49 protein-coding genes, 1 pseudogene and 1 riboswitch (1 of these 51 running past the window's edge) are annotated in these 57,671 nt (G+C 36.9%); of the genes and pseudogenes, 8 read left to right on the forward strand and 42 right to left on the reverse strand.

What is annotated here, in order from left to right:
* Positions 1 to 63: 63 nt before the first annotated feature.
* The 4 genes and pseudogenes from AB3I42_RS11680 to AB3I42_RS11695 all read right to left on the reverse strand — a co-directional run bounded on the left by AB3I42_RS11680 (position 64) and on the right by AB3I42_RS11695 (position 5,110).
* A complete protein-coding gene (locus tag AB3I42_RS11680; protein ID WP_181914378.1) occupies positions 64 to 2,529 on the reverse strand; it encodes a cation-translocating P-type ATPase in 2,466 nt (821 codons plus the stop codon).
* A gap of 182 nt (positions 2,530 to 2,711) precedes the next feature.
* A complete protein-coding gene (locus AB3I42_RS11685; protein ID WP_010737921.1) occupies positions 2,712 to 3,602 on the reverse strand; it encodes a phosphate ABC transporter substrate-binding protein in 891 nt (296 codons plus the stop codon).
* Between the two features lie 514 nt (positions 3,603 to 4,116).
* Entirely contained in the window at positions 4,117 to 4,329 is a 213-nt protein-coding gene (locus AB3I42_RS11690) for a hypothetical protein (RefSeq protein WP_014834536.1), read from the reverse strand.
* Between the two features lie 295 nt (positions 4,330 to 4,624).
* Positions 4,625 to 5,110, reverse strand: a pseudogene (locus AB3I42_RS11695) (hypothetical protein).
* 206 nt (positions 5,111 to 5,316) lie between these two features.
* Here AB3I42_RS11695 and AB3I42_RS11700 point away from each other — a divergent pair.
* Positions 5,317 to 5,661, forward strand: coding sequence for a hypothetical protein (locus AB3I42_RS11700; protein WP_081123196.1), 345 nt, complete (start codon positions 5,317 to 5,319; stop codon positions 5,659 to 5,661).
* A gap of 150 nt (positions 5,662 to 5,811) precedes the next feature.
* Here AB3I42_RS11700 and AB3I42_RS11705 read toward each other — a convergent pair whose 3' ends face one another.
* The 11 genes from AB3I42_RS11705 to AB3I42_RS11755 all read right to left on the reverse strand — a co-directional run bounded on the left by AB3I42_RS11705 (position 5,812) and on the right by AB3I42_RS11755 (position 19,634).
* Positions 5,812 to 6,390: a type II toxin-antitoxin system Phd/YefM family antitoxin gene (locus AB3I42_RS11705; RefSeq protein WP_181914377.1), complete on the reverse strand. Its 579-nt coding sequence runs from the start codon at positions 6,388 to 6,390 to the stop codon at positions 5,812 to 5,814.
* 59 nt (positions 6,391 to 6,449) lie between these two features.
* Positions 6,450 to 7,742, reverse strand: coding sequence for a helix-turn-helix domain-containing protein (locus AB3I42_RS11710; protein WP_010737923.1), 1,293 nt, complete (start codon positions 7,740 to 7,742; stop codon positions 6,450 to 6,452).
* A gap of 457 nt (positions 7,743 to 8,199) precedes the next feature.
* On the reverse strand, positions 8,200 to 10,437 hold the full coding sequence (copB, locus tag AB3I42_RS11715) for a copper/silver-translocating P-type ATPase CopB (protein ID WP_010737924.1): 2,238 nt from the start codon (positions 10,435 to 10,437) through the stop codon (positions 8,200 to 8,202).
* A gap of 28 nt (positions 10,438 to 10,465) precedes the next feature.
* Positions 10,466 to 12,649, reverse strand: coding sequence for a copper-translocating P-type ATPase CopA (gene copA, locus AB3I42_RS11720; protein ID WP_034700859.1), 2,184 nt, complete (start codon positions 12,647 to 12,649; stop codon positions 10,466 to 10,468).
* Positions 12,649 to 12,858, reverse strand: a complete 210-nt coding sequence (copZ, locus tag AB3I42_RS11725; protein WP_010718490.1) for a copper chaperone CopZ — start codon at positions 12,856 to 12,858, stop codon at positions 12,649 to 12,651. Before copZ ends, copA begins: the two co-directional genes overlap by 1 nt.
* Before the next feature lie 16 nt (positions 12,859 to 12,874).
* Positions 12,875 to 13,312 (reverse strand): CopY/TcrY family copper transport repressor, encoded by a 438-nt coding sequence (locus tag AB3I42_RS11730; protein ID WP_010718491.1) that lies wholly within the window; start codon positions 13,310 to 13,312, stop codon positions 12,875 to 12,877.
* A gap of 73 nt (positions 13,313 to 13,385) precedes the next feature.
* The gene (locus tag AB3I42_RS11735; protein ID WP_010737927.1) at positions 13,386 to 13,925 is read right to left on the reverse strand and encodes a topology modulation protein; all 540 of its coding nucleotides are present in this window, start codon (positions 13,923 to 13,925) and stop codon (positions 13,386 to 13,388) included.
* Positions 13,926 to 14,019: 94 nt separating this feature from the next.
* Positions 14,020 to 15,480, reverse strand: coding sequence for an APC family permease (locus AB3I42_RS11740; RefSeq protein ID WP_010737928.1), 1,461 nt, complete (start codon positions 15,478 to 15,480; stop codon positions 14,020 to 14,022).
* 530 nt (positions 15,481 to 16,010) lie between these two features.
* Positions 16,011 to 18,071: a heavy metal translocating P-type ATPase gene (locus AB3I42_RS11745; protein WP_010737929.1), complete on the reverse strand. Its 2,061-nt coding sequence runs from the start codon at positions 18,069 to 18,071 to the stop codon at positions 16,011 to 16,013.
* Positions 18,072 to 18,456: 385 nt separating this feature from the next.
* Positions 18,457 to 18,990, reverse strand: coding sequence for a hypothetical protein (locus AB3I42_RS11750; RefSeq protein WP_368022513.1), 534 nt, complete (start codon positions 18,988 to 18,990; stop codon positions 18,457 to 18,459).
* Between the two features lie 65 nt (positions 18,991 to 19,055).
* Positions 19,056 to 19,634 (reverse strand): carbohydrate binding domain-containing protein, encoded by a 579-nt coding sequence (locus AB3I42_RS11755; RefSeq protein ID WP_258925025.1) that lies wholly within the window; start codon positions 19,632 to 19,634, stop codon positions 19,056 to 19,058.
* A 315-nt stretch (positions 19,635 to 19,949) separates the two neighbouring features.
* On the opposite strand from AB3I42_RS11755, the gene AB3I42_RS11760 reads away from it, so the two are divergent.
* Positions 19,950 to 20,144 carry a helix-turn-helix domain-containing protein gene (locus tag AB3I42_RS11760; protein WP_010737931.1) on the forward strand — a complete coding sequence of 65 codons (195 nt, stop codon included), beginning with the start codon at positions 19,950 to 19,952 and terminating at the stop codon, positions 20,142 to 20,144.
* A complete protein-coding gene (locus AB3I42_RS11765; protein WP_368022514.1) occupies positions 20,138 to 21,418 on the forward strand; it encodes a helix-turn-helix domain-containing protein in 1,281 nt (426 codons plus the stop codon). The genes AB3I42_RS11760 and AB3I42_RS11765 overlap by 7 nt, the downstream gene beginning before the upstream one ends.
* A gap of 81 nt (positions 21,419 to 21,499) precedes the next feature.
* Here the strand turns inward: AB3I42_RS11765 and asnS are convergent, their stop codons facing one another.
* The 6 genes from asnS to AB3I42_RS11795 all read right to left on the reverse strand — a co-directional run bounded on the left by asnS (position 21,500) and on the right by AB3I42_RS11795 (position 29,458).
* A complete protein-coding gene (asnS, locus tag AB3I42_RS11770; RefSeq protein WP_010718497.1) occupies positions 21,500 to 22,798 on the reverse strand; it encodes an asparagine--tRNA ligase in 1,299 nt (432 codons plus the stop codon).
* Positions 22,799 to 22,834: 36 nt separating this feature from the next.
* Entirely contained in the window at positions 22,835 to 24,025 is a 1,191-nt protein-coding gene (locus tag AB3I42_RS11775) for a pyridoxal phosphate-dependent aminotransferase (RefSeq protein WP_081123203.1), read from the reverse strand.
* Between the two features lie 19 nt (positions 24,026 to 24,044).
* Positions 24,045 to 24,566, reverse strand: a complete 522-nt coding sequence (locus AB3I42_RS11780) for a DUF5590 domain-containing protein (RefSeq protein WP_010718499.1) — start codon at positions 24,564 to 24,566, stop codon at positions 24,045 to 24,047.
* Between the two features lie 77 nt (positions 24,567 to 24,643).
* On the reverse strand, positions 24,644 to 27,424 hold the full coding sequence (locus AB3I42_RS11785; RefSeq protein WP_368022515.1) for a helicase C-terminal domain-containing protein: 2,781 nt from the start codon (positions 27,422 to 27,424) through the stop codon (positions 24,644 to 24,646).
* 283 nt (positions 27,425 to 27,707) lie between these two features.
* Entirely contained in the window at positions 27,708 to 27,908 is a 201-nt protein-coding gene (locus AB3I42_RS11790; protein ID WP_005875554.1) for a cold-shock protein, read from the reverse strand.
* Positions 27,909 to 28,351: 443 nt separating this feature from the next.
* Positions 28,352 to 29,458, reverse strand: a complete 1,107-nt coding sequence (locus tag AB3I42_RS11795; protein WP_181914375.1) for a hypothetical protein — start codon at positions 29,456 to 29,458, stop codon at positions 28,352 to 28,354.
* Positions 29,459 to 29,690: 232 nt separating this feature from the next.
* Here AB3I42_RS11795 and AB3I42_RS11800 point away from each other — a divergent pair, with 232 nt between their 5' ends.
* From AB3I42_RS11800 to AB3I42_RS11810, 3 genes are all read left to right on the forward strand, one after another.
* The gene (locus AB3I42_RS11800; protein WP_010737936.1) at positions 29,691 to 29,813 is read left to right on the forward strand and encodes a hypothetical protein; all 123 of its coding nucleotides are present in this window, start codon (positions 29,691 to 29,693) and stop codon (positions 29,811 to 29,813) included.
* A 123-nt stretch (positions 29,814 to 29,936) separates the two neighbouring features.
* Complete coding sequence (locus AB3I42_RS11805; RefSeq protein ID WP_368022516.1) at positions 29,937 to 31,244, forward strand: serine hydrolase; 1,308 nt, start codon at positions 29,937 to 29,939, stop codon at positions 31,242 to 31,244.
* A gap of 301 nt (positions 31,245 to 31,545) precedes the next feature.
* The gene (locus AB3I42_RS11810) at positions 31,546 to 32,745 is read left to right on the forward strand and encodes a YdcF family protein (RefSeq protein WP_010718504.1); all 1,200 of its coding nucleotides are present in this window, start codon (positions 31,546 to 31,548) and stop codon (positions 32,743 to 32,745) included.
* A gap of 62 nt (positions 32,746 to 32,807) precedes the next feature.
* Here AB3I42_RS11810 and AB3I42_RS11815 read toward each other — a convergent pair whose 3' ends face one another.
* From AB3I42_RS11815 to AB3I42_RS11830, 4 genes are all read right to left on the reverse strand, one after another.
* Positions 32,808 to 34,100, reverse strand: a complete 1,293-nt coding sequence (locus AB3I42_RS11815) for a voltage-gated chloride channel family protein (RefSeq protein ID WP_010737938.1) — start codon at positions 34,098 to 34,100, stop codon at positions 32,808 to 32,810.
* 49 nt (positions 34,101 to 34,149) lie between these two features.
* Positions 34,150 to 34,217, reverse strand: a riboswitch (Fluoride riboswitch).
* Between the two features lie 42 nt (positions 34,218 to 34,259).
* Positions 34,260 to 34,907: a FusB/FusC family EF-G-binding protein gene (locus AB3I42_RS11820; protein ID WP_010718506.1), complete on the reverse strand. Its 648-nt coding sequence runs from the start codon at positions 34,905 to 34,907 to the stop codon at positions 34,260 to 34,262.
* A gap of 248 nt (positions 34,908 to 35,155) precedes the next feature.
* Complete coding sequence (locus AB3I42_RS11825) at positions 35,156 to 35,659, reverse strand: HD domain-containing protein (RefSeq protein ID WP_010737939.1); 504 nt, start codon at positions 35,657 to 35,659, stop codon at positions 35,156 to 35,158.
* Between the two features lie 124 nt (positions 35,660 to 35,783).
* Positions 35,784 to 36,548 carry an RNA methyltransferase gene (locus AB3I42_RS11830; protein ID WP_034867403.1) on the reverse strand — a complete coding sequence of 255 codons (765 nt, stop codon included), beginning with the start codon at positions 36,546 to 36,548 and terminating at the stop codon, positions 35,784 to 35,786.
* A 107-nt stretch (positions 36,549 to 36,655) separates the two neighbouring features.
* Between AB3I42_RS11830 and AB3I42_RS11835 the strand changes: the two genes are divergently transcribed.
* Together AB3I42_RS11835 and yidC are read left to right on the forward strand one after the other, a co-directional pair.
* The gene (locus AB3I42_RS11835) at positions 36,656 to 36,931 is read left to right on the forward strand and encodes an acylphosphatase (protein WP_010718509.1); all 276 of its coding nucleotides are present in this window, start codon (positions 36,656 to 36,658) and stop codon (positions 36,929 to 36,931) included.
* 338 nt (positions 36,932 to 37,269) lie between these two features.
* Positions 37,270 to 38,202, forward strand: a complete 933-nt coding sequence (gene yidC, locus AB3I42_RS11840) for a membrane protein insertase YidC (RefSeq protein ID WP_010718510.1) — start codon at positions 37,270 to 37,272, stop codon at positions 38,200 to 38,202.
* 209 nt (positions 38,203 to 38,411) lie between these two features.
* Here the strand turns inward: yidC and AB3I42_RS11845 are convergent, their stop codons facing one another.
* From AB3I42_RS11845 to AB3I42_RS11925, 17 genes are all read right to left on the reverse strand, one after another.
* Positions 38,412 to 39,833 (reverse strand): oligosaccharide flippase family protein, encoded by a 1,422-nt coding sequence (locus AB3I42_RS11845; RefSeq protein ID WP_081123206.1) that lies wholly within the window; start codon positions 39,831 to 39,833, stop codon positions 38,412 to 38,414.
* Positions 39,834 to 41,003 (reverse strand): nucleotide sugar dehydrogenase, encoded by a 1,170-nt coding sequence (locus AB3I42_RS11850; RefSeq protein WP_010737942.1) that lies wholly within the window; start codon positions 41,001 to 41,003, stop codon positions 39,834 to 39,836.
* Positions 41,004 to 41,236: 233 nt separating this feature from the next.
* Entirely contained in the window at positions 41,237 to 42,328 is a 1,092-nt protein-coding gene (locus AB3I42_RS11855; protein WP_010737943.1) for a glycosyltransferase family 4 protein, read from the reverse strand.
* A gap of 11 nt (positions 42,329 to 42,339) precedes the next feature.
* A complete protein-coding gene (locus AB3I42_RS11860) occupies positions 42,340 to 42,966 on the reverse strand; it encodes a sugar transferase (RefSeq protein ID WP_010737944.1) in 627 nt (208 codons plus the stop codon).
* On the reverse strand, positions 42,959 to 44,077 hold the full coding sequence (locus AB3I42_RS11865) for a DegT/DnrJ/EryC1/StrS family aminotransferase (protein WP_368022518.1): 1,119 nt from the start codon (positions 44,075 to 44,077) through the stop codon (positions 42,959 to 42,961). The genes AB3I42_RS11860 and AB3I42_RS11865 overlap by 8 nt, the downstream gene beginning before the upstream one ends.
* 1 nt (position 44,078) lies before the next feature.
* Positions 44,079 to 44,708 carry an acetyltransferase gene (locus AB3I42_RS11870; protein ID WP_010718516.1) on the reverse strand — a complete coding sequence of 210 codons (630 nt, stop codon included), beginning with the start codon at positions 44,706 to 44,708 and terminating at the stop codon, positions 44,079 to 44,081.
* 168 nt (positions 44,709 to 44,876) lie between these two features.
* Complete coding sequence (locus AB3I42_RS11875) at positions 44,877 to 46,694, reverse strand: polysaccharide biosynthesis protein (protein WP_368022519.1); 1,818 nt, start codon at positions 46,692 to 46,694, stop codon at positions 44,877 to 44,879.
* 11 nt (positions 46,695 to 46,705) lie between these two features.
* Positions 46,706 to 47,470 (reverse strand): tyrosine-protein phosphatase, encoded by a 765-nt coding sequence (locus tag AB3I42_RS11880; RefSeq protein ID WP_010737946.1) that lies wholly within the window; start codon positions 47,468 to 47,470, stop codon positions 46,706 to 46,708.
* A gap of 19 nt (positions 47,471 to 47,489) precedes the next feature.
* Positions 47,490 to 48,185, reverse strand: a complete 696-nt coding sequence (locus AB3I42_RS11885) for a CpsD/CapB family tyrosine-protein kinase (protein WP_010718519.1) — start codon at positions 48,183 to 48,185, stop codon at positions 47,490 to 47,492.
* 10 nt (positions 48,186 to 48,195) lie between these two features.
* The gene (locus AB3I42_RS11890) at positions 48,196 to 48,975 is read right to left on the reverse strand and encodes a YveK family protein (protein ID WP_131773412.1); all 780 of its coding nucleotides are present in this window, start codon (positions 48,973 to 48,975) and stop codon (positions 48,196 to 48,198) included.
* Between the two features lie 842 nt (positions 48,976 to 49,817).
* Positions 49,818 to 51,893: a glycine--tRNA ligase subunit beta gene (gene glyS, locus AB3I42_RS11895; RefSeq protein WP_010718521.1), complete on the reverse strand. Its 2,076-nt coding sequence runs from the start codon at positions 51,891 to 51,893 to the stop codon at positions 49,818 to 49,820.
* Position 51,894: 1 nt separating this feature from the next.
* A complete protein-coding gene (gene glyQ, locus AB3I42_RS11900; RefSeq protein ID WP_010718522.1) occupies positions 51,895 to 52,812 on the reverse strand; it encodes a glycine--tRNA ligase subunit alpha in 918 nt (305 codons plus the stop codon).
* A gap of 355 nt (positions 52,813 to 53,167) precedes the next feature.
* Positions 53,168 to 53,980 (reverse strand): DNA repair protein RecO, encoded by an 813-nt coding sequence (recO, locus tag AB3I42_RS11905; RefSeq protein WP_010718523.1) that lies wholly within the window; start codon positions 53,978 to 53,980, stop codon positions 53,168 to 53,170.
* A 161-nt stretch (positions 53,981 to 54,141) separates the two neighbouring features.
* Positions 54,142 to 55,041 (reverse strand): GTPase Era, encoded by a 900-nt coding sequence (gene era / locus AB3I42_RS11910; protein WP_010718524.1) that lies wholly within the window; start codon positions 55,039 to 55,041, stop codon positions 54,142 to 54,144.
* 12 nt (positions 55,042 to 55,053) lie between these two features.
* Positions 55,054 to 55,461, reverse strand: coding sequence for a diacylglycerol kinase family protein (locus AB3I42_RS11915; RefSeq protein ID WP_025480126.1), 408 nt, complete (start codon positions 55,459 to 55,461; stop codon positions 55,054 to 55,056).
* Positions 55,445 to 55,921, reverse strand: coding sequence for an rRNA maturation RNase YbeY (gene ybeY, locus AB3I42_RS11920; RefSeq protein WP_014834527.1), 477 nt, complete (start codon positions 55,919 to 55,921; stop codon positions 55,445 to 55,447). The genes AB3I42_RS11915 and ybeY overlap by 17 nt, the downstream gene beginning before the upstream one ends.
* 41 nt (positions 55,922 to 55,962) lie before the next feature.
* Positions 55,963 to 57,671 carry the 3' portion of an HD family phosphohydrolase gene (locus AB3I42_RS11925; RefSeq protein ID WP_010737951.1) on the reverse strand. 487 nt of this gene lie beyond the right edge of the window, so only the last 1,709 of its 2,196 coding nucleotides appear in the window; the start codon falls outside the window, past its right edge — the gene reads right to left on this strand; its stop codon occupies positions 55,963 to 55,965.

Consider the following 57,671-nt stretch of genomic DNA (forward strand, 5'->3'; position numbering starts at 1 on the left):
TGGGGCAATAATCAGATTTTTTTCTGACTATTGTCCCACTCTCTTTTTTGTTTTGTCTATCTGTTAATCGTGTTTATTGTCTACTGAAAACAGCACTTTGAGCCAGAACCAAATAGACCGTTTTTTCTTTCCATCCTTCAACTGGCTGTAATTTTCAATCATTCGCGAATACTGCCGGAAAATCGAGTCCGCCGCAAAAAATAGAATCAAAAGCAACAGAATCGAAACGGGTGAAATAGCGGAGATAGAAAATAATTTATGCAGAAAGACGACTGAAAATAAGATACCTGCTGCGCAAAATAAAATGATCCGCCCTCTGAATTGGTTCAATGGGTGACAAATTTTATAGAGTACGAGAAAACCAACCGCTGTCAGTAGCATCGTTGAAGCAGTGGAAACATCTGTCTTGTTCAAATGCAAGATGACACCGCCTACCACTAAAGTCCCCACGACAGTCATATCTGTTAGCCCACCAGGAATGGCTTTTTCTAAGACATTCACAATAAACTTTCCTTCAATTCGATTTTTGTTTTCTTCAAGAGCAAGTAAAAACGATGGCAAACCAATCGTAAACAGACTAATCAAGGTAATTTGAGAAGGCTCCAACGGATAAGTCAGTGCGAACAAGACAGAAAAGACGGAAAGTAAGAAAGAAAAAATATTTTTTACTAAAAACAAACTAGCAGATCGTTCAATATTATTAACAACTCGCCGACCTTCTGCTACGATCTCAGGCATTCTAGAAAAATCAGAATCTAATAAGGCAACTTGCGCAGCTTGGATCGTTGCTTCGTTGCCAGAAGCCATAGCGATACTACAATCAGCTTCTTTCATTGCTAAAATATCATTGACACCATCACCAGTCATCGCGACTGTATTTTTTTGTTTAAGAAGCTGAACGAACTGCATTTTTTGTTCAGGTTTTACCCGTCCAAATACGGTGTATTTTTCCACTGCTGAGAGATAATCTTCCTCAGCAAGTTGAGAAACATCAATATATTGGTCTGCATTAGCAATGCCCGCCTGTAATGCGACAGTTGAAACGGTCTGCGGATTATCCCCTGAAATCACTTTGATTGCTACCCCTTGTTCCTTAAAATAAGCAAATGTGTCAGGGGCTTCTTTTCGAATTGGGTTGGCAATCAAAAGATAAGCAAGCGGAATCACTTCTGCTTCTAAAAGTGCTTCGCTCAATATTCCTTGGTAACTACCGAAAACCAACACACGATAGCCCTGATCAGCATATTGATTAAATTCATTTTTAACTGTTTCGAAACGTTCACGTAAAACCACTTCTGGCGCTCCTAATACATAGACCCCATCCGCAAATGTTACGCTACTGAATTTTTGTACCGACGAAAAAGGCAAGATAGATAAAGGTTCTTGATCTGTAGGCTTATTAAAGTACGTTTTGATTGCTTGCATCGTCGCATTGTCATTTGCCATAGCTTTAGCATAATCTGAAATGAGTTCTTGAATCCTAGTTGCCTGTTGCTCCGCTTGCTCATTTTTAGCAATCACTAGTTTTTGTACAGACATCTGATTTTCAGTAATAGTTCCCGTTTTATCTACACATAGTACATTAACCCTTGCTAAAGTCTCTATGCTTTTCATATCATGTAATAATACTCGTTGCTTAGCTAAACGAGCGGCACTCATTGCTAGAGCGATCGTTGTCAATAAATACAAGCCTTCTGGTATCATCCCGATTAAAGCTGCTTCCATGGCTACCACACTTTCTTTGATCGTGTTGCCATTAAAAAAGTAACTTTGTGAAAACAAGGTTATGCCGATGGGAATAATAATGATCCCGATCCATTTGATTAATTTATTCAGCGAAGCAATCATTTCTGATTGTTCGCCTCCTCCCATTTTTTTTGCTTTTGCTGTTAATTGGGAGATGTAAGAGTCATAGCCAACCTTGTCTAATCGTACATAAGCCTTACCAGAAACGACAAAGCTCCCTGACATCAAATAATCATCTACTTCTTTCACGATCTCATCTGCTTCACCTGTCAAAAGTGCTTCGTTGACTTGTAATTTACCGTCTAAGACATAACCGTCTGCAGGAATCTGTTGACCCGTTTCGAGCAAGATGACATCATCTAAAACTAATTCCTCCATATCGATCTTATTGGCTGCGCCGTTTCTTACGACTGTGACTTTTGCTGCATTCAGTACACTCAAATTATCTAATATCTTTTTTGAGCGAATCTCTTGATAGATAGCAATTCCCGTGTTTGCAAGAATCACTGGCAAAAAAGTCAAATTTTTATAGGAACTAACTAGACATAATAAAACTGCTAAGACGATAAAAATCAAATTAAAATAAGTAAATATATTTTGCAAAACGATTTGTTTGTTCGTTTTAAATGATGGGTCGATCGTTTCATTTGTTGCTTGAGCATGCACTCGTTCTGCAACTTGCTCATCTGTTAGCCCCTCTCGATAATCGGGAGCATATCTTGTAATATTTTTAACTGAAGTTTGATCTTTTTCAACTTCCGTTTGATGACTAAATATTCTCATTTACCGTTTACCTCGATTATTAGTATTATATTTACCTTAATACATTTGTGAAAAAAAAGCCTATGAAATGACTAATAAATATCTTTCATTACTGTCATATTCATTTGCAGGAAATAGCTAAAAAAAAAGCATGCCCGTTAAAGGCACACTTTTAGGGGTAGCAGATTTGAGTACATGATTGCTTATTTTAAGTTTCCTTCAGCATCACGTTCTACTTTCATCGCAGTAATTGGTAAGTAACCGAGTTCTTTCACCGGTCCTTGTTGGATTTCGTCTGTCATCATATAATCTAAAAATTTTTGAACTTCTGGGGAAGGCTCACCTTTTGTATACATATGTTCATAAGACCAAATTTTCCAACTGTTGTCAGCAACATTTTCTTCTTTTGGTTCTACACCATCAATACTTAAAGCCTGTGTTTTATCATCCAAATAAGAAAAAGCAAGGTAGCTGATCGCGCCAGGAGTTTGGCTAACAATTTGTCGAACAGTTCCTGATGAATCCTGTTCTTGTGATTGTACTGGAGTAGCACCATCTAATCCCCACTTTTCAAAAGTAGCTCGTGTACCACTACCATTTGCCCGATTGATGACATTGATTTTTTCATCTTTCCCACCTAGTTCTTGCCAATTGGTAATTTTCCCAGTGAATATATCAATTAATTCCTGTTTTGTAATATTTTTGACGTTCGTGTCTTTATTGACAATTGGCGCCATACCTACCACCGCAACTTTATGATCCTTTATTTTACTTGCATCTACGCCTTCTTTTTCCTCAGCAAAGACATCTGAGTTTCCGATCGTCACTGCCCCAGACTCGACCTGACTTAACCCAGTACCACTTCCGCCACCTTGGACAGAGATTTGATAGTTGGGATTTTTTTGGACAAAACTTTCTTGTGCCGCATCGACTAGAGGTTGGAGCGCAGTAGATCCGACAGCCACGATTTTGACTTGATCGCCAGAAGTTGCAGAATTATTTTGTGCTGCGGAGCCATCCGTGCTACCAGAACCGGAACCACAGCCAGCTAACATAAGACCTAAAACACCTAAAGAAAATAATACTTTTTTCATTGATATACCCCTTTCTTATTTACAAGTAAATTGTAGCAATCTACTGTAAATCCTGCATATTGAAGGTGTAAATATCAAGTTAATTTATGTAAAGTTATCGTAAATCGAAGCCAAATAAAAAGGCTTCGTACTTTTTGATGTTGGTGAAATTCACCGACAAATTTTTTATGATGTAAAAACAGAGAGAAGAGCCCCCCTGAAATCCTTTAAACCATTATCCGTCACGTAAAACTATTTTAACCAAAAAAAACACAGAAAGAAGTTTTCTTCTTTCTGGCCAAATGATTCTAGACTTTCTCTTTACCAACGTCATTTGACAAAAAGCCCAAAAATAAAGGTTAATTTATATCAAAACTAACCTTTAATCCTTTTCTTTCTTCTCTATCTACGATATACTATAATTAAATAAAGGAGCTATGCGCTAACATAGCCCTTAATGTGTAGTCCGTTCAAAGCGGATGGCATTTTTTAACAAGTTTAGAGCCTGTCTACTCTGCCAAAAGTTGAGACGGCTCTATTTTTTTTGTTCTTTTTTGAACTTTAACCAAGCTAAAATCGAATCGCTAGCTTTCGCTACGGCAGTAATTACTACTGCTGCTGCTCCGATAATAGCAATGATTTGATCCAATGAGAACAAATCAGGCATTTCCTTTCTAAAGAGTACGTCCGATAAGCTAATAAGCCCATAGGCACCACGCTCCTTCAATTGGATTTGCCAAACCGCCACAAACTTTCTACAATAATATTATATCATAGAATGAAGATCTTTAGCTTGCTTAAAAAAGGTTGATTATTACATGAAAAGAAATATTTCATTTGCAGAATATTAGTGCATTCAGTTATTTATTCTTTTATATTTGATTTTCTTCAGGCAACCTTGCTTCTTCCATCCTTTCAGGTATTTTTGTACAGTGTTTTCAAAATGTCGAATCCTGCCAACGCCTGTTTTGGGATCAAAAATCTTTGACAAAGAGCAAAAAAAACACTGTTCGCTACTATCATTTGCTCACAATGTTTCCTCTTTATTGAACCAATTTATTAACTTCGCCGGACAGTTTTTCTTTTATTCTTAATTTTGCTATAGAATAAAAAATGACTGCTAATAAAAACGAAAGAATCGCTAGATAAAAACTTGGTTTAATGGTCAAAAAGTACATCGAAGTTTCCCCTGTATCTTTCAATCCACTTTAACTTAAGCCATTCGGTCCAACAATGATTCGTGGCAGAATAGAAAAAAAGGAAGTAAAAACCAACATACAAGAAAAATGAATCAAATGCCAATTATAACTATTCATAAATTTATTTGTCAAAATCAAGCTCATACTCACTAAAAAATAGAATAGTGTTAAAATTGGAAAATTTTTCGATACTACAATCCCAGTACCATGAATTAGCCCCAAAATTTCTGCTCCCTGAACAACGGCATTCACCCAAGTAAACGGCAACAGCAGAATTGGAAAAAACCAAAAAAATAAATACAATTGTTCAAGTTTTATTTTCTTTTTCATCACTTTACTCCTACGCGATTTTTTCTTTCACCTACTATAAGCGTTTTCTCTAAAAAAATTAGGAGGAAAATCTTTTTTTTTAGAGATAAGGCTATGAGAGTTTATTCATTTAATCTACAAATTTCAAAAAAGTGTTTGATTATTAGCTGGTTGATTTTAGAATGAAAGTAGGAGAAATCGGATTCACCTGATTGGGGGAACACACCATGAAAAATCATGAAAAAAAATTAATTTTGCTCTTACTTTTCATTCCGTATGTGTACTTCTCTTTACTACTAGATTATCGGTATCATTCTGTTTTTGGCTTGATTTTTTTGATTTTTCTGTCTTTTTACGCTGGCTTTAGCTTCCAGAAAAAGCAACAGTTACTCTTTCTCTTCTTTATTAATATTAGTTCAACATTCATTTCTTATTTGATTTGTCACTATTACTCTGATTGGCATTTCTTTTACCAGCCATTCAAACCAACCCAACTGATTTTACTGCTTTCGGTTTTGTATTTGATCCCTCAAATTCTTGGGGCTTTTTGGGCAAGAATTTTCACTCGTTAAATCAGTGAATCGAAAAAATATGACTAGCAAAGGATCGGTAACCACCCAATTTTTATAGAAAATCAGCTATGATTTCTCATTGATCCTTGTAAAAAAGTCTGAAAAATCATAGCACCGAAAGAAGCAAAAAATAAAAATTTACGCTATTCATTAAAGTTCATGCAGATAGATTTTTTTTATAATAATTTTATCAAATAATTGTGATTGACTGTCTTGTTCACCAATAATCTCGGCAATTACTGTACGACTGTTTGGTTTTCTACGTAACTGATAATTGATCTTTCCAGTTGCGTTCAATTCGTTTAACATATCGACCACTCCTCCAAAGCCCGTCTTTTTCGTAATGAAACCTAGTGTAACCATTCGTTCATCTAAGTTTTTAGCAGAAATCGTTACACCAGTAATCAAATAACGTTTCAGTGTTTGTACCAGCTCATCTAGACCATCAGAAGTCGAAACGACAGCAGCTGTTTGGTCAGCGTAGTTTCCAAGTAGTTCATTACTTTCTATAGGTGCCTGTACTTCTTCATTTGCCTTCTGACGTAAATCTGCTAATTCTTGTAACAGTGTTTCATATTGCTCTTGTGTCAACATCACTCCTGCAACTTTTTCACGATTAAATATATATACACCGGTTTCAGCTTTTCTTGCCTGATCAAATACATCCATCGGTGATCGTTTTACTTCAGTGATTGAAGATGTAGGAACTTCTAATTTCTTTAAATCCAAAAGACATCCTCCTTTACTCATCTTCTTTATTATAACACACCCTTTTCATATGATAAAAATCAATTTTTCGTATCAATCCAATAATCAATATCTGATAGTAGACGATCTACCCCAAAAGAAGGTTGGTAGAAATAAGTCTTTTGATGTTTACTATTATTTAATGGAAAAAAATGGTCCGTAATAATCAATTGTGCATAACTTGGAGGGATTGATCGAGTACAAACATGTATGGAGGTCCGTTTTCGATGTCGCAAGGTCTTATCCAGAACAGAAGCTAGGCGGCGCGCTTCCTCGTGATCGTAACGAAAAAAAAAGACGATTTTTACTTCTGGTGGATAGATTTCCAGGTATCCTCTTTCTTGCAAAACTTTAAGTAAAAGTAGGCCCCATTCATACGATGGATATGTAAGTGCTTGTTGTAAAGCCATCCGGTATTGATAAAGTTTTTCATTAACATTCGGCACCAAACGCAAGCTTTCCTGATACTCATGAAATTCCTCTTTGACTACTCTTTCGTGTAGTCCAATTGAGTAACGGAGCCACTCTTGATAGATAACTCGCGTAATCGTTGTTTTATTCGTACTTTCAAATTCACTAGCCAACCAAAACAACGAATCCAATTTCTCTGTTAAGGTCATTAATTTTCGGTAGATTTTCGTTTCTTCAATTTTTTTCCAGTATTTTTCGATAATGATGTTGCAACTTAAACGAACGATACAGCGGTAATTTTTTTCGCGGACAGATAACCGTTGTTCGTGTCGGAATAACAACTCTGGAAAAAGTTCAAAAAAAAGCGTGCGATGTTCGTCTAATATTTTGATTTCGGCATTTTGGGCACGTGTCTCCAACAAATGGATAAATAATTCGGAAAAAGACTGTTCTGTATCCCCAATAAAAAAGAGGGGAAAATCTTTAAGAAAACAGAAAAAAAGATAGCGTATCTTTCTTTCAGAACCATAAAGTTGTTGTTTTCGATAAGAAAAAGACAAATGATATTCCCCCAGCCATTTTCTTAGACGCTCTTGTGAGGAGCGATCATACTCTTGTTGATACTCCGTGTTCAAAATCAAATCCTTCAATAAGCAAAAGGATGAGGAGTGGATCAGAAAATCAAACAATAAATAGGGCTCACTGTAGCCTTTATTATAAATCAGCTTTACGCTTTTTTTATGTTGAATCAGTTGGATCGGAAAATCTCCTTCTTCTAATCTTTTTAAATATCGATCGATCGTTTTCACATCAACTAATAGTTTTTCTGCTAGATCCGTTTTTTTCCACGATAAATCTTTCATTTGATGGATCAATATAAATAGATTTTGTACATTTTTTGACAATAATCTTTGCCACTTCATTGGCGTTCCCTCACTTATTTTTTACTGTGTGTTTCAGGAGCACGATCAACTATAGATTAATACATCTCCCTATATATAAATTACGAAAAAAAATATTTTTTCTTCTTTAATTCAAACGAAATTCATTAAATTCTAATTTAACAGATCGAAAAAGTTAACTACTGCTATTTTTTTCTTACCGTCACACATTGAACTGTGCAAAATTTCGTACAATGGGAACAACTATGGTTACTGATTATTTCTTGAATCCCTCTCTCAACTTTTCTCCTGCCATTTTTTCTTTTCATTTTGTCTACATAAATAAAAAAGACAATCTTTAACGACCTTTGCTAAAATTGATTCGCTGAAAAATAGCTGCTTGCCAGTTTTCATTTGAATAAATTTGCTTGTGTTTGTCCTTAAAGATTGTCTTTTTTCTATTTTTACACTCACTCGTTAATCAAGTAACGTTAACAACTTATTTTAAAGTTAAGGCGTTGAGCGCAACGACCACTGTACTTAGTGACATCAAGACTGCTCCCACTGCTGGGCTTAAAATAAGTCCGATTGGTGCTAAGATTCCTGCTGCTAAAGGAATAGCAATAATATTATAACCAGCGCCCCACCAAAGATTTTGGATCATTTTTCTTCTTGTTTCTTTTGCTAATTCTAAGAAATGCAAGATATCTTTGGGGTCACTGTTCGTTAAGACAACATCTGCAGAATCAATCGCAATATCAGTTCCTGCTCCGATTGCCATACCTATCGTTGCCCGTGCTAAGCTTGGCGCATCATTGATGCCGTCACCAACCATGATCACTTTTTTTCCTTGATCAAGATATCTTTGTACGATCGCCTCTTTGTCATCTGGCAGTAGACCGCCGTAATATTCATTGATTCCAAGATATTCGGCTACTGCTTGGGCTGCTTTGGGGTTATCCCCAGTCAACATGACTGGGATAATATTTTTTTCTTTGATCGCTTGGATAAACTCTTTTGCTTCTGGTTTAATGACATCTCCTAGAGCAATCACAGCCACTAATTTATCTGAAACTACTAAAAAGCTGACAGTGTTTCCTTGAGCTTCATAGTTTTTTAATCGTTCAGGGTCGATTTTTAGTCCTAAACGTTTTGCTTCTTTTTCATTAATAATTTTAACATCTTTGTCTTCCACAGTTGCTTCTAAACCAACACCTGCTAAATTTTTTTGTTCCTGTGCTTGATAAGGAGTAATCTTTTTTTCTTTTAAATAATTCATTATCCCAATCGCTAAAGGATGATTTGCATGTGCTTCTAAAGCACCAATATATTTCAAGATTTCTTCTTCTTGATAAGCTTCATCTAAAATCTCAATACCAGTTACAGTAAATTTCCCTTGGGTCAACGTGCCTGTTTTATCTAACATGATCACATCTAGATCATTGGCTTGTTCCATCGCATTCCGATTTTTCAAAAGCAACCCATTTTTAGCTGCGATCGAAGTCGAACGAGCAACGACTAATGGAATCGCAAGTCCCAGTGCATGCGGACAAGCAATGATGAACACGGTGACCATTCGTTCTAGTGCATCTGGTAAATTTGCTAGGAAGAGCCAAGCAATAAAGGCGATGATCCCAACTACTAAAGCCACATAAAATAACCATTTTGCTACTTTATCTGATAGAAACTCTAATTTAGATTTTTCTCCTTGGGCTTTTCGTACCATCTCCATTACTTTTGCAAGGTAACCATTTTCGCCAGTACCTGTTACAGTAATTTCAATTGTTCCGTCGCCATTAATTGATCCACCAATGACCGAATCGCCCACTTGCTTTTTAACCCCTTTGGATTCACCCGTAACAGCAGATTCATCAACAATGGTATGTCCTTTGTCGATCGTCCCATCCGTTGGCATCTTGTCTCCAGCACGAACAATTAGACGATCACCTTCATGGACTTCTTTTAAAGAGACGGTTTCTTCAGTTCCGTCTTTTTTCAATCGTTTTACCGATTCAGGTAATAATTCTGCTAATTTTTGTAAAGCATCGCTGGCATTAGAGACTGCATTCATTTCGATCCAATGTCCCAATAACATGATTACGATTAACGTTGCTAATTCCCAGAAAAAATCCATGACATGTGTATGGGGGTTGATGAGGTTGGCTATAAAAGAATACACACTATAAACATATGCGACGGTAATCCCCATAGCAATCAGTGTCATCATTGCTGGACTTTTTTGTTTCAATTCCATTTTGGCTCCGCTTAAGAATGGTTGTCCGCCATAAATAAATAAAATCGTTGCCAGAACCAACACCACCCAATTAGAGCCAGGAAACGTCACTTGAAAAGGAAAGGACATCCCCATCATCGGTGAAAAAAGAATAATCGGAATCGCTAAAATCAGAGAAAGCCAAAATTTTTGCTTAAAGTTCCCCATGTGCATAGAATGATCCATTCCACTCATATTTTCATGACCCATGTGGCTATGATTCATTCCACTCATATCTTCATGATCCATATGGCTATGATCCATTCCGCTCATGTGTCCATGGTCCATCTGTTGGTGCCGTTCCATGTGTCCATGCGTATGGTGTTGATCCATATTTTCCATTTTTCCATGTTCCTGTAAATTATTCTTGGTATTCGTTTGTTCTACAGTTATTTTTTCCTCAGGATTCTTTCCAATAGCGCCCTTTTTATTTGTTTCATTCTCAGGATCTATTCCATTATTCATCTTTTTCCTTCCTTTCCTCTGAAACGATTTATTTGATCGTTTTTCGATTTAAGCTTAAAGAATTCAATAATACACTGATTGAACTAAAGGCCATTGCGCCACCAGCAATGATTGGGTTTAAAAAACCAAAGGCAGCAAAAGGAATCCCGATCGTATTATAAATGAATGCCCAAAACAAATTTTGTTTGATTTTTTTTAATGTGGCAGCTGATAAAGAAATCATTTGATTGATAGAAGTTAAATGACTATTCATTAATGTCACATCGGCTGTTTCCATCGCAATATCGGTTCCACTTCCCATTGCAATCCCAACATCTGCTAAAGCTAGCGCTGGGGCATCATTGATTCCATCACCGACCATGCCAACTTTCTTTCCAGCTTTCTGTAGTTTTTCTACATAGTTGGCTTTTTCTTCGGGTAAAACTTCTGCAAAGATATGGTCGGAATCAATTCCTACTTGTTTGCCGATTGCTTGAGCGGCTCGTTGATTATCTCCCGTAACCATAAACACATCGACACCTTTTTGTTGTAGTTGCTCGATTGCTTGTTTTGCATCTTCTTTGATTTGATCAGCAACGGCAATCATTCCAAGAACCTGTTCTTCGTTGGCTAAAAACATCACTGTTTTCCCTGCCTGTTCTAATTCTAACGCCTGTTCTTGAAATTCATCAAATGAAAGGTTCATTTCAGCTAGTCTCTTTCTTGTCCCAGCAAAATAATGAACACCGTTGATCGTTCCACTGATTCCTGCACCAGGATGAGCAACAAAATCAGTGATTGGCTGAGTTTTTGCACCGACTTTTGCACCATAAGCAACAATAGCTTTTCCTAAAGGATGTTCAGAAGCATGTTCAAGGGAATAGAAAAGGGAAATGATCTCTTTGGGACCGATGACATCTGTTACTTCTGGTCGGCCTTGTGTAATCGTTCCAGTTTTATCCAAAATAATACTATTTAGATGAGCGGCTCCTTCTAACGCTTCGCCACCTTTGATCAATATCCCATTATGAGCACCGACTCCTGTTCCTACCATGATGGCAGTTGGTGTTGCTAAACCAAGCGCACATGGGCAAGCAATGACTAAAACGGACACACTATGAAGCAATGCTAACTGCCAATCCTTCGTGAGCCATCCTGTAACTAATAGTGTCACCAATGCTAAAAACAAAACGATCGGTACGAAAATCCCTGAAATCTTGTCAGCAATTTGTTGGATCGGTGCTTTACTTCCTTGAGCATCTTCCACCATTTGGATGATTTGTGCCAACACCGTATCTTTTCCTATCTGAGAAACTTGTATTTGGATCAATCCATTGGTATTGATCGTTCCACCAAAAACCATATCTTTTTCTTTTTTCTCAACAGGTACACTTTCTCCTGTCAACATGCTTTCATCCAATGCACTAGTGCCAGCAATGATCCGTCCATCTGTAGGTACTTGTTCACCAGGACGAATCACTAAGATGTCATCGATCATGACCTCATCAATTGCAATCGTCTCTTCTTTGCCATCTCTTAAAACTTGTGCTGTTTTTGTCTGAAGGGACATCAACTGTTTGATGGCATCGCCTGTTTTACTTTTTGCTGTATGTTCTAAATACTTTCCAAGTAAAATCAAGGTAATGATCATACTGCTACTTTCAAAATAAAGATCATGGGAATGGCTAGGGAAAAAACCATTATAAATGCTTAATGCGAAGGCTGCAGATGTTCCAATCGCAACTAAGACATCCATATTCGGCGCTTTAGTTTTTAATGCATGATAGGCTCCTTTATAAAAGCGCCAACCTACATAAAATTGCACAGGCAAAGCAAAGAGCAACTGCACAAGAGGCAGATGGAAGAACGACACAATTGGTCCATGACTTCCAAGCATCATGGCAATCATTGCTAACATCAAGGGTAGAGTCAAGATCGCACTAAAGATAAGATCAAACTTCATTTTTCTTAAATAGGTTTGTTTCTCCTCAGCAATTTTTTGTTTATGCGCTTCGTCATATAAAATTGCCCCATAGCCGATATTTTCGACACTTTTGATCAATCTTTCTGTAGTAGTGTCGGTATATTTCACACTTGCCTTTTCAGTGGCTAAATTGACAGTAGCAGACATGACACCAGGTTGTTCATTTAGTTCTTTTTCGATTCGAGCAGAACAATTCGCACATGTCATTCCAGTAATGACAAATGTTTCCATTTTGGTATTCGTTGCCATCAAATCACCTCTGCTTGATAGCCTAATTCATTGATTGCTTGACAAATCTCTGTCGCTTGAACATTTGCTTCATCAAATTTCACAACGGCTTTTTCTTTTTTCAGCTGAACTTTTACTTTTTTGACACCACTGATTCTTCCGACCGCTTCTTCAATCCGAGCCACACAATGGTTGCAACTCATCCCTTTAACTGAAAATTCTTGTTTCATTCTTGTTTCCTCCTTATTACTGTTTCTTACATTCACATTGGCCAGGTATACAATTACATTCAATCGTTTCGACTGGCTCTTTTTTATTGAGTTGTTTCATGATCTGCTGAATATCTTCTTGGGTCAATGTCGCTTCTTCAACCAAATCAGCAATTGTCGCACCGACTCTTTTTGCACAAATATGTGAAAAGAGATTTTCAGTAGCACTTCGAACGGTTTCCATCTCGGAAACAGCTGGATGATAAATAAATTTCTTTCCCTCTTGTTCAGTCCAAAGCGCTTCTTTTTTCACCAAACGCCCTAGAAGGGTTTTAACAGTTGCTACTTTCCAATCCATCGAATCAGCTAATATCTGAGTGATTTGTTGGGCATTTGCTTGACCTAAAGTCCAGATAACTCGCATGACTTCCCATTCAGAATCACTGATTTTAATTAATACTCTCTTTTCTTCCATTGGTTTTTCACCTCCATCGATTACATTTGTAAACTTAACTTCGATAATAGATTACAACTGTAATCGAAAATTGTCAAACAATGGGCTTATTTTTTTTCAACTGGTCAATATACTTTTGTCGATCACGTTTATTATCTAAAATGAGTAATTTATTTTTCACTTGCAATGTATCGATCAGTTGGAAGATTCGAGATTCATTCTTTCGCTTAAAACGCCAAACAAAACACAAAAAATCCAAGTATTCTTTATCCAACTTTTCAGTAAACTCATTAGGCATGTCAGGTCTGGTCGCACGATCTCGCTTTCTTTTTAAAGTTCGTTTGATGACACGAGTCATTGCAAGATACGTTGGCACTCGTAATAAGATGATTTGATCTGCTTCTTGCAACCTCTTTGCAGCAGTAGCAAGATAGTTTCCTTCGATGATCCAGTTCTCATGTTTAGCCATAAAGTTTTCTTGCTCTAGTTGAAACCAAACTTGTGCCTTTTCACTATAATCTGTACCATGCCATAAAAAATCTAAGGGTAAAAGAGGAATCTTTGCCGTTTCTTGAATAGTTCTTGCCAGTGTCGATTTTCCAGAGCCACTTTGTCCTAAAATTACTATCTTCATCTTATTCCTCCTCCACTCAAAACTTTTTCTTTTTTTATTTATGATAACATGAGGCACAAAAAAAGAGAGAAACGATCGTTTCTCTCTCAGCTCATTATGTTTTAATCAATGTTTCTTTTACATTTTTATTTTTATCACGACGGGCAATCGCTGGTAAGATCATTCCCAACATGATCAAAATAATTGGTGTAACGACATTTGAGATCAACTGGAACCACCAAGCTTTAGGATCAGCCGCATACTCGACTTTGGGAACCATTCCCAGAATACAAGCAAAAGCGGTAAAGGCAAAACACCAAGCACCGAAAATAAAACCAACCTTTGGATTCTTCACGAATTTATACTCAGAAGTAAATTTCTTGTAAGCTTTATTCAACATCATATACGCTAAGAATACCCATAAATAACGCATAGGCATTACTACTGAATTTAGATTAGTCAACCATTTCACTAATTCGTTCATGTCTTTGATTCCAAAAATGGGTAGTAAAATGATGATGCTAACTAAAATCCCAGTCAATAAATAGCCATTGACGAGTGTTCCTTTATTGCTTCGTTTACGTAACCATGAAGGAACAAATTCTGGATCTGCATCTGCTAATAAAATTTTCAGTGGTGCATCGATTGAGAAGGCTAATGCGGAAATTTGACCAACCATATTTGTCAAAGCATAGATGATCATCAACGAATTACCAATGCCATAATAGTTGCCTAGGATTTGGAAAGCACTGTAAGCACCATTTGCCATTAAGTCTTTCGGAATATTGTCACTCGCAAATAACATTCCCATCGCTACAGAACCTAAAACCGCACAAACACCAACCATTGCAGCCAAGAAAATCATTCCTTTTGGAAATTCTTTGGCTGGATTTCTTGTGGAATTAACATAAGGAGAGATTTTTTCTGCCCCACCTACTGCAAATACAAGCATCGAAACGGTCGTAAAATAGCTAAAGTCAAATGTCGGGATGTATGTTTTGACCTGATTCATTCCTGTAGTAGCAAATTCCATATCAGTAGTAATAAATGGAGCTGTTACTGCCATCAAAATAAATAAAAGTGACATGACAAACATCGCAGTTCCTGCTAATCCACCAATGACCTTCAATGTGGATAATCCTTTTGTAGAAAGATACAAGAAGGCTAAGAAAATTACTAAGGAAATCACTGCTACCATTTGAACAGTCATTGTGTTAACAATATTTCCATTTCCTTGAACTGCCCATCCAGCAGCAATCAAAATTGCCTGAGGTTTTTGTGCAAGATAAGGAATGTGGACGACCCAATAAGTCCATGCAGCATAGTATGCCAACCGTTTATTTGATGTCGTATTTTCGACCCAAGAGCTGACGCCACCTTTACTGTCTTTAAATGCGGAACCAAGTTGCCCTACGATCAAGGCATAAGGGATAAAATAAATAGCAAGAATCAATAGCCAAGAAGTAACAACTGAAATTCCTTGTTGCGCATAGTTGTTTACTACATTCCCCATGCCCCAAACCATGTTGAAAGCAATGAGTGCTACGGTAAACCAACGTAGTTGTTTATCGTTCATCTGTTTTCTCCTTTTAAATTTTTTTAAATAAAATATTTATCTATTTACAATCATAAACAAATTCTTATCTATTTACAATAGTTCGTTATTTTATGTGTGTATATTTTTAATTTTACCACACTATTCTTCCATCTTTTTATCATTTTACACAAGATAACACCTTGTATAAATTAGTTAATCCCTTTCAAACTGAACGATGTAAAAGAATTTTCTAAAAATTAGATCAAATAGTTATTTTAATATGCTTACTTTCTAATCAAAAAACAACAATGGGTAGTACAATTCAAAAATCGTTGCTTTTAAATAAAAAAAGAAATTCCCCTTTCATCCGAACAGTCATCAAGCTGACGAATAAAGGAAAATTTCTTTTCTATTGATCAATAACAAACAAAATACACCTATAGAACTTCATTTTAAACACGCATATAAATAGTTTGGTTAAAGATTTTCACTTATTTTCTGATAATCCTACTCCGTAGGCAAGAAAAGTTCACTTTAACGATGCTTGTGTTTAGATCAACAGTCGATCGTTAGAGTTTTAAACATCTCATAGCGTTTAAGACTGCTAGTACAGTGACACCTACATCAGCAAATACGGCATCTCCCATTGTGGCGATCCCGAATGCGCCTAAAATTAAGACAACACTTTTGATCCCGATTGCAAAGATAATATTTTGTTTAACGATTTTCAACGTTTTTCTTGATAAGCGAATAGCATCTGCGATTTTTCCAGGTTCATCATTCATGATCACTACATCAGCCGCTTCGATTGCTGCATCACTTCCAAGACCTCCCATCGCTATTCCGACATCAGCTCTAGCTAGCACAGGTGCATCATTGATTCCGTCACCAACAAACGCAGTCTTTTGCGATGCGTTCGTGAGGATTTGCTCTAATTTAGCCACTTTGTCTTGCGGTAAGAGCTCGCTATAGACCGTGTCGATTCCTAATTCATTTCCAATATGTGTCGCAATTGCTTGTGCGTCCCCGGTAAGCATCACAGTTTGTTTAACTCCAAGTTTTTTTAGTTTTTGTAAAGCTGCTTTTGCATCTTCTTTGATGGAATCTGCAATCACTATGCTTCCAACATACTGTTGATCAATTGCCACATATACTAAGGTACCAACTGCTTGATTGACTGGAAAGGCTATATTGTATCGAGTGAAAAGTTTATGATTTCCTACTAAGACTACTTTCCCATCCACAACTGCCTTGATTCCTTCGCCTAAAACTTCTTCCATTTGATCCGTGGGTAATAATGCTCCTTCATAATCAGCTAAAATCGCTTGTGCAATCGGATGTGTCGAATATTGTTCTACACTTGCAACATATTGCATGAATAAAGGTTCAACCATAGTAGTTTCAATTGATTGAACAGAAAAATCACCTTTTGTCAGAGTTCCTGTTTTGTCAAAAACCATGGTGTCTGTATGAGCTAATAATTCAAGGTAATTACTACCCTTCACTAATACACCCATTTTACTAGCTCCACCAATCCCTCCAAAAAAGCTTAAAGGTACCGAAATTACTAAAGCACAAGGACACGAAATCACTAAGAACGTCAAAGCTCGGTAAATCCATTCATCAAATCCTGTATTTGGTAACACAAGTGGTGGTAAAATGGCTAATAAAACAGCTAATACTACTACCACTGGCGTGTAGTAACGAGCAAATTTAGTGATGAAATTTTCTGCTGGTGCCTTTTTACTACTTGCATTTTCTACTAATTCGAGCAATTTACTAATGGTTGAGTTTTGATAATTTTTTTCTACTTCAACAACTAATGGTTGATTGATATTGATAAAACCACTTAATACTGACTCTCCTTCAAAAACTTCTTTTGGAACCGATTCTCCCGTTAATGCAGAAGTGTCAACTAATGACTGCCCACTGATGACTTTCCCATCTAATGGTACTCGTTCTCCTGGTTTGACAAAAACATGCTCCCCAATCATTACTCTTTCTGGCTGGGTTGTCACCAATCCAGCTTCTGTTTCAACATGAGCCACTTCTGGTCGAATCTCCATCAATGCACGTATCGATTTTCTTGATTGGTTGACTGCAAAGCCTTGGAAATATTCTCCTACTTGATAAAACAACATGACCGCTACTGCCTCTGGATATTCACCAATCAACATCGCACCGATCGTTGCGATTGCCATCAAAAAATTTTCATCAAACAATTGACCTCTCGTAATGTTTAATGCAGCTTGTTTAATAACATCAAAACCAATAAATAAATAGACAAGTAAAAATCCAATAAAACGAATCGGTTCAGCTGGATCCCAAATAAACAAGCCTAATAAGCCAATAGCTGATAGGACAATACGAATCAGATCCTTTTTTTCTTCATTTAATGTCGAAGTCACTTCTTCCATCTCTTTTACCTCAACTTCTGGTTCTAATTCCTTGATCACTTTTCTAGTTTCAGTTTCGATTTCACCTATCTTATCCTGATCTGCGTCAATCGTTAATTTACCTACAGCAAAGTTAACATTTGCTTGCTTTACCCCATTGATTTCGTTGATTCTTTTTTCGATTTTCATTGCACAGTTTGCGCAATCCAATCCTTCTAATCGATAGCTTTTCATGCTCTGACCTCCTCACTTTAAACATGAGCATTTATTCATATATAATTATATATGAGCGGTCACTCATTTGTCAAACTAATACTTCTTCTATTTTTTATCAATCAAAAAAGCATTACCTTTACAATAAAAAAAGCGACTCATAAAGTGAAAACCATATCATTCATTGTAAGAGTACAGGAGTGTCACAAATAAAAAAGAACTGAACAATGGAATCTACACTTGTCATTCCCTGAACTAATCCATACCTAATAGCTATCTTATCAGCAATAAAAAAAATAAGCATTTCTCCTATTTGATTAAAACTCCCCCACTAGCCAAACGAGTGAGGGAGTTTTTTTATTGTTGTCGTATCTCTTCATCCTAAGCGATATCTATTTTACTGGGATTATTCCACTTCTATAGTCGCTAGTAGTTGTTGGAAACTATTCGTAGTACTTGTTCCTGGTCGATTACCTACTAATTTAACTGAAATGATATCGCCAGCAACCACGCCTTTACTGTAAGTCACCCGAACAGTCTCATTCATTTTTTTGACTGATGAATAGTAAGCTTTTCCTTTATAAGTTTCCGCGATATATGCATCATTTTTATAAAGTACGATTCGATTGTCTTGCTCAAATATTTCTCGATCAATATCCATCACCACTTTATTTCCAACTACTTGAATATCTTTCACGATCTGATCATATTCAGTCGCTGCTGATTCCAATTTTTTCTCTACTACATAGGTTTCTAACAATACTTTACCTGCAGAGCTTTGACCAGGTGATCCAGGCGCTAAATAAACTTCAATTTTTTCACCTTTGTTGCCTTCAAACCCACGACGTATCTTTACTAGTTCGTCTGTTATCTCTTTGTAAGAGTAGTAAGCTTTACCATTATACGTTTCAAAATAATAGTTACCATCCAAATAAACCATCAGGCGTTGTTTGCTATTAAATTGTTCTGGCGTTAAGTTTAAGTAGATATATGGTTGGTGACTTTCTACTCCAACAGATAACAAAGTATTTTGGGATGTGTCATCTTCAGATTGGATATCGATATTTTTAAAAGTTGCCCAACCATTTCCCGTAGAAGAAAAACGGATAATATATGTATTGTCTTTTTCTGGTGTCGTAAAAGTAAACGAATGTCTTTCCCATTGTTCATTATTATGTGCCGATTCTTGTAAAGAAACAAATTTTCTCCGTGATTCAATGTACCAAACTCGACTTTACTCGGAAAATTTTTGCTTCCCGCAGCGTCATAAGAAAATGTGTAGGTCGTATTGGGTTGTAATTTCACATATTGATGGATATTTTCGCCCAACATTGCTTTCACATAAGAAACCCCATTTTCAGTTACCAGTGTTGGATTCTTCGATTCTGGGTTTGACACGATCCAATGATCTAAACCAGCGCTAAAATCCCCGTTACTGATAATCGAGTCCTCAACCACTTCTTTCAAGTTATCACTGATAGTAATAGCTTCCTTGCCTATGGTTGTTGCATGTACGCCTATAGAAGTTCCTAAAGACAGACAGGCAATACTTGCGACAAATACCTTCTTCATGTTATTTTTCATTCTATTTTCCCCCACTAATTGATTTCTGCTGTTACGATTAGGTAACGAGACTCATTCTATATTATCTCTGGAGATACTCTTTTATTTGCCTTGAATTTTCATGAACATTTTATTTTAAAGATCCTTTTTTACACAAAAAAAGAAATAAATCGCCAAATTCCCATTTTTCATCTCTCTATTTAGCAATCCTGCTAATGTTTACTAATTTTTTGGAATTGTCCATAATTTTTTTTTCCAAAAAAAGAAATTATCATTGCCGATAGCAGCTATTTCATTAGTACAATCCTTATAACGAGTAAGGAGGTTCCAACCAAGATGAAAGCGATATTATCCAAAAAACATTATATCCAATTAATTATTTTAGAAACATATTTAGCAAATGGACAAGTGACCGTTCAACAACTAGAAGAAACAACCCAAGCAACCAAGCAAACGATTCTTAAACAATTGAATGAGCTGGAAAATCGTGGCTTTTTTCAAGTGGAAAAGAAAAAGATCATTTATTGCTGAGAAAAAATAAACCAATCAGCTATAGTGAAGTATACAGTTATATTTATCAAGATTCTGTACAGCTTCAATTTATTTCTCTGGTTTTTTCTCGTCCGTTTATAACAACTTCGGAAATTTTAAAAAAACTAAAAATCAGTAAATCTCAATTTCACCGTATCAAAAAACAAGTAGCTGATTTTTTGAACTGCCATGATATTTGTCTGACTGACTCTCCTTTCTACTTTACAGGAGATTCATCTAAACTATATCAGTTTTTTTATGTCTTTTTTTCAGAAAAATATCACGCTAATACTCAATATATTCTTCCGAAAGAACAATTAATTCTTGATCAACTGTTGCAAGCATTTACCGAATTGCCCAACTTCTCTACTTCTCGAGAACAACAACGATTAAGTAGCTGGATCTGGGTGATTATTAAGCTTAGTGTCCATATCCAAAAATCAACGACTTATTATAAATCAGCGGATAAAAATGCAATATCCTCAGCAACTTTACCATTTGATGATTCACGAATCGTCATTGATTATGCACACTTCAAAGAAGTATTCAAGCTTTCATATACGGGTGTCGTCCAATCAAATCTCTTAACATTTCAGTCAATGATGAAAGAACCAAAGCTTTCACTAGAAATACAAGGGAAAAAGCAATCCTTGATTCAGTTGACAACTGAACTCTACCAGCTATTTGGAGAAAATAAAGAAATCGAGCTCCATTATTCGATCGATCAATCACTAACTTTGTCTGGAAAAATCAAATATTTGTTAAATGATCAAAAAAAACGATTTGTGATTGAATTTTTTAAGCAAAATGGGCGCTTTTCTGCCCATACTGCTAACCGACTGTTACAAAAATTGATCACTTTCAGAAATGAAATAAATGATGATCCTTTATTTTATGAATGGCTCTATCTTACAATTATCTATGATAAACACTTAAAGGAACTTATTAGAAAAAATCAACAGAAGAAAAAAATTGGTCTTGCTTTTACCTACGACCAAGTACATAGTGAATTACTGATTACGCTTCTTAAAACGAAATTGAATGAGTACGCAGTTTTTGAAATCATTGATGTCCAAGATTCTGTAATGAACGATCAAAATGCAGATTCCATCGATTACTGGATTTCTAATCTTCCAATAGCTCCTCAGAAAAACTGGCTACTTTTAGACAATTATCCTTCGCTAAAAGAGATTCGTACCTTAGAATTGCTTCTTCAGCAATCAACGATCCAACCATTAATTAAAGCTTTAAAAGAGCCATTACAAACTGACTAAGTTATAAAAAAACTGCAGAAAGTTAACCTCCTAAGAGGCCACTTTCTGCAGTTTTTTGTGGTTGAACCAGCTATTTCATTTTTATGGATAGATACGGTTTAACAAACGTGGGAATGGAATTGCTTCACGCACATGGTCGATACCTGCGATCCAAGTAACTGTTCGCTCTAAGCCCAATCCAAATCCAGAATGTGGCACTGAACCATATTTACGCAAATCAAGATACCAAGAATATTCATTTTCGTCTAAACCATGATTTTTGATCTGTTCTAATAAGAATTCATAATCCGTTGCCCGTTCACTACCACCAATGATCTCACCGTATCCTTCTGGTGCGATCATATCGGCACAGATCACTACATCTTCACGAGTTGGATGTGGTTTCATATAGAAAGGTTTGATTGCTTTTGGATAATTCAAGATAAATACGGGTTGTTCAAATGAATTGGCAATGAATGTCTCATGCGGAGAACCAAAATCATCGCCCCACTCAATATCATCAAACCCATTTTTCTTCAATAATTCAATCGCATCATCATAAGAGATACGTGGGAATGGTAACTTCGTATAAGTTTTCAATACTTCTTTGTCTCGTTCCAAGACATCTAATGCGTAATCACAGTGATCCAATACATTTTGTACTAAGAAAGCAACATATTGTTCTTGGACCTCTAGACTTTCTTCTTGATGTGTAAATGCCATCTCAGGTTCAATCATCCAAAATTCGATCAAATGACGACGTGTTTTTGATTTTTCTGCACGGAATGTTGGACCAAAGGAGAATACTTTACCAAAAGCCATCGCTGCAGCTTCCATATATAATTGACCACTTTGTGATAAGTACGCTTTTTGGTCAAAATAGTTCGTTTCAAATAAGTCAGTCGTTCCTTCTGGTGCAGAACCAGTTAAAATTGGAGGATCGATTTTGACAAAGTTATGGTTATTAAAGAACTCATATGTTGCACGAATAATTTCATTTCTGATTTGCATGATTGCATGTTGTCTGGAAGAACGTAACCATAAATGACGGTGATCCATCAAAAAATCAGTTCCATGTTCTTTAGGTGTGATGGGATAATCATGACTTTCACTGACAACTTCGATTGTCTTAATCCCGATTTCGTAGCCAAATTTTGAACGGCTATCTTCACGGATTTCTCCGGTCAAGATGATTGATGTTTCTTGGTGAAGATTTTTTGCTAATTGAAATACTTCTTCTGGAACTTCACTTTTCACAACTACTCCTTGAAAATAAGCCGTTCCATCTCTTAGTTGTAGAAAAGCAATTTTTCCGCTTGAACGTTTATTTGCTACCCAAGCGCCAATCTTTACTGTTTCTCCTACATGATTTTTCGAATCAATGATTTGAATTGTTTCCACTTATGACTCTCCTTCGCTCTACCTTAATTATTAGGATTATATTTGACTTTTACTCTCAATAAATTGCGCAATACGTCGGACTGCTTCTTCCAAAGTTCCAAGATCCGTTGCATAACTTAATCGCACATTTTCTGGCGCACCAAATCCTTCACCAGTTACTAAAGCAACACCCGTTTCCTCTAATAGATCTTCTACCCACTTCGTAACATTCTCATAACCGCACATAGCCAACGTTTCTTTTACATTCGGAAACAAATAAAAAGCACCTTGTGGTTTATTAAGTGTCACTCCAGGTAAGTTTGAAACAAGTGGATATAAGATATTTAGGCGTTCTTCAAATGCCACGCGCATTTCTTCCACTGGATCTTGCTCACCAGTCAACGCTTCAATCGCAGCATATTGACTGACTGCTGTTGAATTACTTGTTGATTGAGAAGCAATTGTAATCATCCCATCGATGATTTCTTGGTTCCCCAAAGCATAGCCGATTCTCCATCCCGTCATTGCATAAGTTTTTGAGACCCCATTGATGATGATCGTTTGCTTACGAATAGATTCAGAGATTGTTGCAATTGGAGTAAACTCATTGCCATTATAAACTAAACGTCCATAAATATCATCTGCAACTATCAAAATATCATGTTTGACAGCCCATTCTCCGATTGCTTGCAGCTCTTTTTGATCATAGATCATTCCTGTCGGATTCGAAGGAGAATTGATGATCAATGCTTTCGTTTTAGGGGTTCGTGATGCTTCTAGCTGGGAAACAGTTATTTTAAATCCATTGTTTTCCTCGCCTTTAACAAATACCGGTCGACCTTCTGCTAATTTTACTTGCTCTCCATAACTTACCCAATAAGGTACTGGGATGATCACTTCATCTTCAGGATCTAAAATCGTCTGAAAAAGGGCATATAACGCAAATTTTGCACCATCTGTTACAATCGTTTGAGAAGGTTCATAGGTGATCCCATAGTACTCCTTGATATAATCGACAATTGCTTGGCGTAGTTCAGGAATCCCTGCGCTCGGCGTATAGTAACTTGCTTTGCCGTTTCTAATTGCCTGAACCGCCACTTCTTGGATATTTTCGGGCGTTGCAAAGTCAGGTTCTCCGACCGTTAGACTTAAGATATCTTTTCCTTGTGCTTTTAAAGCTTTTGCTTTTGCTGCTGCAGCAAGCGTCACAGAAGGTTCTAATTGTTGTACTCTTTTTGACAGCTTCATCCTACTCATCCTTTACAAATTATATTCCAGTGATAGTTTTTATTTCTTTCCCTGACTCGAAAGAAAGCAAATAATAATTGAATTGATCCTTTGAATTTTTTCCAACAACTTCCCAGACAGCTTGATTATCGTACATTCCTAGTGAAGCTTTTTCGATTTGGACTTCTGGATGAGCTTGAGCAATTTTTTCTTTTGCTTCTTGTTCAGTTATCCCATCTTTTTGAGCTAATACTTTGACCTTTTCGCCCGATTTAGGAATAATGACCGCAATTTCTTGCCCTTTATCGTTTTTACCAGTCAAAGAAAAGTAAGTATGATTCCGAGTAAACCAATAAAAGTGATCTGCTTCTTCAAGTCCTGCGTATTTTTTAGCAATCTCAATTGCTTCTTGTTTGGCTTGCATCCTTGGGCGGCTCGCACGTAAATAAAAAATCGAACTAAATACGATGATCGCTAATAAAGCGATAATCAACCCTAGTAATACATGATTAATTGTTTTTTCTTTCGGAGATTCTTGCTTTTGTTTTGATTGTTTCTTCAAGGATCGTCGCTCCTTTTATATTCGCTAAGTTTTATTATAGCAGATTTTTCATGCGAAAATAGATTGTCTGAAGAAGTTTATTCTTCGTTTTTCTTTAAGAATTTTGGGATATCTTTGCAAATATCGTCCAATGTTTCTTCTTTGATCGTAATATTCTTCGGTAAGGCCTGCAAGATCCGATTACTGTATTTCGCAGACAGTAATCGACGATCCAGAATCAATAAAACGCCTCGATCTTCTTCACCACGAATCAATCTTCCTAAGGCTTGTCTCAATTTTAAAGCAGCTTTAGGGATCGATTCTTGATAGAATGGGTTGATTCCTTCTGATTCAAGATAGGTATTCCTTGCCTTCACCATCGGTCGTAACGGATTGTCAAAAGGTAAGCGGGTAACCACGACAATCTGTAAAGCATCCCCCGGTAAATCCACACCTTCCCAAAAACTATCAGCTCCAAATAAAACACTCATTTCAGACAGCATGAATCGTTTCAACAATTTCTGTCGGCTACCGCCGATCCCTTGGGCTAAGATTTCCCGTCCTTGCTCTAACATGGATAAATGAATCGCCTGATAAACTTTTTGTAAAATATCATGTGACGTAAACAAAACCAAGATTGGCCGCTTTTCTTGTAAGATCAATTGAGACAACGTATGAGACAAATAGTCCACGTATTGTTGCTGATCAACTTGACTAATTGACGGTGCTTCTTTGGGTACATAGATACGGACTTGTTTTTCGTAATCATAAGGAGATGCGATCACTTTCAATGGTGTACCTTCAATTCCTAAACGTTTCGCAAGATACTGACGATTCGGTCCCACTTTAAGCGTGCCGCCAATATATAAAATATGCGTGTAGCGCGGATACCAAACTGTTCTTTTCAGTGAGGCTGCCTTGAAATCGTGAAGATGAAAAATCGTTTGTTGCGCCGTTTTGTTGGGAACAAACCAATGGATCAAATTTTCATGCCAATCTTCCAGCCACTGTTCCATCAAAGTTGCTTGCTTTTCCATTTGATCGAATAATTGATAAAGAGTGGCTAAATCAATGCGCATTTGTTTCGTCCAGCTTTCTTGAATGATTGTCAAACTTAAGCGCATTTGGTCTTGTAGTTGTTTGATTTCACGATAAAACACATGGAGATGGTCAATTGCAAGGCTCGACTCAAATGGTAACTGCGAAAGCATTTCTTGAGTAACCATCATTTCTTCTGGATACTGACCGTTTGTTTGCTTTGCCGCAAATTGATTCAGTCCTTCTGCCAGAAAAATTTGCGCTTCGTTAAGTGCGTTTAACTCCTCTTGGTAAATCTCTAACCAACGTTGAACTTCGTGGTTTTCTGGTAAATACGCTTTGATCCGGTCAAACAAATGATCCGATTCGTTAAACTGTTGGATTTGTTTGAAAAAATACGCAATACATAAGCGGCGATCATTGACTTTCTCTGCAATATCAGGCAAATGATGCGCCTCATCGATCAATAAATATGGACTCTCTGGTAACAATGGTCGCTTTCTTTGGGTTTCTTGGACTAAAAAGGCATGATTCACAATCAAAAAATTGCTTTGCTGGATCTTTCTCTCTAAAAAACGAACAAAATCTTGTGCATAAAACGGTTGATTTTTAGCTAAAAATGAAGTCCCCCGATGGGCAATCTCACTAAAAAGAAGATGATTCAAGTTGGTCAAATGCAATTCGTCTAAATCACCGGTTTTTGTTTGAGTCAACCAAACAAGGATTGCCATTTGGTAAAGTAAATACTGTTTTTGTTCTTTTGGCGCTTCAAGGGTCGCTTTAAACCTTTGTAAATCGATATAATGGCGATAACTTTTAATCACTGTTGCTTGAATCGGCTGATCCAACAATTGATTTAACAATGGGATATCTTTCTCCAAGATCTGCTGCTGGAGTACCAGTGAGACAGTACTGATGATCGCCGGCTTTTCAGGAGTGGCTAAATAGCTGAGTGGGAGTAGATACCCGATCGTTTTTCCCATTCCAGTAGCGGCTTCAATCATCAAATCTTTGGACTCATCTTTGGTAAAATGGTCGTATACTGCATTCATCAAGCGATTTTGTTCCTTACGATACATCAATGTTTTCCCAAATATCTTTTCTTTAGCTTGTTTCTTTCTAGGATAAACTTGCTCGTTGTAATGAATGCTGGTATAAAGATCTACTTCTTTTTTTTGCAAAGCTAACCCATCGATTATCTCTAATTCTTCGTTTAACGGCTGAGGTTGTTCTCTCATCTCTTCCATCACACTTTGAATAAATCGACTTGTATCCATTCCAGTTTGCCCACTTAATGCATAAATGGCTTCTAATGTGACTAATGGTAAACGGCGCATCCGTTCTTCAATCAATAGAAGAAGTTGGGCAGTCACTTCGGCATCACTATCAGCTTGGTGTGGGTTTTCATGAATAAAGCCTAGACTCTCTGACAGATCAGCCAATCGAAAGCTTGGCTCACTTGGCAAGAAGATTTGAGCTAATTCAACAGTATCGATGCCAGGAATCTTTAATCCCGGTGTTTGGCACCTTAATAGCTCCTGATTAAGAAAGTTATAATCAAAATAAATATTATGAGCAACAAAAATCGTATCCGCCAACAGATTATAGATGGTTGCGGCCACATCTTCAAAATAAGGTGCTTGTTGGACACGACGATTGGTAATTCCTGTCAGATGTTGGATTTGTTTGGAAATCTTGCGTCCGGGATTAATATCAATCGAAAAACGAGAAGTGATTCGACCACCTTCAATCATGACACATCCAAATTGGATAATGCGATCTTCTTTTGGATTTGTCCCAGTCGTTTCAATATCGACAACTGCATAAGTTTTTGATTTCAAATTTACTTCCTCTTCTCTTGCCTTTAAATGTTCTCTTGCGATTATACTACAATCACCAGAAAATTTCTTAATCTCTCTTTCCATTTATGAAAAAAACCTTTATATTATTGGTTCACTTTCTAAATCATCTGATCACCTTAACTACCGGCTGATTACTCAACTACCTATTGATGCAGAATCAATTCCACTTATCTGAAGAACTTATTTAACTTTGTGATTGATCCAAAACAAAAAAGCTCGACAACTACAATGTAGTTATCGAGCTTTTATTCAAATCAATTAATTAAGCTTTAACAACGTTAGTTGCTTGAGGGCCACGTTGACCTTCTTCAACGTCAAAGTTTACTGTTTGACCTTCTTCAAGAGTTTTGAATCCGTCGCCTTGGATAGCTGAGAAATGAACGAATACATCGTTACCGTTTTCTGCTGTAATGAATCCAAAACCTTTTTCTGAGTTAAACCATTTTACTGTACCTGTTTCCATAATAAAAATCCTCCTTGTGTTTCAACACATATTTTGCAATTACTTGAATGGTGTATATCTGGAAGATGTTTATTTGAAACATGCCACAGATTACCGAACAAAAACTACACTCTTAATATATCATATCGGTTACAAAATAGCCACTATTTTCCCTTCTTTTTTTCCTTTTCATCTGGTGTTTTCTGACAAAAACGAGAAAAAGAGTGATATCTCTGTATTCCGTCCTAACAATTATGGAATCGTTTCCTTATAATTCAGACTTTCTCTAACGATTTTTTTTGATAAGATTCCCCATAAGAACGATAGTTGATAGTAAAATAACACCAGTTGAATCGACTTCTTCTACTTTTTATTTTTTAACTATAAACAAGACTGAGGAAAAAATTTCCCCAGTCGTGCTCTTTCATTTCTTTATTCAAAATGCAAAATCTCATGGCACTCTATTAGTAACGAAGGATTGCTACTAAACTTTTCTCATCTGGTGCCTCTTTTTGTTCAAGAATGACTACTTGTCCTCCGTTCGTGATGACATTATCTGCCAATTCATTTAAAACTTGACGGCGGTCATACTCTGTTTCTGGATCTTCTCCAAATCCATCCACTAAGTTAGACGTAGCAATAAACAAGTGAGAAATTTTCCCTTCTTTAGCAGCTGGAACGATATCTACTAGTTGATCGATAAATTTCTTATCTAACAAACGATTATACCCTTCTGCTTCTTTCGCAGCTAATTCCTCAGAAAGTTTTTTAGCTCCTGCTTCGATTTCTTTTAACGATAATTGTGCAGGTGAGGCAGAGATCGCCACATCAGAACAATAGTACGGATTTTTAGCGATTTTTTTGAACATCGTTTGGTTTTCCGGTAACGCAAAGAGATAAATTGGGCGTTTTTCAGGATTGTCAAAGGTATCCTTAAGATAATCATCAACTGCTTGATAATAATTGACCCAGTCGATCTCTACTTCCTCATCTTTTGGATTGACACCATGAAACGTAGCTCCCTCACTACCATTTGAAGTATAGTTTAATCCGCCACCTGTTAACTCCGAACCTAAAGCTGTTACTACATCTTTCGGTGCATCTTCCGGTAATTTTACTTCAGTTACCTGCTTATTGTTTACTTCGTACAACTTCATTGAATCACGATTCAATCCTAGTAGATAATAAGCGTAGTTAAAGTGACTATTTTTGATAATCGCTAGAAGATATGGCAGATCACTCACATAATATTGGTCATCTACAGGAATACCTAAGCGATGGATATACGTATGTTCTGGAGATAAGATGACAGCAACGCTTGTTGTAGCGCTTCGCCAAAATGAAGCATCTTCTAACAAACTAGTGATTTTTTCTTGGAACAAGGACCAGTCATGTTCAGCATATTTTTTTTCAAACCGTTTTTTTGCTTCTTTCGCAAAATTTTTGAACTTGATTTGATCTTTTTCTACATCTTGATGTGCGACATGGGTGTTCAACATAATCGTGACGAATGGGCCTGTAGCACCTTCTGAAGTCAGCTGTGACAATAATTCTTTCGCCATTTTTGTCATAATCGTATCCCTCCTAAAAAAAGTCATTCCTTTACTATAAGTAAAGTCTACCACAACAAATTTTTTCGAGATAATAAAACGAATTTTAATAAAACGACTTATTTCTATTTTTGTTTTATTTAATTAATTTCATAATTATTTCATACTTTACTCAATCATTCCTTTCATTTCTTAAAAAGAAATTCAATTCTTTTTGCTACACTAATAGAAAATAAATGAATGAGGTGATCACATGCACATATTCATGATCTTCAGTTTATTAACCCTAACTGCTGTTACTATTTTTGTTGCTTCTCGATTGAATGAACCAGAAGCGCAACCGGTAAAAATTCGTAGCAAAGATCAAGAGAAGTAACCACTTTTCTCCTTTTTCTATAAATATCTTTTATTATGTTTTTATCAGAAATATTGAAACTACTCTATCTCTTTGATAAAATTTTAATTTATAGGAAAACTATTAGAAAACAAGGAGAAAAAAATGCCTCAAAAAAAATTACGATTGTTCATGTTATTAACAAGTTTGATCTTGTGCCTCGCTGCGATTTTACCAATCACAGCAGTTCACGCTGACGAATCATTCAAAGTCAATGCAAAAGCCGCTTTTGCTGTTGATGCAGAGAGTGGTAAGATCCTTTATGATCAATATGGAGAAAAACCAATGGGAATTGCTTCAATCACCAAAATAATTGGTCTTTATATCGTTCTTGATCAAGTAAAAGAAGGAAAACTGACTTGGGATGAAAAAGTGCCAATTTCAGATTATGCTGAAAAATTGAGCGTTGTTCCTGACTTGTCAAACGTACCTTTACACAAAGAGAACAGCTATACGGTCAAAGAACTTTTTGATTCAGCCTTTATTCAATCTGCTAACGCCTCAATGGTAGCTTTAGCCGAAAAAATAGCTGGCAGTGAAACAAAGTTTCTTGAATTGATGAAAAAACAATTAAAAGATTGGGGTATTAACGACGCAACGATTGTGAACGCCTCTGGATTAAATAATTCCTATCTCGGTGAGAATCGTCCTGAAGGTACCTCGGAAACAGAAGAAAACCAAATGTCAGCCAAAGATGTTGCGATCGTTGCCAGACACTTGATCTTAGATTTCCCTGAGGTATTAAAAGTGACAAATACTACTAATGAAACGTTCGGCGAAGGGACTCAGTCTCCTGTCGAAATGGTGAATTGGAATTGGATGCTTTCTGGGTTTGTTAACTACAAAGAAGGCGTAGATGGCTTAAAAACTGGTACAACTGAATTTGCTGGTGCTTGTTTTGTTGGAACGATCAATAAAGATGGTAGACGAGTCATTACGGTTGTTTTAAATGCCGATGACCATGCTACAAATCCAAGTGCCCGCTTCAACGAAACCGGACGTTTAATGGATTACTGCTATGATAATTGGTCAATTAAAGAACTTGGAAAGTCCAATGCAAGTATTCCAGATTTAAAAAACTTAGCAGTGAAAGATGGCAAAGAAACTTCAGTAGCTGTTGCCTTAAAAAATCCTGTAAAAGTTTGGGTAAGAAATGGTATGGATACTGGTAAATTAAAAATTACTCCTACCCTTGATAAAAAAGTCGTAACGAATGATCAAGTAGCAGCCCCCGTCAATAAAGGTATGAAGGTAGGGACAGCAACGATTACCTTAGCCGATGATTCACTGGGCTATTTGGAAGACAATAAAGAACCAACCACAGATATTATTACTGCTAAATCAGTTGAAAAAGCAAATATCTTTGTGATTGGTTGGCGACATGTTACTGATTTTTTTAGTAATTTGTTCTAATCCAGCTAAAATACCAACAAGTAGAACGTAGAATTTTAAGTACACCTCTTAAGTCAGAATGTCATTGTCTAACTTAGGAGGTGTACTTTTATCTAACAATCCTTGCTACATGCCCCAAGTTTTCCTTTTTTTAGTTTTTAATTTTTCAGAACAGCTTTTTTTTCTAATTTTAGCTATAATAGTAAAGGTTGTGTCAATTTTATTGATTTTATCTTTCAATCAATCGTTTTTGCGTAAATTGGTATCAACCTAAACAAAACACGTTTTATTTCGTGTTCATTAAACGAAAGGAGTTAATTCTATGAATTTGACAAGAGACCTGACTTTCTTGGTTCTCTATGTTTTAGGGTTTACCGGTATTCTTTATTGGCGCCGTCGTCAAAGTGATCCTGCTCTGTTCTTTTATTGTGGATCTTGGACATTTATGATGATGGTCACTTACTTCATTGTTTTGGAAATTTTTTATTCCACCTTTTACTTTTTGATCCCACTTGTTTTTTTTAGTATTTTTGCATTCTCCTATTTTACTGAAAAACGCAAACTATTGAACGGGGTATTGTTTAATTTCTTTTTAATTAGTTTTGGTGGCTACTTAGTCACCTTGCTGCTTGAAACACAAAATATTTTTATTGGTGGTTTATTTGCAATAATTGCTATCCCCGTTTTGTTGATCTTGTTATTTGGCGTTTACATTTTGATCGTCTTTTTATTTTGGAACGGGTTATTAGTTTTAAAAAGAGAATCTCGCTCATTAGCCAATCTCTTAACTTTATTATTAGCAATCTTTTTGACGTTATATACTATATTTCAAATCTTCTTTATCCAATATTTCCCACAATGGTTCAATGTATTATTCACGGCTGTCCCATTGATTCTGTTTTATCTTTTTGTGGTTTTCTATAACTTTATAACCGTTTCTTTTTTGTATCAGTTCAACCGTCCACGATACAACCAAAATTACATTATTGTTTTAGGGGCTGGTCTACTCAATGGCGAAACGGTATCCCCTCTTTTAGCAAAAAGAATCGACAAAGCGATCGCCTTTTATTGGGCACAAAGTAAAGCAACCTTGAACCCGCCTATTCTATTGATGTCTGGTGGTCAAGGATCAGATGAAAAAGTGCCGGAAGCAATTGCGATGAAGCAATATGCTTTAGCTAAAGGCATTCCTGAGAGAGATATCTTGGTGGAAGCCAATTCAAAGACAACTTTAGAAAATATGCGTTTTTCTAAAGAACTCATGGATCAACAAACTGGTGGGCCATATCGAGCGATTTTCACTTCTAATAATTACCACATCTTCCGTGCAGGTCTTTATGCAAAGCAAGCTGGTTTAAAAGCGGATGGAATCGGAGCGAAAACTGCCTTTTACTACTTGCCGAATGCATTTTTGCGAGAATATATCGCCATCTTGGTTCTGCACAAAAAAAGACACTTGATCGTTGGTGGCTTAATCGTGCTATTTACCGTATTATTCGCAGCTTTGAGCATCTTTATTTAAATAAGGCATTTGGGTGCCCCCCAAATGCCTTTTACTTTTTGTAATCTTTCCTTTTGCAACAACTATTTTCGTGTTTTCGTTCTCCCTTTAGATCGCTCAGACTGTTTCTGACTTCCCATCATTGGCAGGAAAAGAATTCCCTTTTTCACTACTACTTTTTGTGCTGAATAAATTCCACTATTACCAGAACACATGAAGCTCACCAGACAGATCATAAAGAAATAACTGGCTGCTTGTCCACCGAACAATTCGATTCCCATAACAAAACAAGCAATGGGTGTATTTGTTGCTCCTGAAAAGACGCCAATGAATCCCAAGGCTGCTAAAAAAGGAATGGACACATGTAAGATTGGTGCTAGAGCAGCACCTAATGTCGCTCCAATTTCAAATAAAGGAGTTACCTCTCCACCTTGATAACCAGCACCTAAAGACAAGACAGTAAATCCAAGCTTTCCAAGAAAATCATAGAAATGGGCGGTACCATTAAAGGCATCAGTTAACAAAGGCAAACTGAGCCCCAAATATCTTTGGGTTTGCAATAAGAGCGCTGCGATGACGACCACAGCTCCGCCAATAAAATTACGTAGAACTGGACTAGCCATTCTTTTGGCATACCAAGTTTTCAAAAAAACGATCGAACGACTAAATACCCAACCAATAAGACCAAAAGCAATGCCTGCAACGAATAATTTAAAGAAAAGAGATACATCCCAATTTGGAATCGTCCCCATAGGGTAATGGATATGTTTCACCCCAAAGCTTTCAGTCACAAAGTTAGCAAACAGTGCTGCAAAAAAACTTGGAAATAAGGCTTCTGTTCTAACTTTTCCAATTGCTAAAACTTCTAACCCAAATAGTGTTCCAGCCAGAGGCGTACCAAAAACGGAACTAAAACCAGCACTGATCCCGCTGATCACCAATAACTCCCGTTCCACTTTATTTAACTGAAAGAGACGGGCTAAATTTTCTGCTAAAGCGCCTCCCATTTGCACAGCTGTTCCTTCTCGTCCGACAGAACCACCAAATAAATGGGTGGTAATCGTTCCAAATAACGTTAAAGGAATCAGGCGTAAAGGAATTTTTTCTTCCCCACCATTTCCTTGATCAATCACTAAGTTATTTCCTCTACCAGAATTTCCTCCGTACTTACTATATAAAAAAGCAAAAATTCCACCACTTACTGGTAAAAGAAACAACAACCAGGGTGAAGCAAGGCGTATATTAGTAACCCATGTTAAACTATTGAGAAAAAAGGCTGATAAACTTCCCATAAAAATTCCCAATAGCAATGTGATCAATAACCATTTGATCATGTATACGACGACCCTAATTGGATCAGGTAATCGATTTTCCATCTCTTTTCCTCCTCAAAAAAAACGCCTACTAAAAAAAGGGGTATCCCGATTCTTAGTAGGCGTCATTAGTTATCTTAAGATTAACGTTTAAAGGCGAACACCATCACCTATTCACTTCATCAATTAAAATAGCATATATTTATGAAAAATACAATGAAATTATCCTTCTTTTTTTACAATCTCAGTAAATTCATAAAAAGGAGTCAATTGGACTAAATTGTGGTTACAATGCTCACTATCATGGCAAATATAGTTTCCTTTTTTCGTATAGGTGCCATCTGAATTCGATTTTGTTGTTGCTAAAAAGAGTGACACACTCGAAGTTTTTTTACAAATCGTACAAATCCCTTTCGTGATGGTCGGGGATAAAGTCCCGCGAATACCGTTTAACTTCCCTGATTCATCATAATAAACAAGAAATTTTTTCTGGGTACCAGGATCATTCCATCCAATATAGGTGTGTTCTCTTAAATCCAAATGATTCCAATCAGGTTGTTTTAGCTTTTTCACTTTTCGGAATAATTTTTCGATTTGAGCTTTCGAAGGTTGCTCAAAAGGTTGAACTGATTCTTTTAATTCTTCTAATAAGCGTTCAGCAGTTTCTTTAGTCAAAGAAGTATCTAAGATGTTTTCTAAGAAAAGGTTCATCCTTTGTGAGGGTTCTACTAGTTCCTCTATTCTCTCCACAGCTAATGCTTGGACCGTTTCGATCGTTTTAGAATCGTTTACTGAATGATAGACTGATATTAATTGTTCGACTTCTCTTTTAATAAAATAATATTGATAAGGTTTAATTGTTTTTTCCATGACTTTGAGTCCTTTCTTCTTTCAAGTGAATGTACTTTGAAGAAAAGAACTTCAACAAAGTACGTTAGTTAAAGCTTTTCCACTCTTTTAAATAAGATCCATATGGCATCTTATCATCACCCCCTTTAATTTTGTATCAACAACTTGTTCTTGATACAAAGTAAACCGTAAAAATCATGGTTCGTCAATAAAAAAAAACCTGAGAAATTTTATGAAATTTCTCAGGAAGAATTCTTAATCACATCGTATTAAATCGATTGTTCTTTGCCGAAATATCTTTGCCATTTTTGTTTCATCGAAGCAGTCATCGGCTGTGCTGCTTCTTTCACAGCACAATATTTGTCGACAAACGTCACAATATAGCTTTCTTTATACTTAGGCGGTGCGATCGTAGCGCCCCACATATGTTTTAAAATGATATCACGCTCTAAATCGGATAGGTCAGTAATTTTTTCTGCATTTTTCACTGCGATCCTTGGATGGATATAAGCATGCGTTCCTTCATCAAATTTTGTTGTACGCCAATCATAGTAGAAAAGATCATGCAAAAGACCTGCACGTGCGGTTGCTTTTGCATTACCGCCCCATTTTTTGGCTAATTTATAACTATAGTAAGAAACACTAAGAGAATGCTCTAATCGAGTGGAGTGGACATGTTGTGTATAATTGGCTAATTTCTTCACTGCATCTGTTGCTAATAGATCTTCTACATAAGACATATATTCTTCGTCTTCACGCCATTTTTCTGTCATAATTATTGATCTGCCACCTTTTTTGAATTTCATTTTCCTTTGAAATTGATCCTAGTATATCATTAGTGTTCGGAATATCCTAGTGAGTTTCCATCAAAATGTAGAAAGCTTAATAGTTCCTTAATCATAAAGAGAAATGGTAAAGTACGATGCCTGCTGCCACTCCTACATTTAATGATTCAGCATTTCCGCGAATCGGAATATAGATATTTTTATCCGTCAAGGAAAGAATTTCGGGCCGCACGCCTTGCCCTTCATTCCCCATGACAATTGCATACTTCTCAGGAACAGTTACCTGTTCTAATGAACGAGCATCCTCGTTCAATTCCGTTCCATAGATATTAAAATTTTGTTCCTTTAAAAGCGGGATCATTTGCTCAAGGTCTGTTTGAAGTATTGGTAGATGGTAATTGCTCCCCTGCATACTTCTTAACACTTTTGTACTATAAATGTCAGCTGATCCTTTTCCTAAAACGACACCAGATAATCCAAAAGCATCTGCCGTACGAATCATTGTTCCAACATTCCCAGGATCTTGGACATTATCTAACAATAACCATCCTCCAGTTAATTCGGGCATGTTTACTTTTTCGTAGAGCATAACGGCTAAGATACCTTGGGGTGTTGGCAAATCTGATACCACAGCCATGACTTCATTCGTTACCAAGGTACAAGGGATGTCTAAATGGTTTTTAAGCCACTCCTCCCACTCTTCTAACCCTTTCTCTGTGATTAAGATTTCTTTTACTTTGGCATGAGAAGCAACTGCCTCTTCAACCAAATGGAATCCTTCGAGTAGATACTCGCCTGTTTCTTCCCGGTATTTTTTCTTATGTAGTTTTTTCAATTCTTTGATTCTTGGATTTTTTGCTGATTGGATTTCTTTCACATTTTTCACCTCACTTAATTATAGCATGAATTCGAACCTTGAACTTGTTACAACATCAAAAAATCGGTATCATTAATTTAAAAAGCAAGGAAAGAAAGGTGGATATGATGAAAAAAATCAAGATGAACGTTCAAGGACGTGTCCAAGGTGTTGGCTTTCGTTATATGACAAAAATCGTTGCCGATCAATTAGGGATCACAGGCACAGTTAAAAACGAAGAAGATGGTTCGGTGACAATCGAAGCATGTGGCGATGAGGAAACGATCAAAAGATTCATTGAAGAAGTAAAGGATTCTCCAAGTCCTAGTGGTCGCGTACAATACGTTGACTTGCAAGATAATCCGATGATGGAAGAACGAAAAAAATTTGATGTGATCGGCTAATTTACTGATTCTGAATGGACGAAACACGCAAAAGGTAGCTCTATTTACACTATGAGAAGGCTCACATGACTTTAAGAAAGTTTGACGATAAAGGACTTTTTTTAAAGAAACAACGTGCCTTCTCTCTTCTAATCGTCCCTCATTCGTTTGATCGTTTTTGCTTCTGTTTAACCGATGGCTTTTCTCCCTTTCCTTTTTGTGGTTTGACAAATAACTTTTTTATTTTTTTAAGACCATATAGGTAGGAATCTATGAATTTTCTATAAAGTAGATTGAATTGTGTGGGCTTTTTTAGTATAGTTAATTTTGTGTAAAAATTATAAAAGAGGAAGTATTTTATGAATAAATGGAAAAATTGGGTATTGGGTTCTGGCCTTGTCACAGTCATGCTTTTCTTATCTGGTTGTGTTCGTCTGGATTCAAATGGTAACCCTGACACATCAGGTATCGTGTACCGAGTATTAGTCCATCCAATGGGACAAGCGATTACATATTTAGTGGAGAACTTCAACTGGTCCTATGGTTGGGCTGTTATTTTAATGACAGTCATCGTTCGTATCATCATTTTGCCATTAGGTATTAGTCAATCGAAAAAGACAATGATCCAATCTGAAAAAATGCAAGCATTGAAGCCGCAAGTCGAAGCCGCTCAACAAAAACTAAAAACGGCGACTACTCGTGAAGAACAAATGGCTGCACAAGCTGAAATGCAACAAGTTTATCGTGAAAATGGGTTAAGTATGACTGGCGGGATTGGCTGCTTGCCTCTCTTGATCCAAATGCCGATCTTTTCAGCCCTTTATTTCACAGCTCGTTATACAGAAGGCATTCGTGAATCCTCTTTCTATGGGATCGACTTAGGACACCCTAGTTTTGTATTAGTTGCGATTGCTGGTGCTGCTTATTTACTTCAAGGATATATTTCAACAATCGGTATCCCTGAAGAACAAAAGAAAACAATGCGTACGATGCTTATCGTTTCGCCTGCGATGATCGTCTTCATGTCGATCAGTGCGCCAGCTGGAGTCACACTTTATTGGGTAGTTGGTGGTATCTTTAGTTGTTTGCAAACCTTCATTACAAATGTCATCATGAAGCCTAAATTAAAAGCTCAAGTGGCAGAAGAGTTAAAACAAAATCCACCGAAGCAAGTCGTAACACCTCGTAAAGACGTGACACCTGCGGATAGCGAACAACCAGTGAAGAAACAAGTCAAAGCACCTAAAAACCAAACAGGTCGTAACGCTGGAAAACAACAAAAACGGAAATAACTAAGCATTTCGTTTATTTCTCAAAATAGCTAAAATAAAAAAGGAAGAGAGAACGCCTCTCCTCCTTTTTTATTTTGTCCTCTGATCATTTACTATTCTTCTCTATATTGCCGAATCAATGGTTCGGATTGAATGAAAATCAGTGTAAACATTTTTCTTTTCACTAGCAGCAACCACTTTCAAGGTCTCTGACCTGTTGTTTGTCATCATTAGATTTTCTTTTTGATCCTCAATAAATCAACTAGTGGATTGACTTTGGTTATCGTTGTGATTGCGAGATAGATCGGACAAGCAATGACGAATTGGATCAGATTGGTTCGGATATTACTCGTTAAATGACCTGTTAAAAACCTGGTGATCAAACACATGATCAATCCAGCAATTATAAACATCCCGATTTTTCTTAGAGAAAAGGTAAACGTCGTCTGTTTCAGAAAAGCTCTTGTTCTTACAACTGTAACGAAACTTTCGGCGAGAATAGTTGAAAATACAACGCCCAAAAAGCCAATAGACGGCAATAGTATGAGATTTGCCACAAGATTGATGATAGCTCCAATGATTACTGAACGATTATACTCTTTAACCTGACCGATTGGCATTAGATATTGTCTAGAAATCGCCATGCCTAAAGGAACGATCACAATCAAAACCGTAAAATATGGAATAATTTGAGTGATGTAGCTAAATTTTTCGCCAAAAAACCAAGGAACGAGCTTGTCATAAACTGTCAACATCCCAAACATGATTGGAATCGAAAAAAACAATTGTAAATGAATCGTTTTTTCCATCGTGCGAACGATTTTCTCCATATTTTTTTTTGCAAAAAAACTTGTCATATGGGGAAGTAAGACGATGTCTAAGGTAGTTATGATCGTGATGAATACGGTATTCAATTGCAGAGAATTGGTAAAATAGCCCACTGCAACACTTCCTAATGTGAAACCTAAAAGGGTCTTATTCAAATTGGTATACAACATGATCGCAATTTGAGGAATAAAATAATCAAAAGAGCCCTTTAAATGACTAAGACTTTTCTTTAAATCAACTTTCGTCAAATGAATGTATTTAGGAATAAAGAACCAGACACTCACTTGTGAACAAACTAAACCTAGTCCTTGAATCAAGGTATATTTTAACGTGTCGTCTTCGTTTTTAATCAAGAAAAGAATGAGAAAAAACGTGACTAGTTGGACTACTAAATTAGCTATACTAGTTTTCTTAAAATCTTCAATTCCCATAAAAAACCAAGATACGTCAAATAATACGGCAAAAATCGCCAAGGATTGGACAAACAAATACGAACGATTATTTAATAAAGAGGCAACAATAAAGTAAACGACTATGACAATTAAGCTCGCTAATGCCTTAAAAAGCAGAATTTCCCAAAAAACTTCTGATAACGCTTCTTTCTTACAGTTGTAAGTCAAAGTTATTTCCCGGTTCCCGTACATCGTTACCCCTAGCCCCGCAAACAAAACAAAATATTGGACAATTGAAAACGTATAATTATAAAGACCGATCCCACTTGGTCCTAAAGCATTAGAAACGATTGGAATGGTAATAATCGGAAGAATGATTTTCGTCAGTTGAAACAAGCTCTGATAAAAAAAATTTTTGGCTATATTTTTCATTTATTCATCCCGACTAAAAATATCTCTCGTATAGACTTTTTCGATCACATCTTTTAATTGATGGTCCATCCGATTTGAGACGATCACATCCGATAGTTGTTTGAATCGCGCAAGATCCGAAACGACAGGCGCATGATGAAATTCTTCAACAGGTAACGTTGGCTCATAGACAACCACCGAAACTCCTTGTTCCTGGATTCGTTTCATGACTCCTTGAATCGATGAATAACGGAAATTGTCTGAATCGGCTTTCATCGTTAACCGATAGATTCCCACAGTCTTAGGCTTTTGGGCTAAAATTTGTTCTGCAATAAAATCTTTTCTGGTTGTATTTGCTTCAACGATCGCTTGGATAAGATTGTTAGGCACATCGGTATAATTTGCTTTCAACTGTTTCGTATCTTTTGGCAAACAATACCCTCCATAACCAAATGAAGGATTATTGTAATGAGAGCCGATACGTGGGTCCAGTCCGACGCCTTCAATGATTTGTTTCGTATTTAAGCCTCGTATCTCCGCATAACTATCCAATTCATTGAAGTAAGCCACACGCAACGCCAGATACGTATTTGAGAATAACTTGATTGCTTCCGCTTCTGTTGAATGAGTCAATAAAACTGGGACATTATCTGCTTGCGTATTCTTTTTGAACATATTCGCAATCTCTGTCCCTCTATCTGAACATTCTCCTACAACAATGCGGGAAGGATAAAGATTATCGTACAATGCTTTACCTTCACGTAAAAATTCTGGTGAAAAAACAATATTTTCTGTTTGATATTTTTTCTTTAATTCGGCCGTATACCCTACTGGTACCGTGGACTTAATGATAAATTTTGCTTCTGGACGAATGGCGAGAGCTTGTTCAATGATGCTCTCAATCGATGAGGTATTAAAATAATTTTTCTTTTCATCGTAATCAGTGGGTGTGGCAATAATCAAATAATCACCAAAAAGAACCGCTTCTCGGAAATCCTTAATAAATTCGATTGCTAGGTCTTCTCTTTGAAGAAAATTATGTACTTCACGGTCTTCAATTGGTGACTCCTTCTTTTGTAGTCGTTCGATCTTTTCTGCTACGATGTCATAAGCTTTGACATTCTCATGCTGGCTAAGTAATAACGCATTGGCTAGCCCTACATAGCCTAGGCCGAAAATTGATACGTTCAATTGGTTTCACCTCTATAATTAATTTTATTAACATAAAAAACACAAACTGGAACGTTATTGGTAGTTCTTCGTTTCATTCGCTTTATAAAAAACAAAGCCATTTACTTTTCCTTTGAACCCAGGCTCATTTCGTCAGTCACTCTTACAAATAATCAAAACATTCTTGAGGTTAAGAGCTTTTCACCTCATTTTCCCTGTTTAAGTGCTTTTTTTATTTTGTGAAATTCCTTTAGTTATAAAGTTTCATAAAGTTCTGCTACTTGATTGATGATTACATTTTCGCTGAATTGTTGGATATGAGCAGCAGCGTTCTCGGAATATTTTGTAACAGGTAACGTTCCAGCAAAAAAATCTTGAAGAATATTCACTAGTTCTTCTGACTCTTTGACATCAAACAATTTTCCTGTGTTCTCATCATAGATCAGATCTTTATTGCCTCGTATATTTGAAGCGACTACCGGTAAACCAACGCTCATAGCCTCCATGATCGATACGGGCAATCCTTCTCTTAAAGAAGGAAAGAGAAATAGATCACTCATTTTCATGATCTGAATAATATCCTTACGATATCCGAGTAAACTGACTTTCTTTTCCAAACCTAAAAATTTAATTTTTTGTTCCAGCGTTTGTTTCAAAGGCCCCGTTCCACAAATAAAATAGTGGAAATCTTGGTCTTTAAATGAAGCGAGTGCATGAATCACCAGTTCGTGGTTTTTGTTTTTATTCAATTCACCGACTGAAAGGAGTACTTTGGTTGTTGGCTGAGCTAGTGAAAGTACCTTACTTTTTAGCCGTTTATCAACCAAGGTTTTCTCGAACTTTTCGACTTGGATTCCAACCCCCTGAATCAAATGAGTTTGTGTTGCTTTAAATTTTTGTGAAGCAAGCAAATAATCTTCCTGATTAATGGTAATAAGCTTACTTGTATAACGAGATAAGTATTTTTCAACTGGGTAATAGACGAACCAATTAAGCATAGGGGCTCCTTGATAAAAGTGAAACCCATGTGCCGTATAGTAGATAGGAATATTGATCCGCTTACAAGCAAGTCTTGTCACCATCGAAGCAACTGGCGTATGCGTATGTACGATATCGATATTCTCTTCTTTGATCAGCTGTTTGATTTTCTTATAGGCTAAAAGATTGCTTTTAGCTAATGGATTCCTATTGAATGGTATTTGAAATACAGGTATTTTTTTATCAGAAAAATAAGATGCCAACGGTTGTTCAAGCGCACATGCCACACTCACTTCATGTCCATTTTTGATTAGTTGATCAATATGAGGGATTAAAAAAGCATTGAGTGTATTGGAGATCGTCGTCACATATAAAATTTTCAGTATGGTTCATTCCCTTCAAATTTTTCACTTGTTGGTCCAAAATTTGAGCTAATCCCTTCTTGTTTGAACACCTTAAGAACTGTTTGTAACAAGATCCAAACATCTTTGCCAAACGAATAACTTTCAACGTACAAACAATCATACGTAAACTTTTCTTCCCAACTGATCGCATTTCTACCACTGACTTGGGCCAATCCGGTCAAACCTGGGCGAATGTTGTGGCGTTTTCGTTGCTCTTCATTATAAAGTGTCAAATATTCTACCAATAATGGACGAGGACCAACAAAAGACATTTCGCCTTTAAAGATATTCCAAAGCTCTGGCAGCTCGTCAAGGCTAGTCGCTCTAAGTAGTTTGCCGAATTTTGTTAGACGAACTTCATCTGGAAGATACGCGCCATGTTGATCTTTCTCGTCTGTCATCGTGCGAAACTTGTACATAAAAAATAATTGTTCATTCTTCCCTGGTCTTGTTTGCTTAAAAATAACCGGTGAACCTAGTTTAAATCGAACACACCCTGCAAGTATGAGCATCAGTGGTGCAAGCAAAAGCAATAAAAGACCTGAGAAAAAAAGATCGAACGCACGCTTTCCAAAAAGTCGATAAAAGGTTGGTTTACTCATAACGCATCACTCGCTTGATCGTTGCAACGACTCTATTTAACTCTTCATCCGTCATTTTAGTATCTGAGGGAAGACAAACTCCAGAAGAAAAAAGCGATTCTGCAACTTCACCGCCAATAAAATCAAAAGAGTCAAAAACAGGCTGTAAGTGCATCGGTTTCCAGACAGGACGTGCTTCGATCTGTCCTTTTTCCAATTCTTCAATCAAATAAGATGGATCTATTCCTTCTAAACGAATGACACTCAACCAATAGTTAGGTTCGTTCCAAGAGTTTTCCGGCATAAATTGTATATTAGGAAACTCGGACAATTCTTCTTGATAAAATTGATAGATGGCACGCTTCTTTTGGATTCTTTCATTTAATACTTTTAATTGACCACGTCCGATTCCTGCTAATATATTGCTCATACGATAGTTATAACCGATTTCTAAATGTTGATAATGACGTTCATTTTCACGAGATTGAGTGGCCCAAAATTTGACTTTTTCGATTTTTAAAGGATCGTCAGAGATCAATGCTCCCCCACCTGAAGTTGTGATGATCTTATTTCCATTGAAGGAATAAATCCCATAGTCTCCAAACGTTCCTGTATATTTACCTTGGTAAGTCGTTCCTAATGATTCGGCAGCATCTTCAATCAACGTCACTTGATATTCTTGACAGATCTGCATGATTTCAGCTAAGTTTGCAGCTAATCCATATAAGTGAATGACGATCACCGCTTTCGCTTTTGGATATTTTTCTAAAGCTGCGCGTAAATGAACAGGACTCATATTCCAAGTTTCGGCATCACTATCCACAAAGATTGGGGCGGCTCCTTGATAAAGAATCGGGTTGACCGTAGCTGCAAAAGTCAAGGATTGACAAATCACTTGATCTCCTTTCGTGACACCTGCTGCCTTTAATGCTAAATGAATCGCTGCCGTACCTGAAGAAAGCGCAGCAACATGCTTGGCTCCCACATGATCTGCCAGTTCTTGCTCAAAACCATCGACATTGGCACCTAAAGGGGCAATCCAGTTCGTATCAAAGGCTTCTTTAACAAACGCTTGTTCATAGCCTGCTTCACTCATATGGGGCGAAGCTAATAATATTCGCTTTTTTCTCACATCAACTCCACCTTTCAATTATCTTTGCTGGTACCCCCACCCATTTTGAATGATGAGGGATATCTCTGATGACAACACTGCCAGCCCCAATAATGTTACCATCACCAATCGAACGTTCTTGAATAATCTTTGTACCGACACCCAGTTCATTTTTATCTCCTAAAGTGACTGCTCCCGAAATATTGACATTAGGAAAAATGGCATTGTAACTACCTATAATGGAGTCATGACCGATTGTTGAACCAATATTGATCATATTGAAGTCACCGATTGAAATATCTGCAGTATAGGTCGTGTAAGGCATCAATATGTTCCCAATGCCCAGTTGAACATTTAAGCCAATCAATGCGCTAGGGGCAAACAAATTTGGAAAAAGCAAGTGAGGGTTTTGTCGTAACTGTTCATAGATGTTTTCTTTGACCGTCGGAGCCGCAATCCCAAGAAAAACTGCCATTGGTGTTTTGACTTGAAGCAAGTCAGCAATTTTGCCAATCACAGGTTTTCCTAGAACATCGCTTTGCTCACTTTTACGATCATCGACAAAACCGACCCACTGATACTCATTTTGTTGTTGGAGCAAAAAAGCAATTTCTTTACCAAACCCACCTGCTCCTACTATTATTGCATCCACTCGCTTTCTCCTCTCGTTTCTTTTTTTGATGGTCAAACGTTTTTTTACATGCGATTTGAATAACGTATCCCTATGCAATTTTTGATCGCAGGAATCGTATAATCCAGCACATAAAGCAATGATTTTACTACTTTACTAATAGTACGTTCAGCTTAAAACAGCTAGTTTCTATTGATTAGAAGCATTGGCAAAACGAATCACTTCTCTTGCTAATTGTTTCTCATCTTTTGGCAAATGACGGATAAAATCCATCACTTTTTGATTTGAATAACCTTTGATGTTTCCGACAAAAATTTTTTCATAGACAGCTTCATCGTTTCTCTCTTTATCCAACAGTAGTTCTTCATATAGTTTTTCCCCAGGACGGATACCCGTTTCAAGAATCTCAATTTCGTCTTCACGATAGCCACTCAGGCGAATCATATTTTTGGCAAGGTTGACGATTTTGACTGGTTCACCCATATCTAAAATAAAAATCTCTCCACCTTTAGCCAAGACTCCTGATTGAATAACCAATCGACTTGCTTCAGGAATTGTCATAAAGTAACGTGTCATCCGAAAATCAGTAATCGTGACTGGTCCACCTTGCGCAATTTGTTCACGAAAGACAGGAATCACACTTCCTCGTGAACCTAATACATTTCCAAAGCGAACAGCGGAAAATGTTGTTCCATTTTTTTCGTTCAATCCTGTTACAATCATTTCTGCAATCCGCTTTGTCGCTCCCATCACATTAGGTGGATGATTCGCTTTATCTGTTGAGACCATCACAAAATTCTTGACTTTCGCTTGTTTGGCTGCTTCCGCAACATTTTTCGTTCCAAGAATATTATTTTTTACTGCTTCTTTAGGATTTACTTCCATGAGAGGAACATGCTTATGTGCTGCAGCATGATAAACGATATCTGGGCGATAGTTTTGCATGATCTCATTGATTTTGTCACGATCTTGAATATCTGCAATGAGCGGGACGATTTTTGTCTGCTGATTTTGCTGATTCATGCGGAGTTCCCGATCGATCAAATAAATCGAATTTTCCCCATGTCCTACTAGTAATAATTGTGCTGGGGAAAACTGGATAATCTGCCGACAAATCTCTGAGCCGATCGAGCCACCCACACCAGTCACAAGAATGGTTTTCCCTGTCAAATGACCTTTGATCGATTCAATGTCCAATTCAACTTCATCTCTTTCTAGTAAATCAACTACGTCAATTTTTTTTAATTTTGTGACACTGACTTTTCCAGAAGCGATTTCTTCCATTGAAGGCATCGTGTTTACTTTGACATGCAAGGATTCTACCATTTGAAAGATATTCCTGATTTTTGTTTTGGATAAGGAAGGAATGGCGATGGTAACGATTTGTACATCATGTTTCTTGATTAGTGCAGGGAGGTCTTTGATCATACCGATCACTTTTTTTCCTGAAAGATATGTATTTTGCTTATTAGGATCATCATCAACAAAACCAATGACATAGGTGTCACTTGCTGTTTTTGATCCAAGTAAGATATTTGCCAAAATTCTACCGCCTTCACCAGCGCCTACGATGATCGTCTTCTTGGCAGTGGCTCTAGGTTGTAGCTTTGTCTGCTTTTTCTCAATGTAAAGACGCCACTCCAGACGGCTTCCCATGATTAAAAGCAAAGACAAAATATAGGTAAAGATCGTTAGACGTAACATATACTGATGATTGATAAAAAACAAGACAAAAATATTTGAAATCATAGTGATCGACAAAGAAACAAAAATCGCCCTGATTTCTTCTAAATTCATATAGCGATTGATCCTTGTAAAGACTTTAAATAAACTCCCATAAAACAAATAGAAACCTATTGAAACGCCTGTAGAGATGAACATAAAATCCGTTGATACTTCTGCGAATGGCTTCATGAATCTAATTGTAGCAATGTTTGCCAAAAACAACAATAAGCTATCAACTCCTATCAAAATAGCAATCTTTCTTTTTCTTGTGACTTCAAACACCTTTACTCCCCCTAAAATAACCCAAACTTCTTCTTTTTTATCGCTTGATAAGTTGGATAATGAATCTGCTCCCCATTGATTAAATCTTTGGCGACTTGTTTCATTTGTTCAACTTTTTCGTTATTGAAGTCTTTAGCGATTTGTTCATAACATTCTTTTAAACAAAAAGAACGTCGCTCAACACCGTGAGCATCCGAAGCAATCATTTGTACAAGATTGTACTTGACCATTTTTTTTGCTGTTTTTTGGATTTCTTTGCCAAAGCGCCCCAGATAACTTGGCGCTGTCAGCTGTGTCAAACAGCCCATTTCTAGATAAGGCAACAAACGATTCGGATCTTTTGCAAAATAAGTATTACGCTCAGGATGCACGATTACTGGTATTTTTCCTAGTTTCAACAGTTCAAAAAAAAGGTTCTTTGCATATAACGGTACTTCTAATGTAGGAAATTCAATCAACAGATAAGTATCATTTAAATCTGTAAAAAGAAGTTCATCTCGGTGAAGCGCTTCAAGCAATTCTCCAGTAATACGAACTTCTTGACCTTCTAATAACACCAACGGTAAATTTCTTTTATCCAGCTCTTTTTGTAAAGTGGCGACTAGGGGAATGACTTTTTTCTTTTGATTACAATACTTGCCATTGTTATGGTGCGGTGTACATAAAATATGAGTAATCCCTTGTTCAACCGCTTTTTCAGCCATTGCTAGGCTTTCTTCCAGGTTTTGCGCACCATCGTCAACTGCTGGTAATAGATGACAATGTAAATCGATCATTCCCTTTACCTCCTCTTTATCATTCATAATAATAACTTGTATCTTTGCTTTGTTCGACTCCGTTATAAACAATTCCCAGTACCTTTGCCTGAGCCATCTCTAATAATTTTTTTGCTTTCACAACTGCTTCTTTTCGTGAAGTCTTTTCACGTACTACCAGAAGCGTACCATCTGCCTTTGATGACAAGATTTGAGCATCTGTCACAGTTACAATCGGCGGCAAATCAAACATCACGATATCATAGAGCTGACTTGCTTCTACCATTAGTTGATCCATTCTTTTCGAGCTTAACAGCTCTGATGGATTAGGAGGAATCGGTCCACTTGGTAATACCGATAATTCCTTGATTGCCGTTTTTTGGATCCCTTTACTGATCGTTTCAGTTGAACTGAGTAGATTACTTAATCCATAGTGATTATTTATTTGAAATGCTTTGTAAATAACTGGTTTTCGCATGTCAGCATCAACTAATAACACTTTCTGACCAGCTTTTGCAAAGACAACAGCCAGATTTGCAGCCGTGGTCGATTTCCCTTCACCTGGTCCAGATGACGTGACCACGATCGTTTTGACTTGTTGATCATTGATTGAAACAAATTGGATATTGGTTCGAATCGTTCGGTAGTGCTCAGCCGCTGCTGATGAAGGATTAGTTAAAGTAATCAAACGAATCGGTTGAAGTAGTGTTTCTTTTTGTTTTATGACACGTCGCATGTTTTCCCTCCTACACTCTCGAACGAGCTCTACGAGAAGCTCTCGCTTGTTCACCAGTTTCATCGTTTATTGTCACCGGTGCATTGTTGTTTTTGTCATTTCTATTGAAATCTTTGGCAGTCATTTCTGGTACCGTCCCTAAAATTGGAAACCCTATGACCTCCGAAAGATATTTTTCATCTTTCACAGTCTGGTCGAACAATTCCAATAACAGAGCTATCCCCATGCCAATCATCAGACCTAAAATAAGGCCAAGGACAATATTTATTTTTTTATTTGGTGACACCGATGTTCCGTCCGCAACCGCTTCAGAAATGATCGATATTTTATCAACATTCATCACATCTTTTGCTTTCGTTTGAAACACCTCAGCTGTGGTATTCGCAATTTTCTGAGCATTATCTGGAATCGAACTAATCGCTTGGATAGAAAACATTTGTGAATTTTCGGATTGATTCACTGTGATTGCTTGTTTGATTTCTCCAACCGTCATTGCTAGCTGATCTTGCGTTTCTAATTGATCTTTCACTTCACTTAAAACTAAGTCACTAATAATCATATCTTTGTAGGTGTTAATCATTTGTAAATTCGTATTCACATCATTGACATTCGTAATATTTGACTGAGGCAACGTGACAATCAATTGGGCTTGTGAACTAAACTTGGGTGTTAAAATAAAGAATGTAACGAAACTTGCTACCGCCAAACCAACTAACGTTGAAATAAATAAGGTCAACAAACGCTTACGAAATACTCCGATGATCTCTTTTATACTAATTGTCTCTTCCATTTCTCTCCACTTTCCTGTTACTTTCCTAGATTCATTTTTCTTTTAACACATGACATCCTGCTGATGTTACTTGTTCTCATAAAATATACTCATTTCAGTGAAGCTTCGTGAGACTTCCATCCTATGAACATACTTAGATAATAAAATGACATCGATTTCTAAAAAAATTTTTTAGTTTATCATTCAGATGATAATTATTATCATCTAGAGTAAGATACTGGATCCCATCGTTTTAAAAACTTTTTATTCCCAAAAAAATAAATCGTTACTTTATCTAATCGCTTCCAAATCACGGGAAATTTGCTAATTTCATTAGACAAGTAAAGAATTTCTACCTGAGACCCTATTTACTATTATCCCATTCATAACAAACTTTTCTTGTCATGAATAACAATTTTTCTATATTAATTATACCTAACTTTCATTTTTAAATAAAGGATGATTTAAAAATAACAAAAACTATGCATTTCACTCAATAGCACTGACCGATTGTTCTCTTTTTACCAAAAAATGTCATATTGTTCTGATTCGTGAAAGAAAAGTCGCTTATTGCTAGATAGCATGAATAAAAACGATATACACTACATAAATAGAGTCTGAGGTATTAAGACCTTAAGCTTACTTTTTACACTAAGATGAGTAATTGTTATGAAAGCATCCACTCTGGTACTTTCACAATCTTATCGACGGCGTTCAAAGATCTGCACTTCGGTAATCAGTCAAAAAATAAGCCGAAGCATTTAAAAATAGAAGAAACTATTTTCGGATGCTTCGGCTTATATCTCAGAGCTAGACTTGTCATAACGCTTGTTTCAAATCAAGTTGGCAGAGGGCTACCTGATTTATTTAGTGATAATCTGATCTAAGCTTGCTATTGATAGTGCCATTTCAGCAATTTGTTTCAGCTGTGCCAAACGATTGTTACGGACAGCAGGATCGTCTACCATGACCATGGTTTGGTCAAAATACGTTTCGATCAATGGACGTAAAGCAACAAGTTGATCATAATCTTCTTTCAGCGTTTGTGTACCAAATTGTTTTTTCATTTCTGCTACCGCTTGATAAAGTGCTGTTTCAGCTTCATTTTCAAATAATGCAGGATTAATCTCTGTTGTCGTTGTTTCTTGCGCTTTCTTCGCTAAATTAACCACTCGAGTCAATGCTTCCATCGATGGCTTAAACTCTTCCTCATCTAAACGTTCTTTAAACAGTTGAGCTGCTGCAAAAACTTTTGTCAAATCGCTTTGTTTTGCATTCAAAACTGCATCAATCACATCGTGTCGGATTTGTTTTGTAGTTAGTAACTGACGGAAACGTCCTTTGATAAAATCAATGACTGCCTGTTGTCCATCCGATAACTGGACGCCAAAACGTTCTTGATCTTCATTGATTGCCTGGTCGATTTCACGTTGTAAACGAACCAATGGAAATGCCCAATTTTTTGCTTCGATGATGCGGACAATCCCATACGCTTGACGACGAAGAGCATACGGATCATTTGACCCACTTGGGATCATTCCAACTGTAAAGAAAGAGAAGATACTATCTAATTTGTCTGCAATCGCTAATACTGCACCAATTTTGGTTTCTGGTAAGTCACCTTCACTTGAAATTGGCAGATAGTGTTCCTTGATAGCTGTTGCTACAGCTGATGTTTCGCCGTGTAATCGCGCATATTTTTCACCCATGATCCCTTGAAGCTCTGGAAACTCACCTACCATGTTGGTCACTAAATCAAATTTATAGATTTCAGCAGCACGTTGTAAATCCGTTAACTCTTCTGGTGATAAGCCGACAGATTTACCTAAAATACGAGCAATAACTTGTACTCGTTGCATTTTTTCGTAGATGCTTCCAATTTTTTCATGGAAAGTCACTGATTTTAATTTATCAACAAAAGTCTCGATTTCAATCTTTTTATCTTCATTGTAGAAAAACTCTGCATCTTCTAAACGAGCAGTCAATACTTTTTGATTTCCACGGATCACGTTTTCTAGTTTGACACGATCCCCATTTCGAGCAGAAATAAAATGTGGCAAGAGTAATCCTTGGTCATTTCTTACTTCAAAATAACGTTGGTGCTCCTTCATTGAAGTAACCAATACTTCTTCAGGGACAGACAGATATTTTTCTTCAAAATCGCCAGCAAAAACTGTGGGATATTCGACTAAATTATTCACTTCTTCTAATAACTTTTCGTCTAAATCGATCGTCCAATGGTTTTTCTCTGCTAATTCTGTTGCTTGTTGGACAATCATTTCTTTTCTTTTATGTGGCGCAGCTATCACGAATTGTTCTTGTAATTTTTCTTCATACTCATTGGCATGAGCGAAACGAACTGTTTCTCCTAAGAAACGATGACCACGTGATGTGCGATCTGTTGTAACATCTAAAATCTCGAAAGGAATCACTTCATCATCTAGTAAAGCAACAATCCAATGAATAGGACGAATATATTCGAAGTCAAAATTTGCCCAATGCATCGTAACAGGAAATGTCAAACTTTTGATGACATCTGCAAGTCCAGTCAATACTTCTTTCGCTGGTTGTCCATGTGTATATTTGGTTACGTACACATACTCTACACCCTTCAGCTCTTTAAAGGTAATATCGTCAGTCGTCAAACCTTGACCACGTACAAACCCTTCTGCGGCTTTCGTCCAATTTCCATCTGAATCCAATGCGATTTTTTTAGCCGGACCCTTTAATTCTTCTTCGCTATCTGCTTGACGTTCTGGGATATTGGTTACTTTGATCGCTAAACGTCTTGGCGTTGAAAAAGTTTCGATTGTATCATAAGACAATTGGTGTTCATCTAAAAACTTTGCTGTTTTTTGTTCCAGTTGTTTCATGCTTGGTGTAACTACATGGGCAGGCATTTCTTCCAACCCGATTTCTAAAAGTAACTCTTTTGCCATGTTATTCAGCCTCCTTAACCGTTTCTGGATTTGCTGTGTTTTTATTCAATAAAGGAAATCCTAATTTTTCACGCTCTGCCACAAAAATCTTTGCAACAGATTTTGCCATATTTCTGATACGTGACAGATAACCAGCACGTTCTGTGACAGAAACTGCCCCACGAGCATCTAGTAGATTGAATGTATGGCTGCATTTTAAAATGTAATCATAGGCAGGATGAACTAAATTTTCATCAATGCATCGTTTAGCTTCTTTTTCAAAACGATCAAAATTACTTAATAATAGTTCTTGATCACTGACTTCAAATGAATATTTGGAGTGCTCGTATTCAGGCTGTTTGAAAATCTCCCCATATTTTACGCCATCTGACCATTCAAGATCATAGACACTTTCTACTTCTTGGATGTAGGATGCCAAGCGCTCCAAACCATAAGTAATTTCAGATGTCACTGGTTTACATGGCAGACCGCCGACTTGTTGGAAATACGTGAATTGTGTAATTTCCATTCCATCGAGCCAAACTTCCCAACCAACACCGGCACAGCCCATCGAAGGGTTTTCCCAGTTATCTTCGACAAACCGAATGTCGTGTTCCAAAGGATCGATCCCCAATAAACGTAAACTTTCTAAATAAAGTTCTTGGATATTTTCAGGTGATGGTTTCATCACTACTTGGAACTGATGATGTTGATACAGACGGTTCGGATTTTCCCCATAACGACCGTCGGCTGGGCGACGAGAAGGCTCTACGTATGCTGCATTCCAAGGCTCTGGTCCAATTGCTCGTAAAAAGGTATATGGGCTCATTGTACCTGCCCCCTTTTCTGTATCATAGGCTTGCATCAACATGCACCCATTTGATGACCAAAATTTTTGCAACGTCAAGATCATGTCTTGTACAGATAATTTTTTGCTCATTTAAAATGACTCCTTCCACTTCTAAATAGTTTGCTGAGAATTTGAAACAACAAAAAGTCCCTATGCTTGTCTAAACAAACATAGGGACGAATAACTTCGCGGTTCCACCCTACTTCCGAAAATTTCGGCAGCTTCATTGTCAGTACTCCCAAGTGCCTCTTCAAAAACCGACAGCATTCGGCTCACACCCTCCCGAACTCGCTTTTGCTACGTATTTTTTACTGATCTTGTTCAACGTACTTTATTCTTTTATTTAGCCAATCAAGTTTTTGTACACAACTCTCATTTATCTAGGTTCCATAATAGACGTATAGTTAGGCTTTTGTCAAATAGTTTTGAATGTTGATTGAACATTCTACTCATTTTTTTGGTTTTCAGAAGCACTTTCTCCTTCCGGATCAGGCTTTTTTAGGACATGTTCCCATGATTTCATTTGATCAATGAACTTTTTACTTTTTAGATGAATCCCTACGTATTCTTCGTATAACTGGTCAATCAGTTGCCTGATCGTTGCTTTAGTTTCGTCTTTTAAATTGATCCCTGTGATCTTATCATAAGAAATAGCAGAGAACATACGCACGAAATAAACAGCTCTTGGATCTGCATGATAACGACGGTGATCCATTGACCAATGTTCTTCGCACAGCACGCCTCCATATTTGGAAGAATAATCAAATTTACCTTGTGTTTTACCACACACCACACAATGTGTCCAAATCGGTGCAATCCCAAAGCGTTGCAATAATTGTACCTCAAAGATGTTAGTGATGATTTCCGCGTCGTCCCCCTGATCCATCCGTTGCAATGCTGCTTGTGTAAATTGAAAAAGATGGGGATCATATTGATGGTCTTCGATCGCTGCATCCACTAAGTTTAACAAATACGTGCCGTAACCACTTAAAAAAATGTCTTCTTGAATTTTTCTAAAGGAGTGAACATCTTTTACGCTGGTTATAAACGAAAGTCCTTCACTTTTAAACGTACCAATGTAGATTCCTTCAGTAAAAGGGAGCAGTGCAGGTGCTAATGGTTGGTTTTGCCGGTGAATTCCTTTGACATAAAACATCAGCTTCCCCGCAGACTCAGTAAAAATTTTCACTAATTTGTCTTTTTCTTTATAATTTCGACTGGACAATATGATCCCTTTTGATTCGGCTAGCTGGCTCATTTTTTTCGCCCCCCTTTTAGAAAAAGAATAAGGAAAAGAAAAATCATTCACTGAATCATTTTCCTTTCCCACTTATTCTACTCATTTTCTTGTCTTCTGACTTTTACACGCGGTTTCGTCTATCGAATAATCACGTTCAACTCATTTTTATCTACTTAAAGTTAATATTCCTCTTTGCGGTAACCAAAATCTTGTAAATAAACTCTTTTATCGCGCCAATCTTTTTGAACTTTAACCCATAGTTCTAGAAATACTTTGTCACCAAGCAAATTTTCAATATCTTTTCTTGCTTTCGTCCCAATTTCTTTTAGCATTTTACCACCTTTACCGATGATAATCCCTTTTTGACTATCACGTTCAACGATAATGGTTGCTTGAATTTGGATTTTATCATTTTCATTGCGTTTCATTGAGTCAACAACAACAGCCACTGAATGTGGGACTTCATCTCTAGTCAAAAACAGGACTTTCTCACGAATCAATTCCGAAACGATAAAGTATTCTGGATGATCCGTTACTTGATCATCCGGGAAGTATTGAGGACCTTCTGGCATCTCAGCGATCAACACTTCCATTAGACGGTCCACATTGTTCCCTTCTGTAGCCGAAATCGGTACAACTTGTGCAAAAGGCATTTGTGCCGAATAATCTTCGATGATTCCTAATAATTCATCTGGATGAACTTTATCGATTTTATTGATAATCAAATAAACAGGTGATTGAACATTTTTTAATCGTTCAATAATAAAATCATCCCCACGTCCACGTTTTTGATCCGCACTGATCATAAATAAGACAGCATCCACTTCTCTTAGTGCACTGTAGGCTGATTCCACCATAAAATCACCCAAACGATGTTTTGGTTTATGGATTCCCGGAGTGTCGATAAAAATCAACTGTGCTTCTGGTGTCGTATAAACGCCTTGGATCTTATTTCTGGTCGTTTGTGCCTTGTCACTCATGATAGCAATTTTTTGCCCAACGATTCGATTTAATAATGTTGATTTGCCAACATTTGGTCGTCCCACAATAGCGACAAAACCTGATTTATGTTCTAACATATTATTCTCCTTTTAATTAAAAAACATTTGATAGATTTTAGGTACAAATAAAATGAGACCGACGATCACTGCAAAACAAGCGGTGACTAACACTGCTCCTGCCGCCATATCTTTGATTTTTTTCCCAATTGGATGGAAATGAAAATCGGTAAACATATCCACCACATTCTCAAAAACAGTATTTAAAATCTCAACGATCCACACCAGAAAAACTGCTAAAACTAACCACAGCCATTCTAGTTGATTCAGTTGAAATACAACTCCCATAAAAAACGCCAGCAACCCAAAACCTACATGTTTTTTCATATTACGTTCCTCATCAAAGACTGTTTTAACCCCTTGAAGAGCAAATTCTACTGACATAGCGAAGTGCTTATTTTTCTCAACCTTTTTCTCGCACTCTTTATCTTTTAAGTCCATAAGCATCTAAAATCTCTTTCTGTAAACCAAACATCTCTGCTTCATCTTCGGGTGTCATGTGATCATAACCATTGATGTGCAAAAAGCCATGCACTGCCAAAAATCCCAACTCTCGATCATACGAATGACCATATTCTTCCGCTTGTTCCTGGGCACGCTCAATTGAGATCATGATATCTCCTAATACTCGTGGTAAAGGATTATCGCCTTCTTCAAAAATCACGGGAATTTCGTCTTCCCCTTCGTCTTCTAATGCAAAACTAATCACATCTGTTGGGGCATCTTTGCCACGGTAGACACGGTTGATTTCTTGGATTGCTGCATTGTCCATAAAAGTAACAGACATTTCTGTTTCCTCGGGTAATTTCAAATGAGCCGCTGCAAATTGCAGAAGGTCCTCGATCTCTTTGATTTTTTCTGTTGAAACTTTCTGTGTTTCATCCATAAATGTGATGTCCATATTTATCGCTTCTTTCTTACTTATTGCTGATATTTTTTATTTTAGCCATTTTCTTTTTCTACTTTCATCGTTTCCGCTTCCGATTTCATTTTAGGATATTTGATCCGTGAATGGAAGGTACTACTTAACCCACTGATCAAAGATTTTTCCACTTTGCGAATTTCTTTTAATGTTAAACCACTATCATCAAGTTGACCATCAGAGATTCGTTCTTCAATCAAATTATGGACAAATTTTTCGATTTTTTCACCTGTTGGATGATCCATTGCCCGTACTGCCGCTTCACAACTATCTGCAATATTCACGATGCCGGCTTCTCGGGTCTGTGGTTTGGGACCAGGATAACGAAATTGTTCTTCGGTGACTTCAGGATTTCTTTCTTTTGCCTTGATATAGAAATACTTCATCAATGTTGTTCCATGATGCTGTCGGCAAATATCGATTACCATTTGCGGCATGCCATATTCCTCTAAAATTTTCGCTCCATCGGTCACATGACCAAAAATGATCTGTTTACTATCTTCCGGTAATAAGAAATTATGTGGATTCTCAGCACCAGAAGGCAAGTTTTCTACAAAAAAGCTAGCATGTTTGATTTTACCAATATCGTGGTAGTAACAAGCTACACGTGTCAATAATGACCGCCCATTGATCTCAGCCACTGCGTTCGCGCTTAAATTGGCGACCATCATACTGTGATGATAAGTTCCTGGTGCTTCTTCCAATAGCTGTTTTAACAATGGATGGTTAGGATTACTTAACTCATTCAAGACGATCACACTATCATCGTTGACCATCAATTCGATATACGGATGTAATCCCATCGTTAACAGATACGACAGCAAAGCCCCCATAAAGCCACAAATCAGTGTTAACCAAGTTGTTCCATTACTAAAGCTCATACCTTGATAAACGATCAACACAACATCCATCATCAACGGAAAAATAATGACCCACATCATAGCTGAAAACCATTGTTCTGACACTCGTTGGCGTTTTAAAACCGTCGCTAATAAACCTGAAAAAAGATAAGCCATCAAGATAACGGTCAAAAAGTTGGTCCCAATCGAGCCATAAAAAATAAACAATGCAGATACGGCTTGGAACAAGGCAGCCATGATTCCTGCCCTCCGGTTCAAAAAGAAATTTAAAACTAAAGGAACAAAAGCTGCAGGATAAAACAGCGGGATAAAAGCTGCTTGTTCCGTTTGGAATAGTTGGAAAAATTTCATTAATAACACACTGATGGACATAGCCGTAACATAAAAGAGCACATATTCTGTTCGTTTTCCGGCTTCATGGTACTGCATTGAGTTGTAAACTAAAACAGCAATTTGCAATAAGACTGCTAAGATCATTGCTACTAAAGGAAAAATTGACGTTGTTTGACTGGTCAATCCTAATAATTCAAGCTTTTTCATTGCATCTGCATCGATTTGATTTCCTTCACGAACAATGATTTCGCCTTGATAGATCATGACCGGTTGAACCGCACTCCTTGCTGATTGTTTCAATTCCTCTGTTTTCTTTTCATTTAAGACATCATTTACGACGATTCCTTGATCGACAAGATAATGGATCGTTTGTTGTTGGTCAGGTGTCACGTTCAAATATTGGATCTGTTCTTCCGCCTGTTGCTTGAAGGTTTCTAAATCACTTTCTCGAACTTGTTTTTTCATTTGTTCATTGATCAATCGCAGACTTTCATCTCGGACTGTCGCAATTTGACTATCTGACATGCCAAAGATTT

Origin of the sequence: Enterococcus sp. C53 (assembly GCF_040887425.1) — a bacterium.
Lineage (GTDB): Bacteria > Bacillota > Bacilli > Lactobacillales > Enterococcaceae > Enterococcus_B > Enterococcus_B hirae.

What these genes read in the sequence shown, in the direction of transcription:
- AB3I42_RS11740 (WP_010737928.1), bottom strand. Translation starts at nt 15,480, where the DNA reads ATGAACGATAAACAACTACGTTGGTTTACCGTAGCACTCATTGCTTTC.
- AB3I42_RS11835 (WP_010718509.1), top strand. Translation starts at nt 36,656, where the DNA reads ATGAAAAAAATCAAGATGAACGTTCAAGGACGTGTCCAAGGTGTTGGC.
- copZ (WP_010718490.1), bottom strand. Translation starts at nt 12,858, where the DNA reads ATGAAACAAGAATTTTCAGTTAAAGGGATGAGTTGCAACCATTGTGTG.
- AB3I42_RS11730 (WP_010718491.1), bottom strand. Translation starts at nt 13,312, where the DNA reads ATGGAAGAAAAGAGAGTATTAATTAAAATCAGTGATTCTGAATGGGAA.
- AB3I42_RS11745 (WP_010737929.1), bottom strand. Translation starts at nt 18,071, where the DNA reads ATGAAAAGCTATCGATTAGAAGGATTGGATTGCGCAAACTGTGCAATG.
- AB3I42_RS11700 (WP_081123196.1), top strand. Translation starts at nt 5,317, where the DNA reads ATGAAAAATCATGAAAAAAAATTAATTTTGCTCTTACTTTTCATTCCG.
- AB3I42_RS11680 (WP_181914378.1), bottom strand. Translation starts at nt 2,529, where the DNA reads ATGAGAATATTTAGTCATCAAACGGAAGTTGAAAAAGATCAAACTTCA.
- AB3I42_RS11710 (WP_010737923.1), bottom strand. Translation starts at nt 7,742, where the DNA reads ATGAAGTGGCAAAGATTATTGTCAAAAAATGTACAAAATCTATTTATA.
- yidC (WP_010718510.1), top strand. Translation starts at nt 37,270, where the DNA reads ATGAATAAATGGAAAAATTGGGTATTGGGTTCTGGCCTTGTCACAGTC.
- AB3I42_RS11685 (WP_010737921.1), bottom strand. Translation starts at nt 3,602, where the DNA reads ATGAAAAAAGTATTATTTTCTTTAGGTGTTTTAGGTCTTATGTTAGCT.
- glyS (WP_010718521.1), bottom strand. Translation starts at nt 51,893, where the DNA reads ATGGCAAAAGAGTTACTTTTAGAAATCGGGTTGGAAGAAATGCCTGCC.
- recO (WP_010718523.1), bottom strand. Translation starts at nt 53,980, where the DNA reads ATGAGCCAGCTAGCCGAATCAAAAGGGATCATATTGTCCAGTCGAAAT.
- AB3I42_RS11775 (WP_081123203.1), bottom strand. Translation starts at nt 24,025, where the DNA reads ATGAAGCTGTCAAAAAGAGTACAACAATTAGAACCTTCTGTGACGCTT.
- AB3I42_RS11820 (WP_010718506.1), bottom strand. Translation starts at nt 34,907, where the DNA reads ATGGAAAAAACAATTAAACCTTATCAATATTATTTTATTAAAAGAGAA.
- AB3I42_RS11860 (WP_010737944.1), bottom strand. Translation starts at nt 42,966, where the DNA reads ATGAGTAAACCAACCTTTTATCGACTTTTTGGAAAGCGTGCGTTCGAT.
- AB3I42_RS11810 (WP_010718504.1), top strand. Translation starts at nt 31,546, where the DNA reads ATGAATTTGACAAGAGACCTGACTTTCTTGGTTCTCTATGTTTTAGGG.
- era (WP_010718524.1), bottom strand. Translation starts at nt 55,041, where the DNA reads ATGTTAGAACATAAATCAGGTTTTGTCGCTATTGTGGGACGACCAAAT.
- copA (WP_034700859.1), bottom strand. Translation starts at nt 12,649, where the DNA reads ATGGCAACGAATACCAAAATGGAAACATTTGTCATTACTGGAATGACA.
- AB3I42_RS11885 (WP_010718519.1), bottom strand. Translation starts at nt 48,185, where the DNA reads ATGCGACGTGTCATAAAACAAAAAGAAACACTACTTCAACCGATTCGT.
- glyQ (WP_010718522.1), bottom strand. Translation starts at nt 52,812, where the DNA reads ATGAGCAAAAAATTATCTGTACAAGACATGATCTTGACGTTGCAAAAA.
- AB3I42_RS11915 (WP_025480126.1), bottom strand. Translation starts at nt 55,461, where the DNA reads ATGGACTTAAAAGATAAAGAGTGCGAGAAAAAGGTTGAGAAAAATAAG.
- AB3I42_RS11735 (WP_010737927.1), bottom strand. Translation starts at nt 13,925, where the DNA reads ATGAAGATAGTAATTTTAGGACAAAGTGGCTCTGGAAAATCGACACTG.
- AB3I42_RS11790 (WP_005875554.1), bottom strand. Translation starts at nt 27,908, where the DNA reads ATGGAAACAGGTACAGTAAAATGGTTTAACTCAGAAAAAGGTTTTGGA.
- copB (WP_010737924.1), bottom strand. Translation starts at nt 10,437, where the DNA reads ATGAATAATGGAATAGATCCTGAGAATGAAACAAATAAAAAGGGCGCT.
- AB3I42_RS11805 (WP_368022516.1), top strand. Translation starts at nt 29,937, where the DNA reads ATGCCTCAAAAAAAATTACGATTGTTCATGTTATTAACAAGTTTGATC.
- AB3I42_RS11750 (WP_368022513.1), bottom strand. Translation starts at nt 18,990, where the DNA reads ATGGTTTATTTGGATGGTAACTATTATTTTGAAACGTATAATGGTAAA.
- AB3I42_RS11760 (WP_010737931.1), top strand. Translation starts at nt 19,950, where the DNA reads ATGAAAGCGATATTATCCAAAAAACATTATATCCAATTAATTATTTTA.
- AB3I42_RS11815 (WP_010737938.1), bottom strand. Translation starts at nt 34,100, where the DNA reads ATGGAAAATCGATTACCTGATCCAATTAGGGTCGTCGTATACATGATC.
- AB3I42_RS11755 (WP_258925025.1), bottom strand. Translation starts at nt 19,634, where the DNA reads ATGAAAAATAACATGAAGAAGGTATTTGTCGCAAGTATTGCCTGTCTG.
- ybeY (WP_014834527.1), bottom strand. Translation starts at nt 55,921, where the DNA reads ATGGACATCACATTTATGGATGAAACACAGAAAGTTTCAACAGAAAAA.
- AB3I42_RS11880 (WP_010737946.1), bottom strand. Translation starts at nt 47,470, where the DNA reads ATGATCGATTTACATTGTCATCTATTACCAGCAGTTGACGATGGTGCG.
- AB3I42_RS11845 (WP_081123206.1), bottom strand. Translation starts at nt 39,833, where the DNA reads ATGAAAAATATAGCCAAAAATTTTTTTTATCAGAGCTTGTTTCAACTG.
- AB3I42_RS11800 (WP_010737936.1), top strand. Translation starts at nt 29,691, where the DNA reads ATGCACATATTCATGATCTTCAGTTTATTAACCCTAACTGCTGTTACT.
- AB3I42_RS11825 (WP_010737939.1), bottom strand. Translation starts at nt 35,659, where the DNA reads ATGACAGAAAAATGGCGTGAAGACGAAGAATATATGTCTTATGTAGAA.
- AB3I42_RS11890 (WP_131773412.1), bottom strand. Translation starts at nt 48,975, where the DNA reads ATGGAAGAGACAATTAGTATAAAAGAGATCATCGGAGTATTTCGTAAG.
- AB3I42_RS11795 (WP_181914375.1), bottom strand. Translation starts at nt 29,458, where the DNA reads ATGACAAAAATGGCGAAAGAATTATTGTCACAGCTGACTTCAGAAGGT.